This window comes from Sphingomonas sp., from assembly GCF_036388435.1.
GTDB lineage: Bacteria > Pseudomonadota > Alphaproteobacteria > Sphingomonadales > Sphingomonadaceae > Sphingomonas.
Genome location: NZ_DASVRV010000052.1, coordinates 1 through 55,846 on the forward strand (window position 1 = coordinate 1; position 55,846 = coordinate 55,846).

Genomic DNA, 55,846 nt, shown 5'->3' on the forward strand with positions numbered 1-55,846 from the left:
ACGCGCGCTCGCCAGCGCCGCCTCGACGCCCGCATGTCCACCACCGATGACGATCACGTCGCTCATGCTCCCCGGCCTAGTTAAGCGAGGGATGAAGGTCAAAACTGTTCCACGTGGAACACCCTATTTGCCGATGCAGAAGCGTCCGAACAGCGCGTCGAGCATAGCCTCGGTCGCATCCGCCCCGGTCACCCGCGCCAATGCGACGCGCGCACGCCGCAGCTGCTCGGCCAGGATCAGCGGGTCGGCATCCCCGACCAGCTCCCCCATGCCTTCCTTGACCAGCGCGCGCTGCCGGGCGTTGAACGCCGGCAGGTCCGCCCTGGGGAGCAACGCCGTCGCGCGCTCCCCGATCAGCCGCCACAGCGCCGCGATGCTGTCGGGTCGTTCGCTGGCGGTGATGATATCCACCCCGGCCGGCGGGTCGCCGCGCCCCGGCGCGTCGGCCCGCGCCCATACCCAGATCGCGCCCGTCGGGGGCGGATCGTCCCCCAGCCACAGCAGCAGGTCGGCGCGCTCCGCCGCCACCCGCGCGCGTTGAACCCCGATCGCCTCGATCGCGTCCGCCGTGTCGTCCACCAGCCCCGCCGTGTCGGACAGCAGATAGGCGACGCCCTCACGCACGACCGGCGCCTCGACCACGTCGCGCGTCGTCCCCGCGACCGGCGACACGATGGCCGCCTCGCGGCCGCTAAGCAGGTTGAGCAGGGTCGACTTGCCCGCATTGGGGGGACCGGTCAGCACCACGCGCACCCCGTCGCGCAGCCGCTCCACCGATGGGCGGGCGAGCATCTCCGCCATCTCGTCGCGGAGCCCGGCGACCGCCTCGGTAATCCCGTGCGGATCGACCGCGACATCATCCTCGTCCGCAAAATCGATCGCCGCCTCCAACTGCGCCGACAGCGCGAGCACGCGGGCGGTCCATTCGCCCACCACCGCGCCGACGGCGCCCTCGACCGCGCCGATCGCCTGGACGCGCTGCGCCTCGGTTTCGGCCTGGAGCAGGTCCGCCAGGCCCTCCGCCTGCGCCAGATCGATCCGACCATTGGTCAGCGCGCGCCGGGTGAACTCCCCCGCCTCCGCGCCGCGCAGGCCCTGGGCCGCCAGCGCGCGTTCGACCGCCGCCACCACTGCCCGTCCGCCATGGAGGTGCAATTCGACCAGATCCTCGCCGGTCGCGCTCGCCGGGCCGGGGGAGACCAGCAGCAATGCCCGGTCGAGCAGCAGGCCCTCGGCGTCGCGCAGCGGCCGCAACCCGGCCCGCCGCGCCTCGGGCAATCGCCCCGCCAGCGCGCGCGCGGCATCCAGTGCCCCCGGCCCGCTCACCCGCATCACCGCGATCGCCGCCGGTGGCCGTCCGCTCGACAGCGCGAAGATCGTGTCGTTCGCTCCGTCCGTCACTGGGTCGGCTTGCCTCCCGCCTCGAACAACCGCCGCCAGAAGGTCATGCCGGCCTCGCCCATCGGCGCCCAGCTTTTCAGCATTCCTTCCAGCATCTCCGGCTTGACCCCGCCCTCGATCATGTCGCCCAGCCGCGCGACGTAGCGGTCGTGGAGCGGGGTCAGGTCGGGCAGGCCCATCGCCCGCCGCGCCTCTTCGGGGGTCAGGTCGATGTCGATGGTGACTTTCATGATCGGCCCCTTGAGCGGCGCCGGGCATCCCGGCATGGAGAGCGCGCACCATGCCCGTGAAGGCGGGCGCCCCGCAACATCCATCACCGGAGCCCGCCATGACCAGCCTGACGATCGACACCCCGGACGGCTCGGGCCGGTTCGACGCCTATCTGGCCCAGCCCGGCGAGACGCCCCGCGCGGCGGTGGTCGTCATCCAGGAGATTTTCGGGGTCAATGCCGGCATCCGCGCCAAATGCGACGCGCTGGCGCGGGCGGGCTATCTGGCGGTCGCGCCCGACCTGTTCTGGCGCCTGGAGCCCGGCGTCCAGCTCGATCCCGATGTGGAACCGGAATTCCAGCGCGCGCTCGGGCTGATGGGACGATTCGACCAGGCGCTCGGCGTGGCCGATATCGAGGCGACGATCCGCGCCGTCCGCGCGCTGATCGGCGGCGGCAAGGTGGGCGTGGTCGGCTACTGCCTGGGCGGGCGTCTCGCCTATATGACCGCCGCGCGCACCGATGTGGACGCCTCGGTCGGCTATTACGGCGTCGGACTGGAGGGGCTGCTCGGCGAGAAGCACGCCGTCGCCAAACCGCTGCTGCTCCACATCGCCGGCGAGGATCATTTCGTCGGCAAGGACGCGCAGGCAGCGATCCATGCGGGGCTGGACGATCATCCCCGCGTGACCATCCACGACTATCCCGGCGAGGACCACGGCTTTGCCGCCCAAGGCGGCAGGCGCCGGTCCGAAGAGGCCGCGCGGCTGGCCGACGAGCGCACCGCCGACTTCTTCGCAAGGCACCTCGCCTGAATCGGGGGCCCCACGAACTATTACTTCGTGGGGATCACGCGAACAGCGTGGTGATCCCGACCTGGGGGTCGATCACCCCGTCATAGATCATCTTGCCCGCGACATAGACGATCACGATCAGCCCGACATAGGCGATCCAGCGATAGCGCTCGATATACCGCGCGATCAGGTTGGCCGCGAGGCCCATCAGCGCCACCGACAGCACCAGCCCGATGATCAGGATGCCCGGATGCTCGCGCGCCGCACCCGCGACCGCCAGCACGTTGTCGAGGCTCATCGACACATCGGCCAGCGCCACCGCCCAGGCCGCGCCCGCGAAGCTGCGCGCGGGACGGACATTGTCGATGCCGTCCTGCGCCTGGCCGCTATGGTGTAGCTCGCGCCACATCTTCCACGACACCCATAGCAACAACAGCCCGCCCGCGAAGATCAGCCCGACGATGCCCAGCAGCCAGGTCGCGATCAGCGCGAAGCCGATCCGCAGCACCAGCGCGGCGATGATGCCGATCAGGATGACCTTCTTGCGCTGCTCGTCGGGCAGCCCGGCCGCCAGCGCGCCGACGACGATGGCATTGTCGCCCGCCAGCACGATGTCGATCAGCAGCACCTGCCCGAACGCGGCCAGGCGCGAGGCTTCGGTGATGTTGGCGAAGTCGGAGAGGGCGAGCTGCCACATCTCGGACAGGGTGGGCGCGGCGGCCGTGGCCGCGGCGGTGAGCAGGGCGAGGATCATGGGTTTCGCTTAGAGGCTATGCGGGAACGGTGAAACCCCCGTCCCCAGACTTGATCCGGGTCCCGCTTCTTTCCGAATGGGGATCGCGCCGCGGCAAAGCGGCGTCGTCGGTCGTAGCTGAAGCTACGCCGGCCGGACGGCCGCGAGTCCCGCGCCAGCGTGGCGCAGGCCGCGGCTCGTCACTGGTTCATGCTGTCGAAGAACACCTCGTTCGACTTCGAATCCTTCATCTTGTCGAGCAGGAACTCCATCGCGTCGATCGTCCCCATCTGCATCAGGATGCGGCGCAGGACCCACATCTTGGACAGCTTGGCCTTGTCGACCAGCAGCTCCTCCTTGCGGGTGCCCGACTTGCCCACGTCGAGCGCGGGGAAGATGCGCTTGTCGGCTACCTTGCGGTCGAGCACGATCTCCGAATTGCCCGTACCCTTGAACTCCTCGAAGATCACCTCGTCCATCCGGCTGCCCGTGTCGATCAGCGCGGTGGCGATGATCGAGAGCGACCCGCCTTCCTCGATGTTGCGCGCCGCGCCGAAGAAGCGCTTGGGCCGCTGGAGTGCATTGGCGTCGACGCCGCCCGTCAGCACCTTGCCCGAGCTGGGCACGACGGTGTTGTAGGCGCGACCGAGACGCGTGATCGAGTCGAGCAGGATCACCACGTCGCGCTTGTGCTCGACCAGCCGCTTGGCCTTCTCGATCACCATCTCGGCCACCTGCACATGGCGCGTCGCGGGCTCGTCGAAGGTCGAGGACACGACCTCGCCCTTGACGCTGCGTTGCATGTCGGTGACCTCCTCGGGCCGCTCGTCGATGAGCAGCACGATCAGAAACACTTCGGGATGATTGTCGGTGATCGCCTTGGCGATGTTCTGGAGCAGCACCGTCTTGCCGACCCGGGGCGGCGCCACGATCAGCGCGCGCTGGCCCTTGCCCTGGGGCGCGACGATGTCGATCACCCGCGCCGACTTGTCCTTGACCGTCGGGTCGATCTGATCGAGCGTCAGCTTCTCTTCGGGATAGAGCGGGGTCAGATTGTCGAAATTGACCCGGTGCTTGACCGCCGAGGGATCGTCGAAATTGACCGACACCAGCCGCACCAGCGCGAAATACCGCTCGCCGTCCTTGGGGCCCCGGATCTCGGCCTCGACCGTGTCGCCGGTCCTGAGCCCGAATTTGCGCACCTGGTTGGGCGAGACATAGATGTCGTCGGGCCCCGCCAGATAGTTGGATTCCGGCGAACGCAGGAACCCGAAGCCGTCGGGCAGTACCTCGATGGTGCCCAGCCCCATGATCTCGTCGCCATTGTCCGCCTGAACCTTCAGGATCGCGAACAACAGGTCCTGCTTGCGCAGCGTCGAGGCGCCCTCGACGCCGAGCTCCTCGGCCATGCTCACCAGTTCGGCGGGCTTTTTCGATTTCAAGTCTTTGAGATGCATGGGGGGTCTGCCGACAGGGGATCGGGGAAAGCTCGGGATCGCGAAGGGTCGCGTGATACGAAGCTGGAGGCGCGCGAGGCGGAGGACCCGCCTGCGGTTACAACGGCGACCTAAGGGGAAGGCCGCTGCCCGTCAAGGCGGCGCTCAGTCCCGCGCGAAGATCTCGGCGTGCGGAACGACCAGCCCGAGCGCGGGGAGATGGAGGTCGGCGGGCGCCGGATGGGTCCGGTCGGACCAGGCGTCCGGCCCCGTCCGTTGCAGCACCCGGAGCCGTTCGGCGACCGGGTCGATGAAGACGATCGTGTCGATGCCCCCCAGAGCGCGATATTCGTTGAGCTTGACGCCCTCGTCCTGGCGTCGCGTCGTCGGCGACAGGATCTCGATCACGACGCGCGGATCGCGTAGCGTCTTTTCCTCGTCCTCACTCGCGGCATCGCCGTGGCAGTCCACCGACATGTCGGGATAACGCACCGACAGGTCATGCGTCCTGACCGCCATGTCCGACCCGAAGGGCCGGCATCCCGACCCACGCAGCGCACCGCCCAAAAAACGATACAGGTTCATCTGCACCCGCGCATGGGCGCGCGTGCCCCCCGCCATCATGCGGATCACGCCATTGTCGAGCTCGGCCTTGATGTCCGAACCCCATTCGATCCCCAGGAATTGCTCCGCCGTCAGCAAGGTGAGATCGGGTTGCGCCGCCATCCGAGGACCTTACGTCAATCGGCGGCGACGGGGAAGCCGCCGCTCAAGGCTTGACCACCACCAGCACGACGATCAGCGCGATCAGCAGCGCGGGCACCTCGTTGAGCAGTCTGAGCGTCTTGTTCGACACCGTCGCCCGCCCCGCCGCCAGCTTGCGCGCATAGCCGACCGCCCAGCCATGATAGCCCGTCAGCAGCAGCACGAAGAGCAGCTTGCCGTGCATCCACCCTTGGCTCCAGGCGCCCGACATCGTCGCCAGCACCGCGCCCAGCACCAGCACCACGACCATCGCCGGGGTCAGGATGATGCGGCGCAGCTTACCCTCGCGCTCCACCCAGCGCGCGGCGTCGGCGGCGTCCGCCAAATTCTCCTGATGATAGACGAGGTAGCGCGGTAGCGCGAACAGCCCGGCCATCCAGAAGATCACGAAGATCAGATGCGCCGCCTTGATCCAGTCATACGCCACCAGCAACCGCTCCCACATGCCCGCTATCCCCGCACCCGCGCGATCAGCCGCTCGACATGCGCGATCGGCGTGTGCTGGCCGATGCCATGGCCCAGATTGAATATATGGGGCCGCTCGGGAAAGGCCGCCAGCACGCGCGCGACCCCGCGGTCGAGCGCGTCGCCGCCGGTCAGCAGCACCAGCGGATCGAGATTGCCCTGCACCGGCATCCCCGTCGGCAGCACCGCGTCCGCCCAGACCGGATCGACCGTCTCGTCCAGCCCGATCGCGTCGGGCGCGACCCCCGCGGCATAAGCGGCCAGCTTGGCCCCCGCGCCTTTTGGAAAACCGATGATCGGCGCCTCCGGGCACCGCTCCCGCAGGCGGGCCACGATCCGGGCGTTGGGCTCGATCACCCAGCGGTCGAATTGTTCGGGCGACAGCGATCCCGCCCAGCTGTCGAACAGCTGTACCGCTTCCACGCCAGCCTCGATCTGCCGCGCGAGATACTCGACCGTCAGCTCGACGATCGCGTCGATGATCTCCCCGAATGCTTGCTCGTCGGCATAGGCGAAGGACCGCGTCTCGCCCTGATCCTTCGATCCCGACCCGTTCACCATGTACGTCGCCACGGTCCAGGGAGAGCCCGCAAAGCCCAGGAACGTCGTCTCGGGCGGCAGGGCCCCCGCGACCCGCGCCACGGTCGCATAGACCGGCTCCAGCCGCCCTGGTGCCCGCTCCAGCATTCCCAGCGCCGTGTCGACCAGCCGCGGCGTCAGACGTGGCCCCTCGCCCACCCCGAAGCTCAGATCCTGCCCCAATGCCCAGGGCACCATCAGGATGTCGGAGAACAGGATCGCCCCGTCGAACCCGAACCGACGGATCGGCTGCAGCGTCACCTCCGCCGCCGCTTCGGGATCGGTGGCGAGCGCCAGGAAGCCGCCCTTCTCCGCCCTGAGCGCGCGATATTCGGGCAGGTAGCGCCCCGCCTGCCGCATCAGCCACATGGGAGGGATGTCGAGCCGTCGACCCTTGAGGACGCCGAGCAGCGGTTTCGCGCCATAGGGGGCTTCAACGGGCGTCGACAGGGCGGGAGCCTCTCTTCTTCACTAAAGAAGAATCTTGAAAAGGGTTGTGGTGATAGTGGGCGCGTTGGGCACGGGGATTAAGCGCCCGTCCCCGATTTGCCAACAGCCGCGCCGGGTTGTCCACACGCATATCCGGGCGAGTCCGCTTCTCGTCCCCGTTACCCACAGGCAGTGGACGATCGATCCACCTGTGGGCGGGCATGTGGACCGACGGGCGCTTGTCCACCGCCCATCGCTCGCTTGGCGCGAGCGGCCGGTTCCGCTACCCGTCGTCCCCCGGCTTATCCACAGATCGGTCCCGACCCCCACATGATGCTCAAGTGACGCGCCTCCATCTGCATCTCCTGTCGGACTCGACCGGCGAAACGCTCGAGAACATCGCCAAGGCCGCGCTCGCCCAATATGACGCGGTCGACACCGTTCGGCATTTCTGGCCGATGGTCCGCACCGAGGCGCATCTGGAGCGCATCCTTCAGGAGATCGCGCAAAATCCCGGGCTCGTCATCTTCACCCTGGTCAACGCCGCGACCAGGCGGACGCTCGAACAGCGCTGCCGGACGCTGGGGCTTCCCGCGGTCGCTCCGCTCGATCCCGTCAACGACGCGTTGTCGGCGCTGCTCGGCCAGCAGGCCAAGGCACGGCCGGGTCGCCAGCACGTCCTCGACGCCGCCTATTTCGCGCGGGTGGACGCGATCCAGTTCACCATCGCGCATGACGACGGCATCGGCCAGGACGAATGGGAGGAAGCCGACATCATGCTGGCCGGCGTCAGCCGCTCCTCCAAGACCCCGACCTCCATCTATCTCGCCAATCGCGGCTACAAGGTCGCCAACATCCCCGTGGTGGTCGAATCGCCCCCGCCCCGCGCCTTGTACGAACTCAAGCACCCGCTGATCGTCGGCCTCACCACCAGCGCCGACCGTCTGATCGCCATCCGCCGCAACCGTCTGTTGTCCCTGAACCAGGCGACCGAGACGAGCTATGTCGAGCAGGAGTCGGTATCCCGCGAGATCGCCTTTGCGCGGCGGATGTTCGCCGACAATGGCTGGCCGGTGATCGACGTCACCCGCCGCTCGATCGAGGAAACCGCGGCGGCCGTCATCGCCCTGCTGAACGATCGCGACGCGGGCGACGATCGCCGGGAAGGCCGCGCATGACCCTGATCCTCGCCTCGGGCTCGGCCTCGCGCCGGGCGATGCTCGCCGCGGCCGGGGTGCCGTTCGAGGCGATGAGCCCGCAGGTGGACGAGGACGCCGCCAAGGCCGCGCTCGGCCGGGAGCGCCCCCGCGACCTGGCGGACGCGCTGGCGGAGCTCAAGGCGGTGAAGCTGTCGCTCCGCTGTCCCGACGCGCTGGTGCTGGGGTCGGATTCGCTGGTCGCGCTCGACGACGGCACGCTGCTCGACAAACCCGAAAGCCGCGAACAGGCGGCCGACCATCTCGCCCTCATGTCGGGGCGCGTCCACCGCCTCTGGAGCGCGGCGGTCGTGGCGGAGGGCGGTCGCCCCGTCTGGCGTCATGTCGAGGCGGCGACGATGCATGTCCGCCCGCTGTCCGACGGCTTCATCCGGCGTTATCTCGACGCGGAATGGCCGGCGATCGCGGGATGCGTCGGCTGCTACCGCGTGGAGGGACCGGGCGTGCAATTGTTCGACCGCATCGAGGGATCGCATTTCACCGTGCTCGGCCTGCCGCTCCTGCCCGTGCTCGATTATCTGCGCACCCGGTCGGTCATGCCCCGGTGACCGGCCGTTCCAGGCATGACCTTCCAGTGACCTTCCACGCATCCGGCCACGCATCCGGCCGTCCCTATGCCGAGGTGATCGGCGACCCGATCGCCCACTCCAAATCGCCGCTCATCCACGGCTTCTGGATAAATGCGCTCGGCCTCGACGCCGATTATCGCGCCACCCGCGTCGTGTCCGACGATCTTCCCGCCTACTTCGCGAGCCGCCGCGCCGATCCGCACTGGCGCGGCTGCAACGTCACCATTCCCCACAAGCTCGCCGCGCTCGACCATGTGGAGGACCGGGGCGACGTCCGCGCCACCATCGGCGCGATCAACCTGGCGATGCGCGCGCCGGACGGCGCGCTGATCGGCGCCAATACCGACGCCGGCGGTTTCTACGCGCCGATCGCCGGGTTCGACTTCGCCGACAGGCCGGCGGTGGTGATCGGGGCCGGCGGCGCCGCCCGCGCGGTGCTCTTCGCGTTGGCGAAGATGGAGGTCGGCCCGGTCACGATCCTCAACCGCAGTCCGCTCAAGGGGGCCGCGCTTTTGTCCGCCTTCAGGCTCAAGGGCCGCGCCCTGCCCCTATCCGCCCCTGTCCCGCCCGCCGCCCTGCTGGTCAATGCCAGCGCGCTCGGCATGGCCGGCCATCCCCCGCTCGATCTCGACCTGTCGACGCTGCCCGATGACGCGGTCGTCTATGATCTGGTCTACGCCCCGCTGGAGACCGATCTTCTGGCCCAGGCCAATGACCGCGGGCTGGAAACCGTCGACGGGCTCGAGATGCTCGTCGGCCAGGCCGCCCTCGCCTTCGAGTTGCTCTTCGGCATGGAGCCGCCGCGCGAGCGCGACGACGAACTGCGCGAGCTGCTGACGGCATGATCACGGTCGGCCTCACCGGCTCGATCGGCATGGGCAAGTCGACGGTCGCCGCGATGTTCGCCGACAAGGGCGTGCCCGTCTTCGACGCCGATGCCGCCGTCCACCGGCTCCAGGGCCCCGCCGGCCGCGTCGTCGCCGCGATCAAGGCCGCCTTTCCCTCGACCACCGGCCAGGCGGGCGTGAACCGCACCGCGTTGGCGGAGGCGGTGCTGGGTGACGACGCGGCGATGAAGCGGCTCGAAGCGATCGTCCATCCCGCCGTGGGCGAGGAACGCGCCGCCTTTCTCGCCGACCATCGGGGGGCGCCGATCGTCCTGTTCGATATCCCGCTGTTGTTCGAGACGGGCGGCGAGGCGCGGGTCGACAAGGTCGTCGTCGTCTCCGCCGCGCCAGAAATCCAGCGCGCGCGCGTCCTCGCCCGACCCGGCATGACCCCGGCCAGGCTCGACGCCATCCTCGCCCGCCAGCTTCCCGACGCCGCCAAGCGCGCCCGCGCCGATTTCGTGATCGCGACGGACGTGCCGCCGGACGAGACCCGCGCCGCCGTCGCCCGCGTCGTCGCTTGCTTGCTGGCCGGCAAAGGCTGATATCGCCCCCATGCGCGAGATCGTCTTCGACACCGAAACCACCGGCTTCGATTTTTCCCGGGGCGACCGCCTCGTCGAGATCGGCTGCATCGAATTGGTCAACCGCGTCGAGACCGGGCGCAGCTTCCACGCCTATCATCACCCCGAACGCGCCATGCCGCCCGAGGCGGCGGCGGTGCACGGGCTGACCGACGCCTTCCTGTCGGACAAGCCGCTTTTCCACACCCGCGCCGACGAGCTGCTCGAATTCCTGGGCGACGCGCCGCTCGTCGCACACAACGCCACGTTCGATTTCGGCTTTCTCAACGGCGAGCTGGGGAAATGCGGGCGCCCGCTCATCCCGCTCGACCGCATGGTCGACACGCTGCCCATGGCGCGCGTCCGTCATCCCGGCGCCAAGCATAGTCTGGACGCGCTTTGCTCGCGCTTCGGGATCGACCGCTCGCACCGTGTCCTTCACGGCGCGCTGCTCGACGCGCAGCTGCTCGCGCAGGTCTATGTCGAGCTGACGGGCGGTCGCCAGATCGGCCTGGGGCTGCTCGCCGACCAGCCCGCCGCCGCCGCTCCGCTCGTCGCCGATCGGCCCCGTATCGCCCGGCCCGCCAGAGTTTTCGAGCTTGGGGCGGGAGAACTTGCCGCGCATCGCGCGTTCATCTCCACCCTCGCCGATCCCCTTTGGGGGAAGGACGACGCAGCAGTGACAACATGAACGGAGTAGGTTGATGGAGATTCGGGTATCGGGCCACCAGGTCGAGGTGGGCGACGCGCTCAAGACCCATGTCGAGGACCGTCTCCAGGCGATCGCGGCCAAATATTTCACCCGCGCCATCTCGTCCGACACGACGTTCGGCAAGGGGCCGCACGACCATGGCTTCACCTGCGCCATCGCCACCCATGTCACCCGCGGGCTCGTGCTCAAGGGCCGCCACCAGGCCCAGGACGCGCACGTCGCCTTCAACGGCGCCGCCGATCACCTCGAGAAACAGCTTCGCCGCTATAGCCGTCGCCTCAAGGACCATCATGCCCTCGAGACGGTCGAGGTCGCCGAGGCGGGCGCCTACGACAATGCCCGTTACACCCTGTTCCAGGAACCCCATGTCGACGAGGAGGAAGTTCCCGACGCCCCGCTGATCGTCGCGGAGACGCGGGTCGACGTGCCCGACGCCAGTGTCGGCGACGCGGTGATGATGCTCGATCTGCGCAACACCGCCGCCCTGTTGTTCAAGAATTCGGGAACGGGCGATTACAACATGGTCTATCGGCGCGGCGACGGCACGATCGGCTGGGTGGAACCGCACGGCGCCTGACGCTTCCGCAACGGGTCCCGTCGCGCTAAGGGCCGCCGCGCCGGCGGCCGAATTGCGGCCTATGGCGCGACGGGATGACCAACGACCCCATGTCCGATCTGAGCGACTTGTTGCGGCCCGATGCCGTCGCCTTCGACCTGGCGAGCAGCGGCAAGAAGGCGCTGCTTCAGGCGATGGCGGCGCTCGTCGCCCCGCAGGTCGGACTCGACCCGCGTCTCGTCGCCGATCGGCTGGGCGAGCGGGAGCGACTGGGCTCGACCGGCTTCGGCCACGGCGTCGCCATCCCGCACGGCCGCGTCGAGGGACTGACCCAGATCGTCGGCGCCTTTGCCCGGCTCGCCCATCCGGTCGAGTATCAGGCGGTCGACGACCTGCCCGTCGACCTGATCTTCCTGCTGCTGTCACCGGTCGACGCGGGCGCCGATCATCTGAAGGCGCTGGCCCGCGTCTCGCGCACGCTGCGCGACGCCCGCTTCCTCGCCAAGCTGCGCGGCGCCGGGTCGCGCGACGCACTGTTCGCGCTGTTCACGACGGACGAGGCCCGTGACGCGGCCTGAGGGAGAGGCCGCGCATTACCGCGCGCTGGAGTCGCTCTACGCCGCGGCGCCGATCAACAAGCTGTTCGATTCGACGCTGGAGATCGAGTCGGGGGGCTTGGCCCGCATCCGCTTCACCCTCGACGAGCGCCATTTCCACGCCGCCGGCGCCGTTCACGGCACCAGCTATTTCAAGATGCTCGACGATGCCGCCTTTTACGCCGCCAACAGCCTGGTCACCGACCGTTTTCTGCTGACGACCGCCTTCACCCTGTTGTTCACCCAGCCGCTCGGCGTCGGCCCCGTCATCGCCGAGGGACGCTGGACCAACGGACGCCGCCGCGTCTTCAACGCCGACGCCCGGCTGCTCGACGCCGGCGGGGAGGAGGTCGCGCGCGGCACGGGAACCTTCATGCGCTCGCGCATCCCGCTCGCGACGCTCCCCGGCTATCGGACGGCGTGAACGGACGCCTGCCCGCCTCGGTCGTCGCCAGCGCGCTGATCCGGCGCGTCAACGATGCGGGCGGCTTCGCGGTGGTGCGCGCCAGGGGCGACCCACAGGCGGGCGCGCTCCTGCTCCTGACGCGCGCGCGCGACGGGACGACGCGGCTGTTCGAGCGCGGGCTCGGCGCGTCGGGCGCATCGGAGTCGATCGAGTCGACTCCGACCGGCGCCTCCCCGGAGTCGGTCGAGGAATATTGGCGCAAGCGCCGCGCGCGCGACCCCGATCTGTGGGTGATCGAACTGGACATCCCGGACGCGGAACGGTTCGCCGCTGAAACGCTGGGTGGCGATTGACGCTCCCGTCACCCTGGGCAAGGGCGGCATCATCGAAATAAGCGTTGTGCCGAACCCGTGTGCGATACGGTGGCGGTTACGCAGTCGGGGGGCAATCCAGGACCGGCGCGCAGGCTTGCGAAGCTCAAGCCACGCCGCCGGTTCGCGAACCAACCGCATATTTGTGACGACCAGTGACGATCCTTCAACGCGCCGCCACGTTTGCGGTCATGACCCTCGCCCTTGGTGGCCTGATGTCCACCAGCACCATCACCAACGCCGCCGAACTCGACCGGCCCGCGCTGACCACCTCTCTCACCACACCCGCCATCAACGCCCCGGCCCAGACGCCGGTTCCCACGGTTTTTCCGACGCTTGATCCCGAAGCATCCGCCGCGCCGAAACCGGCGCCTGCGACCTTCACCTCGCTCGACCACGCGGTCGCCGCCCATGCCGCCGGCGAGACCGACAATGCCGAGGCGCTTCGCTGCCTCGCCACCACCATCTATTTCGAATCCAAGGGCGAGCCGCTCGCCGGCCAGCTCGCGGTCGCGAACGTCGTGCTGAACCGCGCCAAGTCGGGGCGCTTCGCCGCCGATGTCTGCGGCGTCGTCAAACAGCGCGGGCAATTCTCCTTCGTCCGCCGTGGCGTCCTGCCCAGCGTCGACGCGGTGAACCGCATGTATCGCACCGCCGAAGCGGTCGCCAAGGTCGCCCTGGCCTCCGCGTGGAAGAGCCCCGCGCCCGATGCGCTGTTCTTCAACGGTCGCAAGGTCGGTCTGCCCGGCCGGTTGACCAAAGTCGCGCTGATCGGGAATCATATCTTTTATCGGTGACACGCAGGGCGGGCGGCGCCACCTTGGCGCAGGACCCGCCCAAGCCCGGCCGGGCTAGCATCGCTACGACCGACGGCGCGGCTTCGCCGCGACGCATCCCCCAAGTCTCTTGCCTTGTTCTACGCCTGTTCCTATCCGGCTCCGGTGCTGAAGGAACCGCCCCTCTCCTGCCTCGACCCCGCGACCGGAACGCTCTGCGCCGCCGACGTCGCGCGCGGGGTCACGCGGATGCTCCACCGGCACGACCTGACCGCGATGGCGGAGGTGCCGCTCGACAATGGCCGTCGCGCCGACCTGATGGCGATCGACGCCAGGGGACGGATCGTCATCGTCGAGATCAAGGTGTCGCGCGCCGATCTGCTCGGGGACGGCAAATGGCCCGACTATCTGGGTCAGTGCGATCGCTATTACTGGGCCTTGCCCGCCGGGTTCGACACGGCGCCGCTCGATGCCCCCGCCTTTCTGCCGCACCGCACGGGCGTGATCGTCGCCGATCAGTATGATGCGGAGATCGTCCGCGAGGCGTCGACCGAGGCGCTCGCCGCGCATGTGCGCAAACGCTGTACCCTGTCCTTCGCCAGGCGCGCGGCGCGGCGCATGCTCGCGCTCACCGATCCCGACGCCTATACCAGCTAGAGCTTGGGTCCCGACATCGCGCCGCGCGCGCGCTTGGGCGCCTCCGCGAGCAATTTGGCCAACGCCGGGTTGCGCGCGTCGCGGCGCGCATAATCGCGCGCGGACATGCCCGCGACATTGTCCGTCTGGTCGGGATCGGCGCCCGCCGTCAGCAACAGGCGCGCGGTCGTGACGTCGCGACGCTGTACCGCGCGGATCAGCGGCGTCTCACCCCCGCCATTGCCCAGATTCACATTGGCGCGTCCCGCCACCAGCACCGGGATCAGCCCGGCATGACCGGCCGTCACCGCCAGCAGGAGCGGGGTATCCCCGCGCCCGTCGCGCACATTGGGGTCGGCACCCTTCTGCAGCAGATAGCGCAGGTACACCTCGTCGCCGCGCCGTGCGACGATATGGAGGGCGGTCTCGCCGCTACCCACGTCGCGCGTGTTGATGATGTTCGCGCCCGGGCGATCGAGGATCGCGAGCACGTCATTGCCCTTGGCGTCGCGCACCGCCTGCAGGAACTTGTAGCTTTCCGACTGCTGCTGCGCCCCGGCGGGAACGGCGATGGCGAGCAGCAGCATGGCGGGGAGAAAGGCTCTTGGCGACATCGCGCGGGATCCCGGATAGATTGGCCGAACAGGTGACTTGCTCACCCGCCGCTAACAGATCAAGGCTGGCTTCGTCATGAATATTCGCTCGACCTTGGCGGCCGCCGGGCTGGCGTTGCTGCTCGCCGGGTGCGGCGCCGCGACCCCGCCCGAGCAGCCGCCGCTTGCCGGTGCCCGCATCGGCGGCCCCTTCGCGCTGACCGACGAGAATGGCCGCGCGACGACCGACCGCGACCTGACCGGAAAGTGGCGCATCATGTATTTCGGCTACACCTTCTGCCCCGACATCTGCCCGACCGACGCGCGGAACATCGGGGCGGGGCTCAAGCGCTTCGAGGCGGAGGACCCCGATCGTGGCGCGCGGGTGACGCCGGTGTTCGTAACGGTCGATCCCGCGCGCGACACGCCCCAGGTGCTCAAAGCCTTCACCGACGCCTTTCACCCCCGCATGATCGGCCTGACCGGCAGCGGGGACGCGATCGCGCGCGTCGCGAAAAGCTATGCCGTCTATTACAGCAAGGGTGATCCCGCCCCCGGCGGCGGCTATCTGATGGATCATCAGCGGGTCACCTACCTCATGGACCCGCAAGGTCGTCCCGTGGCGCTGCTGCCCGCCGACAAGAGCGCCGACGCGGTCGCGGCCGAACTGGCGCGGTGGGTCCGATGACGCGCCGCGCGCTTGGAGGGGTCCGATGACGCGCTTCTGGGAGGATACGCCGCTCGACCGGCTCGACCGCGCGCAATGGGAGCAATTGTGCGACGGGTGCGGGAAATGCTGCATCCACAAGCTCGAGGACGAGGAGACGGGGGAGCTCCTCGCCACCAACGTCGCCTGCCGCCTGCTCGACGGGCGCACCGGACTGTGTTCGAACTACAAGCACCGCCGCGCCTATGTGTCCGAATGCGTGCGGCTCACCCCCGCCAACGTCCATGGGATCGACTGGCTGCCGTCGACCTGCGCCTATCGCCTGCGCGCCAACGACGAGCCGCTGCCCGACTGGCATCACCTCAACTCGGGCGACCGTGAAGCGGTCCACCGCGCGGGCCAGTCGGTACGCGGTTGGACGATCAGCGAGGACGTGGCGGGCGACCTGGAGCATCATCTGGTCGACCGCGACCTGTGAGCGACACGTTCGAGGTCGTGCGGCATCCCCGCGCCAGGCGGGCGCGGCTCACCTTCGATCCGGCGAGCGGGCGCGCGCGGCTGGTGCTCCCCGCCCGCGCGGCGCTGAAACCGGCGCTCGCCTGGGCGCGCGGCAAGAGCCAATGGCTCGACGAGCAACGCGCCGGGCTGCCACAGGCGCGACCTTTCGTCTCCGGCGCGGCGATCGAGGTCGCGGACGAGCGGCTGGAGCTGCTGTGGCGACCTGGTTCGCGTCGCACCCTGACCCGCGACGGCTACCGGTTGGTGGGGGAGGGGCCGCCCGAGACGCTGGCCCGCCGCGTCGAGGCCTGGCTCAGGCGCGCGAGCCTCGACCTGCTGACCCGCGAGACGACCGAGTTCGCGGCCAAGGCAGGGGTAAGCGTCGCCAAGGTCATGGTCGGCGACCCGCGCGGGCGCTGGGGCAGTTGCTCGGGCAGCGGGGCGATCCGCTATAGCTGGCGGCTGGTCCTCGCCCCCGGCTGGGTGCGCCGTGCCACCGTCGCGCACGAGGTCGCGCACCGCGTCCATATGGATCACGGCCCCGCTTTTCACGCGCTGGTGCGGGACCTGCTGGAGGAGGATCCGACGCCCGCGCGCGCCTGGCTGCGCACGCACGGGGCGGGACTTCACTGGATCGGGCGCTCTTCCTCGTCATAGTCGCGCGGCACCTCGACCCGCGGCGCGGGGCGTCGCGGCCGTTCGTCGCGGCCCGTCGCCCGGTCGATCCAGTCCTGGTCGAAGCGCTGGGGCGACTCGGCTTCCTCCTCGGGCGGCGCGGGGCGCGGCTCGAAGTCGGGCGCCGCCGGGGCTGCGGGGGTCTCGCCATCGATCGCCAAAGGGTCGCCGTTCTCGTCGACGAACATCTGATTGTCGGGGGCTCCGAAATAGCTCTCCTCATCGGGTTCGAGCTGCCATTCCGGGAGCGTCACCTCGGTCTCGAACTGCTCGATCGGGCGCTTGGCGACGGCCGCGCGCATGAACTGGGCGAAGGCGCGCGCCGGGGCGCGGCCGCCCGACAAACCGGCGACCGGCCGCGCATTGTCGCGCCCCATCCACACGCCCGTGGTCAGCCCGCTCGAAAAGCCCAGGAACCAGCCGTCCTTGGCCGAACTGGTCGTGCCGGTCTTGCCCGCGACGGGGCGGCCGATCTGCGCCTCGCGGCCTGTGCCGGCATTGACGGCGGTCTGGAGCAGGTCGGTCATCTGCGCGGCCACATAGGGCGCGACGAGGACGCGGCTGCGATCGACCTCGTGGCGGTAGATCGTCTCCCCGTCCGCGCTCACCCGCGTGATGCCATAGGGCACGACGGCGATGCCCTTCGAGGCGACCGAGGCGAAGGCGCGGGTCATGTCGATCAGCCGGACGTTCGAGGTGCCGAGCACCATGGACGGATGGGTGTTGACCGGGGTGGTGATCCCGAACCGCCGCGCCATGTCAGCCACCGTCGAGAAACCGACCTCCTGGCCCAGCTTGGCCGCGATCGTGTTGAGCGAATAGGCGAAGGCGGTCCGCAGCGTCACCGCGCCCGAATTGCGCCGGGAATCGTTGCGCGGGCTCCACCCCTCGATCGTCACCGGCTCGTCGATCACCGAGTCCTCGGGCTTGTGCCCATTTTCCAGCGCGGCGAGATAGACGAACAGCTTGAACGCCGAACCCGGCTGGCGTTGCGCCTGGGTCGCGCGGTTGTAGATCGAGGACACATAATCCTTGCCGCCGACCATCGCCCGCACGGCGCCGTCGCGGTCGAGCGAGACCAGCGCCCCCTGCGTGCCCGTCGGCGTCTGCGCGCGGATGGCGGCATCGGCGGCGCGCTGCATCGCGGGGTCGAGCGTCGTCCACACATCGAGCGGCGCGTCCTGTTCGTCGATCAGCAGGTCGAGCTGGGGCAGCGCCCAGTCGGTGAAATAGCGCACGCTGTTCTGGCGCGGCGCGGGCTCCAGCTTGAGTTCCTGCGGGTCGGCATCGGCGGCCTCCGCCGCGGTGATCGCTCCCGTCTCGACCATGGTCTGAAGCACCACGCCCGCGCGGCCCTGCGCGGCCTCCGCATCGGCGGTGGGGGAATAGTTGGAAGGTGCCTTAACCAGCCCGGCGATCACCGCCGCCTCCGACAGGCTCAACTGTCCCGCGCCATGCCCGAAGAAGCGACGGCTGGCGGCGTCGATGCCGTAGGCGCCACCGCCATAGTAGACCTTGTTCAGATATAGTTCGAGGATCTGGTTCTTGGAGAATTTGCGCTCCATCGCCAGCGCCAGGATCCATTCGCGGAATTTGCGTCCGAATTTCTTCTGGCTCGACAGGAAGACGTTGCGCGCGAGCTGCTGGGTGATCGTCGATCCCCCTTGCGTCCACCGTCCGCGCTCCCAGCGTACCTTGGCGGCGCGCGCGAGCCCGATCGGGTCGACACCGGGATGATTACGGAAGCGCCGATCCTCGACCGACACGGTCGCGTCGCGCATCACCTGCGGGATCTGACCATAGGGAAGCCACTGACCGTAACTCGGCCCGAGCGACACCAGGATCGATCCGTCGGCGGCATGGACCCGGATCATCTGCCCATTGGGGGACGATCGAAGCTGGTCGAAGCTGGGAAGCTGCGACCGCGTGACATAGACCGCGATAACGAGCGCGCCGAGCGCCAGCACGCCCAAGGCGACCAGCACTTGGAAGGTGCGGACGATGCGGCGGCGCCAGGGAGAATGCCGGGGTTTCGGCGAACGCCGGGGCTGAGGGGTGCGCGCTGCCATGGATGCGGCGCAGGATTACCCGGTCATCCTGAACGCGGCAAGAACGCCGCGCATGATCCGAGGGCGGTCAGCTACGCGGCTTGAACTCCAGCGACACCGAATTCATGCAGTAACGCTGGCCGGTGGGCGGCGGGCCGTCGGGAAAGACATGGCCCATATGGCTGTCGCACCGCGCGCAGCGCGTTTCCGTACGCGTCATGCCGTGACTGACATCTTTATGGTCGCTCACCCGGTCCGGCTCGATCGCGCGGGTGAAGCTGGGCCAGCCCGAGCCCGAATCATATTTGTCGGCGCTGTCGAACAATTCGAGCTGGCACGCCGCGCAGCGATAGACGCCATCGGCCTTGTTGTCGTTGTAGCGGCCGGAAAAAGCGCGCTCGGTGCCCGCTTCGCGCAGCACATGATATTGCTCGGGAGAGAGGCGCTTGCGCCACTCGTTTTCGGACAGGGTCAGGCGTTCCATCCCGCTCATTTCGGCTTCCTTCCGGTCGCGTTCAAGGGTCACGCCATTCTGGTCGCGCGCGCGATGAGCTGGATCAGGAAAGGCGCGCGCGCGAGCCAGGGCAGGGCGGCCGGCGCGACCGGTCCCTCCGCCAGATCGCGGACCAGCCCGGCCACGCGGATCGGTCGCGCGGCCCGGGCGGCGAAGCGGCGCTGCCATGCCGCGCTCGCCATCGGTCCGCCGCCGGCATGAGCGGCCGCCGCCGAACAGCCGCTCGCGATCGCGATGCCCATGCCCTCGCCCGCCAGCGACGGGATCACCGCCGCCTGGTCGCCCAGCCGGAACAGCCCCGCCATCCCCTCGCGCATCCGCCAGCCATAGGGGACGTTGGCGACCGCATCGATGCCGCTTCCCGTCGCGCGCATCGCCAGCCGGTCGCCAAAGGCGGGCGCCGCGTCCGCGATGGCCCGGAGCAGCGCCTCGGGCGACCCCGCCTCATGCAGCCGCGAGCGTCGCACCGCCAGGCACAGATTGGCCGATCCGTCCTCCTGCACCGCGAGCCCGGCATAGCCACGGTCGAACAGGTGAAGCTCGATCGCATCCTCGATCCGGCGGCGCATCGCGTCCGAGGGGGCGAGCCGCACCCGTATACCCAAGGCCGGATCGTCGCCCGGCCCCGGCGTCGGTCGGGCGAGCCCGCGTAGATCGTGCTTGCCCGTCGCCAGGAAGAGCGCGTCGGGCGCGATCACCGTCCCGTCCGCCAGGACGACGGAGCCGGCCTCCGCGCTCCGCACCGCGACGCCGCGCTCCACCCCCGCGCCCGCGCGCTCGGCCTCCGCGAGCATCAGCGTGTCGAGCGTCCGCCTGGACACGGCGAGCGCCGGATAGGGCAGGGGGGCCTCCACCTCGCGCGTCCCCGCGAAAACATGAACGCGCCCGATCCGGCGCCGGCTCAGCCGGTCGGGATCGACCCCCAGCGCGCGGATACGGTCGAGCGTCCGCCAGCTCAGAAACCCGCCGCACAGCGCGTCACCCGTCTGGCGCGTCCGCTCCAGGATCACGGGACGTGAATCGGCGCGCGCCAGCCCGATCGCCGCCGCGCTTCCCGCCGGCCCGGCGCCGATGATCAGCGCAGGCGTTCGACGCATAGCCGGAACGGAAAGGCACGGAATATGCGCGCGCCGTCGACGCCCGCCTCCGCCAGAATGTCACGCCACTCGGCAGGACGAAAAGATCGGGCGATCGAGATGCGGCCATCGTGGCGCACGATCGGGTGCCAGCGCGCCAGCATGGCGAGCAGCGGATAACCCGCATGAGCGAAGCGGTGGCGGTGGAGGTCGTTGACGAACCAGCAACGCGCATTGGCTTCCATGAAGCGCAGAAAGGCGAGGAGCTGCGGATGCGTCATGTGATGCGCGACGAGGCTGGAAACGACCGCGTCCCAATCGCCGCCCATATCGGCATAATCGCCGGTGACGTAGCGGATCGGCATGGTCGCGGGAGTATGCGCCGTCGCGGCGGGCGCGCTACGCGGGTTCAGATCGACGCCGACCAGCTCGGCGGTGACGTCATGCCGCGCCGCCCAGCGTGAAATGCTGCGCAGCATATCCCCGTCGCCGAAGCCGACATCGAGCAGGCGCAACCGACGATTCCGCACCGCGCGCTTCAGAAAGGCGAGGGTGGGCCGGCGGGCCATCGTGGCGCTGTTCACCCGCGCCAGATCGCCGATCAGTGCCGAATAGACCGCGGGATCGAGGTCGTCGGCATCCATCAGTTCGTCGGCGGTGGAGCGACGGGCGAGCGTCACGCGGCGGCGCTCCGAAAGCCGAAGCCCTCCGCCGCCAGCCCCGGCCCGAAGGCGAGCGCCAGCCCCTCGCGCACCGCCGGCCCGTCGAGCAGCCGGGCAAGCACGAACATGAGCGTCGCCGAAGACATGTTGCCGCAATCGGCGAGCACGCCGCGCGAAACGGCGAGCGCGTCGTCAGGCAGACGAAACGCGGTCTGCACCGCGTCCAGGATCGATCGCCCGCCGGCATGGACCGCCCAGCCATCGATGGATGCGGGCGGTCGTCCCCCCGTCGCGTCGCGCGCCAGATCGGGGTCGCCCAGTGCCTGGGCGATCCGCCCCGGTACCTCGCCGGACAGGTGCATCGCGAAACCGTGATCGGTGATGTTCCAGCGGATCAACGCGTCCGAATCGGGCAAGGTCGTCGCGAAAGGCTGGTCGATCGCGAAGCCGCGCGGCTCGGCGGTCACCAGCGCCGCCGCGGCGCCGTCACCGAACTGAAGCATCGCGAGCAACGGTTCGAGCGCCTCGACCTCCTGCAGGTGAAGCGTCGAAAGCTCCACCGTCACGACGAGCACGCGCGCGGCCGGGTCGGAGCGGACGACGTGGCGCGCGCTGCGCAGCGCCGCGACCGCGGCGTAACAGCCCATGAAGCCGACGAGCAGGCGCTCGACCGAGGGCGCCAGTTCCAATCGTCGCGCAAGGATCTGGTCGATCCCCGGCGCGACGAAGCCGGTGCAGCTCGCCACCACGAGATGGGTGATCCCCGCGAGCGACACCCGCTCGCCGAGCGCGGCGACCGCGCGCAATGCGAGGTCCGGCGCCGCCTCGGCATAGACCGCCATCCGCCGCGCGGTGCCCGGACGCTCGCCATGGTAGAAGCCGTCAGGGTCGACGGGCGACCCGCCCACCGACGTCTCGGGGAGCACCGACCAGCGGTGACGGATGCTCGCGCGGCCGGCCATGCGATCGAACAGCTTCCGCTCGCGCGGCGACACGCGCGTGCGCGCCCAGGCGATGAACGCGTCATGGATGTCATGGGCAGGCACGGCGGTGCCGACGGCGTTGATATGGGGCGTCAAGCGAAGAACTCGGAGGAACCAGCCCCTTCAACGCGCCAGTCCGGATAAGTGCCCCAAGCGCGTCCGGTCGCCGGCCGGTCGGCGTGTCCGCGCGGACGATCCTCCCGCGCGGCCATCCCGACGGCTCAACGATCCCCGAACCGAAGCCTGGCGCCGATATACAGATACCGCCCGAGCGACGGGATCGGCAGGTCGTAAGAATCCTCGTCCGGCTTCTGATCGGTGATGTTGTTGACGCCGCCGTAGAAAGCGAAGCCGCTCGACGTCGCGAGTTGGAACTGGACGTCATGCTGCCACAGCTCCTCGTAGCGGAGCAGGTCGGCCGGGGCGTAATCAGGGTTGTTATCGGTTATGTTGCGCGAAAAGCGACGCACGCGGTCGAACCAGCGCAGATTGTAGCTGACGGTCAGCTGGTCGAGCGTCCAGGTCGGCGAGAAGACGAAATTGAACTTGGGACGGCCGGGCTGGTCCACCTGATCCTCGACCTGCGCGCCGGGCGTGGACACGATGTCGAGCCGGTCGAGATAGCCGCCGACGAAGCGCAGGTCGACCGTGCCGAGTCGGGCGGTGCGCAGCAGATAGCTGACGTTCAGGTCGAGCCCGGCGGTGCGGAACTGCGACACATTCTGCGGCTGGACGCTGAAGTCGTCGATGAAGCCGGTGCCCTGCCGGCGCCCGATCGCCGCGCAATAGACATTGTCGATCGTCGGCTGGTCGACGCAGAGCTCGGCCACGGTCTGCGCGCCGGGGGTGCTGATCGCCCCCCGCAGGCGAATATCGTACCAGTCGGCGGAGATGGTCAGCCTGGGCATGAAGCTGGGACGGAGCACGACGCCTGCGGTCCAGGTCCGCGCGGTCTCCTCGCGCAGGTCGGGATTGCCCTGTTGCGCGCCGGGGATGAACGACACCGCATTGGGATTGTTCGAGGCGGTGAGAGCGGCGAGCGTCCCGCCGAGCCCGGAGATCAGCGCGGCGCAATTGGCGGCGCGGAACTGCGTGCCGTTGCCGCGCTGCTCGGGATAGCAGGGGTCGACGAAGAAGCTGCTCGCGCCCGTCAGCGGGGTGAACAGCTCGCCGATATTGGGCGCGCGCACCGACTCGCCATACGACCCGCGAAAGGTCAGGTCGCGCACGGGCGCGTAGATGCCGTTGAACTGGTACGCCTGGGTCCCGCCGATCGTGGAATAATCCGAATAGCGCCCGGCCGCGCCGACCGACAGCGTTTCCGCAAAACGTGCGCCCTGCAGGATCGGCACGTCGATCTCGCCGAACGCTTCCCACACGTCGAACTTGCCGCTCGACGGGCTCGGGATCACGAACTCGTCGAACTGGTAGAACAGCCCTTGGGTCAGGAAGTCGTTGGGGCGGAAGCGGCTGGTTTCGCGCCGATATTCGCCGCCGGCGGCGAAGCGCACCGGGCCGCCGGGAAATGCGAACAGCCCGCCCAGATCGCCGCCGATCGACGCATTGACCACATCCTGCGTGATCCGCGCGCCGCTGTCGTTGTCGAGCTGGAAGAAGTCGAGCGATGCCTGGTCGGCCGTGCCCGCGCCGAAGGTGTTGATCGGTACGCATCCGCTGCCCGCGCCCGGGGTGAAGGTGACCGGGGGCGTCTGGACGGCGGCGGGATTCAGGTTGGAACGGCAGGTCGCGCGCCCCGTCGCCGGATCGATCACCGCGTCGAGCGCGGCCTGGTAGCGGTCGTTCAGGCGGTCGTTGATCTTGGTGATGCGCACGTCGGTGCGGCCATGGGTGTAGTAGACGTCATAGGTCAGGTGGTCGGCGACCCGTCCGCTCAGGTCGACCACCCCGCGCCAGGTCCGTCGCCGGTCGCTCTCGCCACGCCGGCCGAAATCGAAATTGTCGCGGATCGAGCTGACGCCCGTCGATCCCGCCGCGAGCGCCGCGTCGCGGATGGAGGCGGGCAGGAAGGCGTTGTCGAGCGTGAAGGTCGCGGGGTAATTGCCGGTGTAGCTGTCGAAGGTCGTCGCGCGCGTCTGGACGAACTTGCCTTCCAGCGACAATTTGGCGGCGTCGCCGAAATCATAATGCGTCAGCAAATTGACCGCGTGGCGCCGGATGCGGGGCAGCAGGTCGCCGATGAACCCCGCCACGGGCGTCGCGTCGCCCCCGGTGGCGTAGAAGGAGGCGGGGGTGCCGGGATCGTAGACGCGTCCGTCGCCGCGAAAGTCTGGCACGCCGTCGCCGTTCACGTCGACCGCGCCGAACACCGACTCGCCCGGATAGCGCAGGTCGCCCTGGAGGATGTTGTCGGGAATGGTCGGGTCGTCGTTCGGATCGCGGTCGTTGGTGATCAGATAGCGGCGACGGTCCTGGCGCAGATAGGACCGGTCGTCATTCTCAAGCGCGTCGTCGGCATTGTATTCATAGGCGAGCGTCGCGTTGCCGCGCCCGTCGGCGAAGTTCCGCCCGGCCAGGATCGACGCGAAGCGGTTGGCGGCGTCGCCCCGTTCGGAGATGCCGAACTGCGCGCGCGCCGACACGCCGTCGAAATCGCGCCTGGTGATGAAGTTCACGACGCCCGAGACCCCGTCCGCGCCGTACACCGCCGACGCGCCGCCGGTGAGCACGTCGACGCGCTCGATCAGGTCGGTCGGGATCGAGTTGATGTCGACGGCCGCCGTGCTGACCTGGCCCGCGACGTGGCGGCGGCCGTTGACCAGCACCAGGGTGCGCGCCGGGCCGAGCCCGCGCAGGTCGAGCAGGTTCAGTCCCGCCGCGCCGAAGGGCTGGGTGTTCAGCCGGTCCGATCCCGCCGTCTGGGTGCTGTCGACCGAATTGGTCAGCGCGGGAACGCGCTGGAGGAAGTTGGTGACGTTGGTGTTGCCCGATCGCTGGATGTTCGCCGCGTCGAACGACACGATCGGATTGGGCGCGGCGAAGTCGGGCCGCGCGATGCGCGAACCGGTCACGACGACATCGGCCTCGGGCTCGGCGGGGACTTCGGCCGCGGCCTGGTCGCGCGTCGCCGCGGCCAAATCCTGAGGCATGGCCGCCCACGCCCGATCCGAAGGGTGGGCGAGTATTGCCACCCCCGCGAGCATGGCGGCGCGGACTCTGGCGGTGCACGGCATTTCTGTTCCCCGATCGGCAGCCGTCCCTGTTCAGCGGCCTTGATGTGGATCGGTTAGAAGCGTGCCGTGTCGTCGATCAACAGCAAGAGACCACCCCGCCGATCTAATCGTGCGAGAATATACCTGTATCAACCCGAGCACGGCCGACGACGGTGTTTGAACTGGCGATGCAGGCCAGCGATGGGCAAGTTTCGGCCGATGAGGGGCAATCAGCATCGTGCATATGCGCCGATGACGCGCCGGACGCTGCTCGCGACCGGCGGCGCGGCGCTCGTCACGGCCTGCGCGCGGGGCCGCGATCCGGAAGCGCTCAGGCTTTGGGCGATGAGCTACGAGGGCGATTATTCGCCGCTGCTGATGCCGGCATTCACCCGGGCGACGGGCATTCCGGTCGAGGTGCAGTCGCTCCCCTGGACCGCCGCGCACGAGAAGCTGCTGACGGCCCATGCCGGGGACTCGCTGCCCGACGTGCTGATGCTGCCCAATGGCTGGGTCGGCGAGTTCGCGCTGGTCGGCGCGCTGGTGCCCGTCGTCGATCCCGCCTTCGTGGCCGACCTGTTTCCCGGCACGATCGAGACGGTGCGCGCGGGCGGGGTCGATTTCGCCGTGCCCTGGTCGGTCGCGCCGCAGGTGCAATTCTACCGCCGCGACCTGCTCGCCCGCGCCGGGTACGACACGCCGCCGGCCGATTGGGACGGCTGGCGCGCGATGGGCCGCGCGCTGAAGCGGCGGCGGCCGGACGATTACGTCATGCTCCTGCTCCTCAACTGGCCCGACGCGCTGTTCACCTTCGCGGGGCAGGCGGGGGCGAAGCTGCTGCGCGACCGGGACACGCGGGGGAATTTCCGCACGCCCGAATTCCGCGCCGCCCTGGGCTTCTACAAGTCGCTGTTCGACGACGGATTCGCGCCGCGTGCGTTGTCGACCGAGATCCAGGACCCGCTCGCCGCCTTCGCCCAGGGCTATTTCGCCATCTATCCCAACGGGCCGTCCCTGCTGCTCGACCTGCACCGCCGCCGTGCCGAGATCGCGGCAGATCATTGGGGGATCGCGCGAATGCCGGGGCCGCGCGGTCCGGGCGCGGCGTCGGGCGTCAGCGCCAGCCTGTGCGTGTCCGCTCGCTCGCATCGTCCGGCCGACGCCTGGAGCCTGGTCCGCCACATGACCTCGACGGCGACGGAGCTTCGCTTCCAGACCCTTATCGGCAACCTTCCCGCGCGGCGGAGCGCATGGGATCACCCGCAATTGTCGATCCCGCTGCTGCGGCCGTTCGCCGAGCAGATGCTCGAACCCGCGCCGGCGCCGTCCATCGTTGAATGGGAGCGCATCCGCCTGGAGGTGCAGCTGATCGCCGAACGCGTGGTGCGCGGCCTGGTCACGATCGATCAGGGCCTGATCGAGATGAACCGCCGTGCGGACCGGCTGCTCGCCAGGCGTCGCGCGCTGGTCGAGGCGGGGAAGATCGCATGACGCGGCAGGAGCGCGCGGCCTGGGCGTTCACGCTGCCGGTGCTGGCGGTTATCGCGCTCGTCTTCGTCGTGCCGACCGCGCTGGCGATGGCGCTGAGCGTCACCGATTACGACCTGTACGCGCTGGCCGACTGGTCGAACCTGAATTTCGTCGGGCTCGGCAATTTCGCCGACCTCCTGTCGACTCCGCTCTTCTGGCGGGCGCTGGGCAACACCGCGCTGTTCGCGCTGATCGGGGTGCCCGCCGCGATCGGCGCGTCGCTCGCCACCGCCCTGCTCCTCAACTCGGCGACCGTGCGGTGGAAGCCCTTCTGGCGCGTGCTGCTGTTCGCGCCCTACGTGACCAGCGTGGTCGCGACCGCCGTGGTGTGGCGCTTCCTGCTCAACACGCGGTTTGGGCTGATCAACTATGCGCTGGGCCTCGTGAACATCCCGCCGGTCGACTGGCTGGGCGATCCGCGCGCGTCGATCCCGGCGATCCTGTTGTTCGTGACGTGGAAGATCTTCGGCTACAACATGATCGTGTTCACCGCGGCGCTGGCGGCGGTGCCCGGCGACCTGATGGAGGCCGCGCGGCTCGACGGGGCGGGGCGGTGGACGCGCTTTCGCCACGTGACCCTGCCGGCTATCGGTCCGACCCTGATCTTGGCGGGGGTGATGAGCGTGGCGGGATTCCTGCAGCTCTTCGCCGAGCCCTATGTGATGACGCTGGGCGGCCCCGCGCAGAGCACGGTCACCGTCCTGTACTTCATGTTCGACGAGGGGTTCAAATGGTGGAACCTGGGACAGGCCTCCGCGGTGGCGTTCGTGCTGTTCCTGCTGATCCTGGCGCTCACCCTGATCCAGACGCGAATCGGGCGGCGGTACGAATGGCTTTGAGACGCCTGCGCGCGGTGCTGCTCAACGCGGCCGTCGCGCTGCTCACGCTGGTCACGATCGCGCCGCTCGCCTGGATGGTGACGGTGTCGTTCATGCCGCGCGGCGAATCGAGCGCCTTTCCGCCGCCCTTCCTGCCCAGCCGGTGGAGCTGGGAGAATTATCACGAACTGCTCGCGCGGCGACTGATCGACGGGGCGTGGTTCGATTACCGCATCGTCCCCGCGATCGGGAACAGCCTGCTCGTCGCGGCGATCTCGACCGTGCTCGGGCTGCTGCTGACGGTGCCGGCGGGCTATGCCTTCGCCAAGCTGCGCTTCCGGGGGCGCGAGCGGTTGCTCCAACTGCTGATCGCGTCGCTGGTCGTGCCGGGGCAGGTGGCGATGCTGCCCTTGTTCCTGTTGTTCAGGGAATTGGGGCTGGTGAACAGCTATGCCGGGGTGATCCTGCCGTCGCTGGCGGGGATCTTCGCGGTGCTGTTCGTGCGTCAGGCGACGCTCGCCATCCCCGACGAGATGATCGACGCCGCGCGGCTCGACGGCGCGAGCGAAGCGCGCATCTTTCGCGTGATCGTGCTGCCGCTGCTGGCGCCGGTGACGGTGACGCTCGCCTTGTTCATGTTCCTGGGAAGCTGGAACGATTTCCTCTGGCCGCTGATCGTGCTGGCCGACCAGCATCTCTATACGCTGCCCGTCGCGCTGGCCGCGATCGCGCGCGAACATGCGGCGGACGGCGAGCTGATGATGGCGGGGGCGGTGGTGACGACGATGCCGGTGCTGCTGCTCTTCCTGGCGCTCCAGCGCTATTATATCGGCGGGCTGCTGGGGGGCAGCATCAAGGGCTGAGCGGGGAAAAGGCCCGGCCGTCCGCGCCGAACAGATGGGCGTCGCCCGGCGCCACGGCGAACCGGAGCGTCTCGCCCAGGGTCACGGCGCGGTCACCGGGAAGCTGCGCCACCACCGTGTCGGTTCCGCCCCGCGCGCCCAGATGCGCGAAGGACAAGGGGCCCAGCCGCTCGAACAGCTCCACCGCGCCGCCGAACGGGCCGGCCGCGTCCACGCGCAGATGCTCCGGCCTGATCCCCAGCGTCGCGGGCGACCCGATCGCCTCGCCCGGCACCCGCGCGGCGATCCGCACCGCGTCGCCGTCGGGCAGGCGCACCGTCGCACCCCAGGCGTCGGCCGCGTCGATCGTGACCGGGAGCAGGTTCATCGCCGGCGAGCCGATCGCCCGCGCCACCGCAAGATTGGCGGGGCGGGCATAAAGCGCCATCGGGGCGCCGACCTGCTCGATTCGTCCCTCCGCCATGACGACGATGCGGTTCGCGAGCGTCATCGCCTCGAGCTGGTCGTGCGTGACGTAGATCATCGTGCTGCCGAGCTGCTGGTGCAGCCGGGCGAATTCATGGCGCATCCGCACGCGCAGCGCGCTGTCGAGGTTCGAGAGCGGCTCGTCGAGCAGGAGGACCTGGGGCTCGCGCACGATCGCGCGGGCGATCGACACGCGCTGGCGCTGCCCGCCCGACAGCGCGCGGGGCCGGCGATCGAGCAGGGCGGTCAGGTCCAGCGCCTGGGCCACCGCCGCGACGCGTTCGGCGGCCTCGCGCTTGGGCCGTTTCGCGACGGTGAGCGGGAAGGCGATGTTCCCGGCGACCGTCAGATGGGGGTAGAGCGCATAGGATTGGAACACCATCGCCACCCCGCGCTCGGCGGGCGCGACATGGGTCACGTCATGTCCGCCGATTGCCACGCGGCCGGCGCTCGGCTCCTCCAGCCCCGCCAGGAGCCGCAGCAAGGTCGACTTGCCGCACCCCGACGGCCCCATGACGACGACGAACTCGCCATGATCGATCGCCAGGTCGGCGGGATGAAGCACCGTCACGTCGCCGAAGCGCTTCGTCAGTCCCGCGATCTCGACGCGTGCCATGCCGTCCTCCCCTGCCGGACGCCATCCGTCGGGCGCACGGCGGATGCAAGGGAGTGGCTCGAAGCTAGGGCCAGGAAAACGCACCGGGCCACCACGCGCCGCGATCCGCCTCGCGTCCGTCCGCCAGCGATCTATGCTCACCTATGTTTTTAATTTTTTTTAATATACCATCCTGACGGGAGCCATTTCGCGGCGCCCATGTTGTGCGTGGGGGCGATTCGGGTCGTTCATCGCGGATGACCGCGCGGATACGGCGCCCCGGGGGTAGATTTACGATGATCAATGGTTCCGCAATTTCCCTTTCGGGAGAAATTCGTCGTGCTGCGCTGGGAAGCATCTCGCTGGCGGTTCTCGCGGTGCTCGGCGCGACGGCAGGCCATGCTCAGGCGCTTCGGCCCGATTATTCACCGGCCGCCGACAATGGCGGGGGCGCCGACCCCGACCGGGCCAGGATCATCACGCGGACCGACACCACCGGGACGATCACCGGCGACTATTCGCTGCGCGGCACCAGCGCGCGGCGGTTCCGGTTCGACAGCTACACCGTCGCCGAACGTCAGGCGCGCGGCGAGGTCGTATCGGGCTATGACGCGATCGACGGGCGGGTCAGCGTCGCGCTCGGCGCCGAGGAGAAGCGCACGGTCGTCACCTATCCCGACCAGATCAAGGGCACCAATGTCGCGACCCCGGTCTATGACAACGACCTGTTGACTGCCTTTAGCGCGACCGATCGCGATACCGCCGCCTTTTTCGACACGGGATCGCCGGTCTATGGCGACCTGCGCCTCGCCAATATCAGCGGTTCGGACGTGACGATCGCCACCGGCAGCAAGGCGAAAAGCGTCTACGATACTGCCAACCTGGCGATCGTGACCGCGGACAGCGGCTCGACGCTCTACAATGTCGCCGCGGGCAGCAACATCGTGTATGACGCCGTGACCGCCACGATGAGCGGCATCGACCAGGACGGCCTGCGCCAGCGCGCGACGCAGGACTATCTGGTCAACGTCACGACCTTTTCGGGCGTGACCTTCAACGGCGACGACAGCGTCACCGACCTCGCGAGTCTGAAGCGCTACAACACCAGCCTGATCTCCCGGCTGCAAAGCGGCGCGATCACGCCGGATCAATATGAGGGCATGATCCAGGCGGCTGCGCAGACGTCCGAGCGGACGGTCACCGTGCGCAACGAGCCGCTCGACCGCTACCGTGCGCCGCCGACGACGAGCGAGCGCCTGTTCATCAAGCTCGATCGTTCGACGCTGGTCACCACCACCGATTCCCGGCTCGTCGGCATGGCGCAGGCGGATCGCAACACCGATGGCGGCAACACGCTGATCCTGGCGCAAAACGGGTCGGTGGTCACCAATAACGGCGTCGTCACGCAGGCGGGCGCCGGCCCCGGGATACGCCTCGACGGCGCGGGCACGACCCTGGTCAACACGGCGACGGGCGTTATCGGCATCGGCTATGAGGTTCTCGACCGGTCGAGCGGCACCGCGGTCGCGACGGGCAGCGACAACCGCGCCCATACCACCGACAATGTCGCGATCCTCGCCAGCAACGGCGCGGCGATCGGCAATGCCGGCATCATCAACGTCGCCAATCGCGATATCGCCAGCCTTCCCAACAATCCGGAGTTCGGCAAGGCCAATGTCGGCATCGTCGTCGGATCGGGCGCGACCGCGTCAAATACCGGCACCATCCTGATCGGCGGCGGCGCCAGCGTCGCGGCCAATCAGCTCGGCTCCTTCGACGGCGCGGCCGGTCTCGTCGCGATCGGCGGCGGTACCGCCGCCAACGCCGCGGGCGGCCTGATCCGCGTCGGCACGAGCTTCGCCGAGACCAGCGCCGATCTGGCGACGGTCACCGACATCGTCTCGATCAACCCCGCATCGGGGATGACCTCGCTTTCGGGTGGCGGCGCGCTGATAAACGCCGGCACGATCCGCGTCGGCGTGCTGGCGCAGAACGCGACCGGCATCAAGATCGGCGGTGACGGCGGCACCGCGGTCAACAGCGGCGCGGTCACGCTCGATGCGTCGCCCGCGACCAGCCCGGTCCGGCGCAACGCCGCGATCTCGGTGTTGGGCAGCGGCGTGGCCGGTGCGGTCAATGCCACCAACACCGCGACCGGCGTCATCACGCTGGGCGGCATCAACAGCGTCGGCCTGCTGGTCGAGAACGGCGTCGCCGGCGGATCGGCACGCGCGGTCAATGACGGCGCGATCGTCATCAACGGCGGCGTCTCGTCCGATCGCCTGCGCAATTACGGCATCTATGTCGGCAACGCATCGTCCTCGGCGGTGCAGAACGGTGCGGTCACCATGCGCGGCGAGGGCGCGATCGGCACCCATGCGCGCAACGGCGGCACCGTAACCGTCGGCGCGAACGGCACCGTCGATTTCCAGGGCGCGCGCCAGATCGGCTATTACGCGCTCGGCGCCGGATCGACGATCACCGGCGGATCGACGATGACCGACATCGACACGGCGTCCTCCACCGGCCTTCGGGTCGAAGGTGGCGCAGCGGCGCGCGGCGCCGGGCTGATGTTCACCGTGTCCGGCGCCGGTGCGTTCGGCATCGTCGGCTCCGGCGCCTCGTCGGGCACCACCGTCGACGCGGCGGGCGTGCAGATCGCGGTCTCGGGCGCGGGCGGCACCGGCATCGTGATCGAGGGCGGCGCGACCGGTATCGTCGATGCGACCAGCGACATCCGCCTGACGGGCGCGAACACCATCGCGGTCCTGGTCGATGGGCAGGGTCGCGACATAGACGGCGTCGCGACCGGCACCCCGGTCGCCGCCACCAGCCTAGCAGCGGGCGCGAACCTGGCGTCGTCGGCCGCCAACGTCACCGGCTATGTCGTGCGCAACCAGGCCCAGCTCACCCATTCGGGTATGATCGCCTTTGCCGGCGCGAACGGCTCCGCCATCGTCGGCACCACGGGCGCGCGGATCGCCAATAGCGGTACGATCGGCCTGGGCGGCGGCGCCAGTTTCGGCATCGACCTTGCCGGAACGGGCACCACGGGCACGCATACCGGCAGGCTGACGGGCAGCGGCACGGGCGTGCGCATCGCCAGCGGCGCGGCCTTCGCCAACAACGGCGCGATCGCCCTGACGTCGGGCACCAGCATCCTGATCGACGGCGCGGGATCGACGCTGTCGGGCACCGGCACCGGCGCCGTGTCGGTCGGCGAGGGAGTCGCCGCGTTGCGCCTGGTCAATGGCGGAGCGGCGAACACGGCCGGCAGCTTCACCGGCGGCGGCACCGCGCACGGCGTGCTGGTCGATACCGGCGCGGGCGCGCTGACGCTGGGCGCGGGAACGATCACGACGACGGGCAGCGGCAACGCCATCGAGAATACCGCCGGGTCCACTGCGATCCGGCTGAACGGCTCGACGTTGATCGCGAACGGTTCGGGCGCGGCGGTGCATAGCGCGGTCGCGCTCGATCCGGCCTCGACCGCGACGCTGACGGCCGCGGGCGCGAACAGCACGGGCTTTGATTTTTCGGGAACGGGCGGCGCGAGGACGACGGGCAATCTGGCGCTCGGCGATGGCTTGGCGATCACCGGCAGCGGCGCCGGTTCGACCGGCGTCCGGCTGAACACCGGCGGTCAGGTGACGCTGGCGGGTCGCGTCGCGATCACCAATGCGCAAGGCGGCTCGGCGATCGTGGCGGGCCCCGCGTCGTCGCTGAGCAACGGCGGCACCCTGACCTCGGCCAGCACCGCGGCGCCGGTCGTCGATCTGCGCGGCGGCACGCCGGTGTTCGTCAATACCGGCACCATCACCGCAGCCTCGACGACCGCGACCGCGATCCTCGGCGGCGGCAATGGTCAGGCGGTGACCCTGAGCGCCGGCCCGGTCACGGGCGCGGTGACGCTGGGTGCGGGTAACGACATCTTCCTGATGACCGGCGGGACGCTGGCCGGCGCGTTCGATGCGGGCGCGGGCAACGACACCGCGACGTTCCGCGGCCTTACCGACGCCAATCTGTCGGGCGTCACCGCCATCGCCGGGAGCGGCACCGCAGCGGGCGGCGACACGCTTACCTTCGACGCGACGATCTCCACCGGCACGCGCCGGATCACCGGATTCAACGCGGTCAATTTGAGCAACAGCTCGACGCTCACCGCCGATGGCGACCTGATCCTGGCCGGGGGAACGATGACGATCGGCTCGGGCTCGACCTTCTTCGCCGGCAACGGCGTGCGCGGCACGGTCGGCGCGGCGACGGGCGGCACGGCGAGCGTCGTCAATGCCGGGATCATCGACCTGACCAACGGCGCATCCGGCGCGACCGACACGTTGACGATCCGCGGCAATTATGTCGGCCAGAACGGCACCATCAGGCTTCAGACGGTGCTGGCCGGCGACGGGTCACCGTCCGATCGCCTCGTCATCGACGGCGGCGCGGTGAGCGGGACCACGATGATCCAGATCACCAATGCGGGCGGCCTGGGCGCGCGGACGACGGGCGACGGCATCGAGGTCGTCAGCGCGATCAACGGCGGCACGACGACCGCGACGACGACCGGCGCCGGCTTCACGCTCGCGGGCGAACATGTGGATGCGGGGGCGTTCGAATACCGGCTCTATGCTTCCGGCCTGACAGGCACGAGCCAGAGCTTCTTTTTGCGGACCCAGGCCAACAATCAGACGCCCGTGACACCCGTGACGCCGGCCGATCCGACCTTCCGGGTCGAAGTACCGCTTCTGAGCACGGTGGCGGGTACATTGCGCCGTGGCGACCTCGCCATGCTCGGCACCTATCACCAGCGCATGGGCGATGAGAACGGGACAATCGCCCGCGACTTCACCGTACCGGGCCGGTTATGGGGCCGCGTGATCGCGGATGACGGGCGGGTCCGGCAGGGCGGGGATGCGCGACCGACGACCGATGGACGGACATACGGATTCCAGATCGGCGTCGACCTTTTCCGCTTCGGAACCGGCGGCGGGCATCATGATCTCGGCGTCTATGGCGGATATACCGAAGGGAAGTTCGACGTCAGCGGGTTCGCTGGCGGGATTCAGGGCCGGGCGGTCGGCCGGTTCGATCCGCGCAGCACCTATGCGGGCCTGTACTGGACCTATCTGTCCGACAGCGGCTTCTACGCCGATACCGTTGTCCAGCACAGCTGGTATGGCGGCCGGGCCGTGGCGACGAACGGCAACGTCGCCCCGATCGACGGCACCGGGATCCTCGCCTCGGTCGAGACGGGTTACGCGTTTCCCCTCTCGCCGACCTGGGTGCTGGAACCGCAGGCGCAGCTGATCGCGCAGGGCAATTCGCTCGACGATGTGGTCATCCCCAATGCGCTGGTCCAGCAGCGCGACCGCGGCCAGCTGACCGGCCGGATCGGCCTGCGTACCCGCGGCCGCTACGACACGAGCGCCGGCGCGATCCAGCCCTATCTGCGCGCCAATCTGTGGAAAGCGTTCGCTTCCACCGATCGCACGCTCTTCATCACGCCGGCGGCGACCACGCCGGTGCGGACATCGAATTCGGCGCTATGGGCGGAGGCCGGCGCCGGCATCACCTGGTCGCTGAGCCCGCGCCTGGTGCTGTACGGCGAGGCGGATTACCGGCGGTCGCTGGACGATGGACAAGGCGTGGTGGGTCGATCCGTCGGCGGCTCGGCCGGGCTGAGGATCAGCATGTAGGGAACGCGACGACCACGCGTCGGCGCGGGCCCGCTTTAGACATGGTGTAAGGGATCGCCCGCTCCGATCGGTCGTCCCGACCGATCGGAGCGGGCCGGCCGAAGGGCGGAAGGTCGAAAGCGGCGCTTTCAGTGCGCTCTGTCAAGGTCCGGCTGTTCCGAGCGGGACGATATGGTGCGGTCGAGAAGACTCGAACTTCCACGGCCTTTCGGCCACAACGACCTCAACGTTGCGCGTCTACCAGTTCCGCCACGACCGCACGTGAAACCTTCGGTCGCAAGACCAAGGCCCGGTAGGCGAGCGCCACTAGCAAAGCCGGTCGGGCGGCGCAACGCTTAACGTCTAGCCTTCCTGCCCGGCGAAGCTCAGCTCCAGCCGCTTGGAATTGGCGGGCACGTCGAGCTTGGCCGAGTTGAAGTCGATCGATCCGCCCGGCGCCAGCGTGCGGCGCTGGGGAGTGATGGTCCAGCTATAGACCAGCCGCCCGCCGCCGTCGCGCAGCTCGGCGCGGATATCGGGCACCCGCTGCTGCGCGGTGCTGGGATTGAGCACTTGGCCGCTCACCGCGAACAGTTCGGACCCGTTGTCGAGTTCGCGGCGCTCGATCGGATTGTCCTTGATGCGCAGCGCGGTCTCGCCGCCGCCGGGCAACCCCAGCCGGCTGGCGAGCCCGGGTGCCCCGGTATACAGGATCGCGCCCGTCCCGGCGAGCATCAGCAGTCCCGCCGCCACCGCCGCCGCCGTCCAGCGTCGCGCGGGGTTGCGACGTGCCGGCGCGGGCTCGCCAGCATAGCCGCCGATCGTCGGTTCCAGATAGGGCTGGACCGGCGGCGGGGGCGGGGGGGCGTCGACCTGGAGCGGCTTGAGCGGAGGCGGCGGTGCCGCGATGATCGGGGTCGGGGTCGGGATCGGAACCGGCGCGACGGCGGGCTCCGGCGCGCGCTGGATCGGTGCCGGTTCGGGCGCAGGGGCGGGCGGCGATGCCGCGTCGATCTCGGCCGCGGGCGCCAGCTCGAGCGCGGCGGGCGCCTGAAACCAGCTATGGCGACATTGGGCGCAGCGCACGGTCCGGCCCGCCGTCCCGATGGCGCTGTCGGGCACCAGATAGCGGGTGCTGCACTCGGGGCATTCCAGGATCATCGGGCGTATACCGGACGCAGGCGGGGAGATCCCGCGCTGGCAGGGCCAAGGTTAAGCACGTCGAACCGCGCGGGTGCAAGTGCCGCTCCGGCGGAGGTCGGCCCGACCGGCTTCTTGCGACATGGGCCGAAGCTTGTAAGTGTCGGGGCGCATGGCGACCATCGTCCAGTTCGAGAATGTCGGCCTGCGATACGGCACGGGGCCAGAGACGCTGTCGGACATCAGCTTCTCGCTGGGATCGGGTGCGTTCCACTTCCTCACCGGCGCGTCGGGGGCGGGCAAGACCTCGCTCCTGAAACTGCTTTACCTCGCGCAGCGGCCCAGCCGGGGCGTGATCCGGCTGTTCGGCGAGGATGCGGTGACCATGCCGCGCGCGCGGCTGCCCGGTTTCCGGCGGCGGATCGGGGTGGTGTTCCAGGATTTCCGCCTGGTCCCGCATCTGTCCGCCTGGGACAATATCGCGCTCCCCTTGCGCGTCGCCGGCGTCGTCGAGGCCGATCTGGAACAGCCCGTGCGCGAGATGCTGGCCTGGGTCGGGCTGGCGGAGCGCGCCCATGCCCGCCCCGCGACGCTGTCGGGCGGCGAGCAGCAGCGCGTGGCGATCGCGCGCGCGGTGATCGCGCGGCCCGAACTGCTCGTGGCGGACGAGCCGACCGGCAATGTCGACCCCGACATGGCCGACCGGCTGATGCACCTGTTCGAATCGCTCCATCGGCTCGGCACCACCGTGGTGATCGCGACCCACGACCTGCACCTGCTCGGCCGCGTTCCCCATGCCCAGATGCTCCGGCTCGACCGGGGGCATCTGCTCGATCCCACCGGATCGCTCCGCTATCCGCCGCGCGAGGCGTCGTGAGCGACGGCGGCGAGACCGGCGCCCGCGTCCTCGACGAGGCGGGGGGGCTGCGCGCGATGACGGGGATCATGGGCATCATGCTGTTCCTGCTGATGCTGGCCGCCGCGCTCGGGCTGGGAACGCTGGGCGCGGCACGGACGCTCGACCGCCAGCTCGCCGGGCGCCTGACGGTGCAGGTCGTGGACGGCGATCCGGCCACGCGCGATGCCGCCGCCGCCCGCGTGGCGGGGGTGCTGCGCGGCCTGCCCGGGGTGGCGCGGGTGGCGCCGGTCGACCGCGCGGCGCTGCAACGCCTGGTCGAGCCCTGGCTCGGCGCCGAGGCGGAGGCCGGCGCGCTCCCCATCCCCGCGCTGATCGACGTCGACCTGACCGGCGAGGAAGCGGGGGACGCGGTCGCGGCCGCCGTCGCCCGTGCCGTTCCGACCGCGCGGGTCGATCGCCATGCGGCATGGATGTCGCCGGTCAGCCGCTTCATGACGCTCCTGACCGGGCTCGCCGCCGCCCTGGTCGGGGTGTTGGGCGCGGCGACGCTGGCGGTGGTGGTGCTGGCGGTGCGGAGTGGGCTCGACGTCCACCGCGGCACGATCGAGGTGATGCACATGCTCGGCTCCACCGACGTCCAGGTCGCGCGGCTGTTCCAGCGGCGGATCGCGCTCGACGCGCTGATCGGCGGGGGCTTGGGCGGGCTGCTGGCGCTGGTCGTCATATGGCTGCTGGGGCGCCAACTCGGCGCGCTGGGGTCGGAGCTTCTGGGCGGGGTGAATTTGGGGCGGGCGGACTGGGCGGTGCTGCTGCTGCTGCCGCTGCTGTTCGTGGGACTGGCGACCTTCGCGGCGCGGCGGGCGGTGCTAGGGCATCTGGAGCGCAGCTTGTGATCGCGCGGCTGGCGTCGCTGCTGGTGATCGCCTGGGCGCTGGGGTTCGCCGCGTTCGGCGTGTCGCTGCCCGGACCGCTGGAGGGGGCGACCACCGATGCCATCGTCGTGCCGACCGGCGGGGCGGGGCGGATCGACCGCGGGCTGGAGCTGATGGCGGCGCGGCAGGCCAAGCGGATGCTGGTGACGGGCGTCGGGTCCGGCGTCCGTCCGCGCGACCTGGCGGCGACCTACCGCAAGTCCGCGCGGCTGTTCCGCTGCTGCGTCGACCTGGGGACGGACGCGGTCGACACGCGCTCCAATGCCGAGGAGACGGCGCGCTGGCTGCGCGGGCATCGCTATCGCACGGTCAGGCTCGTCACCGCCGACTGGCACCTGCCGCGCGCGCGGATGGAGTTGGCGGCGGTGATGGGGCGCGACGCGGTGATCCTGGGCGACGGGGTGCCCGGCGAGCCGCGCGTCGGGACGCTGGTCAACGAGTATAACAAGCTGCTGCTGCGCTGGGTCGCGTTGCGGGTGGGGATCGGTGGATGAATAGCTTGCGGACCTGGCTGTACCGGCTGATCTTCTATGCGGGATCGGTGCCGATCGTGGGGACCGCGCCGATCTCCGCGCTGTTCGGGCGGCGGGCGGCGATCAACCATGCGCTCGCTTGGTTCACCTGGCACCGCTGGTGCACGCGCTGGATCGTCGGCATCCGCGTGCGGGTGGAGGGGAGATGGCCTTCCTATCCCGTGCTCTACGCGGGCAAGCACCAGGCGATGTTCGAGACGATCGAGGTGGCGCTGATCCTGGGCGGGCCGGCGATCGTCCTCAAGCAGGAACTGACGCGCATCCCCTTTTGGGGGTACGCCACGCGCAAATACGGCCATATCTCGGTCGACCGCGAGGCGTCGGCCAAGATGCTCCGCCGGATGATGGCGGAAAGCGCCGAGCTGAAGGCGGAGGGGCGGTCGATCCTGATCTTCCCCGAAGGCACGCGGGTGCCGCCGGGCGAGCAACCGCCTTTGCGCGCCGGGTTCGCGGGGCTGTACAAGGTGCTGAAGCTGCCCGTCGTCCCGGTCGCGACCGATAGCGGACTGGTCTGGCCGCGCCATGGTCCCAAGCGGCCGGGCGTCATCACGCTGCGTTTCGGCGAGGAGATTCCGGCCGGGCTGCCGCGAGAAGAAGCAGAGACCCGCGTCCATGCCGCCATGAACGCATTGGAGCCGCCCTCAAGGATGTGACCGGCCGAAATCCTCGCGGGCGTCGTCCTGGCCCTGTTCGACGATCGAGCGGCGGACGGCGCGGGTGCGGGTGAAGAGGTCGTGGAGCGTGTCGCCGTCGCCCCAGCGGATCGCGCGCTGGAGCGCGCTGAGGTCCTCCGAGAAGCGCTGGAGCATGTCGAGCACCGCCTCGCGGTTCGACAGGAACACGTCGCGCCACATGGTCGGGTCGGAGGCGGCGATGCGGGTGAAGTCGCGAAAGCCGCCGGCCGAATATTTGATCACCTCCGACCGGGTCACCTCCTCCAGGTCGCTGGCGGTGCCGACGATGGTATAGGCGATGAGATGGGGCAGGTGGCTCGTCACCGCGAGCACGCGGTCGTGATGGTCGGGGTCCATCAGCTCGACCTCCGCCCCGAGCCGGCGCCAAAAGGCGGAAACGCGTTCGACCGCCTCGGGCGGCGAGCCGGTGGTCGGGGTCAGGATGCACCAGCGCCCCTGGAACAGCGACGCGAAGCCCGCCTCCGGCCCACTCCGCTCCGTGCCCGCGACCGGATGGGCGGGGACGATCGCGACGCCGGGCAGCGCCGCCGCCAGCGAGCGCGCGACCGAGCCCTTGGAGCTGCCGACATCGGTGACGACCGCGTCGGCGGGGAGGTCAGCCGCGATCTCGGCCGCGGCCGCGCCGATCGCGCCGACCGGCACGCACAGGATGACGAGGTCGGCGTCGGTCACCGCCGCGCCCGGCGTGTCCGCGACGTCGTCGCACAGGTCGAGCCGGATGGCGGCGGTGCGCACGTCGGCGTCGGCGTCATGGCCGGTCAGCCGCACGGTCGGCATCGCCTGGCGGACGGCGCGCGCGACGGAGGAGCCGATCAGCCCCAGCCCGATCACCGCCACGCGCGCGAAGGGGGGCAAGATCAGCCCGCCCGCCCGACCAGCCGGCGGAGCGCGGCGGCGACGCCGCGCGTCTCCTCGGCGGTGCCGATCGTGATGCGCAGCGCCTGGGGCAGCTTCTGGCCGGGAAGCCAGCGGACGATGTAACCTTCGTCCATCAAGCCTTTATAGGCCGCCTCGGCGGTGAGCGCGCCTTCGAACACAACCAGCACGAAATTGGCCTGGCTGGGGATGGCGCGCAGGCCGGCATTACCCAGGCTCGCGATCTCGTCGGAGAACCAGCGGCGGAGCTCGGCGTTCTCGCGGCGGCAGCGTTCCACCCAGCCATGGTCGGCGAGCGCGGCGACGGCGGCGTGCTGGCCGGCGATCGTCATCGAGAAGGGCAGGCGGATGCGGTGCATCGCGTCGACGATCGGCGCCGCGCCGTAACCCCAGCCGATCCGTTCGGCGGCGAGCCCGTACATCTTGGAAAAGGTGCGCGTGACGAGGACGTTCGCGGCGGTGGCGGCGAGCGCCATCCCGCCATCGTCATGGTCGCCGTCGATATATTCGGCATAGGCATGGTCGAGGACGAGGAGCACGGTCGCCGGCAGGGCGGCGTGGAGCCGGGCGATCTCCGCCCGCGCGGCATAGGTGCCCGTGGGATTATTTGGGTTGGCGACGAAGACGACCCGCGTGCGCTCCGTCACGCAGGCGAGGATCGCGTCGACATCGGTGGCATAGTCGCGGTCGGGGGCGATCACCGGGGTGGCGCCCGTCCGCCGGGCCGCGATCTCGTAGACCGCGAAGCCGTAGCGGACGAAGATCACCTCGTCCCCCGGCCCGGCGAAGGCGCCGGCCGCCAGGTGCAGCACCTCGTCCGAGCCGTTGCCGTAGATGATGCGGGCGGGATCGAGGCCGTGCACCGCCGCCAGCGCCTCGCGGACGATCGACCCGGACGCGTCGGGATAGCGTTCCAGGCTGTCCGCCGCCGCCGCGAAGGCGGCGCGGGCCCCGGCGGGGGTGCCGAGCGGGTTCTCGTTGGAGGACAATTTGACCACCTTGCGGCCGTCATCGGTCGTGGAGCGCCCGGGGACATAGGGCGCGATGTCCATGATCCAGGGCTTGGGGACGGGTGCGTTCATGGGCGGGCGCTTAGCAGGTTTCGGGCGGGCGGAAACCAGGGGCGCGTACGGCGCGCGCGGGCGGAAGTTCAATGGAAGTTCAGGCGGAAACGATAGCGGGGACACTATTGCTAGGCGTTCGCGGGAACGGGGGGCGGAACGGGGCGAGTCTCGTCATCGGCCGGGTCAAGCATGGGGGACGCTTGTAGGACAGCCCCGATCTACCTTAGGCGGGGCCACTATGTCATCGGACCAGCGTTTCGGCCTCGATCGCCGCGTCACGCTCGCCGGGCCGCTTTCGCTCGACGGGGGCGGGACGCTGGCGCCGGTCGAGATCGCGTACGAGACCTATGGCGCGCTCGACGCCGACCGGTCGAACGCGGTGCTGATCTGCCATGCGCTGACGGGGGACCAGCATGTCGCCAGCGTCCATCCGCGCACCGGCAAGCCCGGCTGGTGGACGCGGATGGTGGGGGAAGGACGGCCGATCGACCCCGCGCGGCATTTCGTGGTGTGCGCCAACGTGCTGGGCAGCTGCATGGGATCGTCGGGCCCGGCGAGCATGGGGTCCGACGGGCGGCCCTATGCGATGCGCTTCCCGGTCATCACGATCCGCGACATGGTGCGCGCGCAAGCCTTGCTGCTCGATCATCTGGGGGTCGGGACGCTCGCCGCGGTGGTCGGCGGGTCGATGGGGGGGATGCAGGCGCTGAGCTGGGCCGCGACCTATCCGCGCCGGGTGCGATCGGCGGTGGTGATCGCGTCGACCGCGCGCCACACCGCGCAGAACATCGCCTTTCACGAGGTCGGGCGCCAGGCGGTGATGGCCGATCCCGATTGGCGCGGGGGCGATTATTATGGCGGCGACGCGCCGGCGGCGGGCCTCGCCGTGGCCCGGATGGCGGCACACATCACCTATCTGTCGGAGGCGGGGCTGACGGAGAAGTTCGGGCGCAAGCTGCAGGCGCGGGACACGAAAGGGTTCGGGTTCGACGCCGATTTCCAGGTCGAATCCTATCTGCGTCATCAGGGGATCAGCTTCGTCGACCGCTTCGACGCCAATTCCTACCTCTACATCACCCGCGCGATGGATTATTTCGATCTGGCCGAGGAGCATGGCGGGCTGCTGGCCGATGCGTTCCGGGGAACGGCCACGCGCTTCTGTCTGGTCAGCTTCGATACCGACTGGCTCTATCCGACCGCCGAGTCACGCCGGGTCGTCCACGCGCTCAACGCGGCGGGGGCGGCCGCCAGCTTCGTCGAGTTGTCGAGCCCGTTCGGCCATGACGCGTTCCTGCTCGATTCGCCCGAGCTGACCCGCGTGGTCGACGGCTTCCTGAGGGCGGGCGCGTGATCTTGCGGCCCGATCTGGGGATCATCGCGGAGCATGTCGCGCCCGGATCGCGGGTGCTCGACATCGGGTGCGGCGACGGCGGGCTGATGGCGGCGCTCAGGAACAAGGGTGCCGATGCGCGCGGGCTGGAGATCGACGGCGCCAATGTCGCCGCGGCCGTCGCGCGCGGGCTGTCGGTGGTGCAGGGCGATGCCGACCGCGACCTGGCCGATTATCCCGACCGCAGCTTCGACTATGCGGTGCTCAGCCAGACGCTCCAGACGACGCGCGCGCCCGACCAGGTGCTGGGCCACCTGCTCCGCATCGGGCGGCGGGCCTTTGTCAGCTTTCCCAATTTCGCGCATTGGCGGGTGCGCGTCTCACTGCTCTGGGGCGGGCGGATGCCGGTGACGCGGCTGTTGCCCGAGGGCTGGTACGACACGCCCAATATCCACCACCTGACCGTGGACGATTTCCGCGCCTTCGTACGCGAGCGCGGGATCGTGGTGGAGGGGGCCTGGTTCCTGGCCGGCGCGGGGCGGACGGGAGCCGCGACCGCCAATCTGCTGGCCGAGCATGCGGTGTTCCTGCTGCGATTGTAATTAATTATCGGGGAACCGGCCCCGCGGTCCGGCGTTGCCTTCGAACTTAACCTGGATTTGAAAAGCCCATGGGCAAGACCGCCTTGATCGTCGAGGACGAGATTTTCGTCGCCCTCGACCTGGAACGTATCCTCACCGAGGCCGGCTATTCGGTGCGCGCGATCGCGCCCGACAGCGCAGCCGCGCTGGCCGCGGCGCCCGATTGCGACTTCGCGCTGGTCGACGTGAATCTGCGCGACGGTTGCACCGGCCCCGATATCGCCCGGCGGATCGCGCGCGATCACGGGGTGAAAGTGGTGTTCGTCACCGCCAATCCCGGCCAGATCGGCGAGGCGGGCCATGCGCTTGGCTATGTCCGCAAGCCGTTCAGCGAGGCCGCGATCCTGGCGGCCGCCCAGCTGGCGGGAAGCGAGCATCACGCCGCCGCGAACGACGATCTCCAGCAGATCGGCCGCGTCGCCGCGACGAGCTGAACGCCGACGCTAGCGGCGGCTGAACGCCGCCAGCGGGACGTTGAGCGAGACGACCAGCCCGTCGGATCGCCAGTCGCGCCGGATTTCGCCGCCGAGTTGCCGGACCGCGCTCAGTTCCACCAACTGCGTGCCGAAGCCGGTGGCGCCGCTCGGCGCGGTGACGGGCGGCCCTCCGCGTTCGGTCCAGCGGATCGCCGCGTCGGTCTCGCCGCGGGTGATGGCGACCGACACCTCGCCTTCGGCGGCCGACAGCGCGCCATATTTGGTCGCGTTGGTCGCCAGCTCGTGGAACAGCAGCGCGAAGGGGGTGGCCGAGCGGTCGTCGATCGGCACGTCGTCGCCCTCGATGCGGACACGGCTATAGGGCGCGAACAGCTCGGCGAGCAGGCCGTGCAGCGAGTCGGGCGGGGTGTCGCGGCGCGACTGGGCGCTGTGGGGCCGGACGAAATCATGCGCGCGACCCAGCGCGGTGATCCGCTGGCGCAGGTCCACCGCCGCATCGGCGAGGCCGGGGCGGCTCTTGGCGGCGAGCGTGATCAGGCCGGAAATCACCGCGAAGATGTTCTTGATGCGGTGGCTGAGCTCCTGGCTGACCATCTCGCGCTCCTCCAGCGCCAGTTTCTGTTCGTGGATGTCGGTACAGGTGCCGAACCAGCGCGTGATCGCGCCGGCTTCGTCGCGGACCGGCAAGGCACGGCCGAGGACCCAGCGATATTGGCCGTCATGGCGGCGCAGCCGATATTCGATATTGTAGGGCTCGCCGGTGTCGAGCGACTGTCGCCAGCGCGTCCAGCCGCGCTCGCGGTCGTCGATGTGGAACACCTCGTCCCAGGCCTCGCCGTCGGTGGAGCCTTCGGGCACGCCGGTGAACTGATACCAGCGCGCGTTCCAGTAATCGACCAGCCCGTCGGGGCCCGCCGACCACACCATCTGCGGCATGGCGTCGGCCAGGGTGCGGAAGCGGAGTTCCGATTCGGCGAGCCGCGCCTGCGCGCCCGCGCGCGCCTCCTCGCGCTCGCGCTCGACGCGGCGATCGTCGAGCCGGGCCATGGCGGCCTTGGCGAGGATGGCGAGCCCATGGCGCTGAACATCGGTCAGCCCCGCGCGCGGGGCGGTGTCGTAGACGCACAGGCTGCCCAGCGTCTCGCCCCCGGGCGTGACGAGCGGCGCCCCGGCATAGAAGCGCAGCGCGAAATCGCCCGTGACATAGGGATTGTCGGCGAAGCGCGGATCGGCGGCGGCGTCGGGCACGACCGTCACATCGCGCTCGCCCATGAAATGGGTGCAGAAGCTGACGGCGCGCGGGCTGCCCGGCAGGTCGACGCCGTGCGCGGACAGGAAATGCTGATGATCCTCGTCCATCACCGTCACCGTGGCGAGCGGCGCCCCGAGCAGCTCGGCGGCGAAATCGGCCAGGTCCGCCATGTCGCGGCGCGCGGTCGCGCCCGCCACGTCATAGGGCGCGACGATGCGGGCGCGGTCGGCGGCGTCGCTGGGCTCGGATGGATGCAAGGCGATATGCCGCCTTAGAACGGCACGTCGTCGTCGAGATCGTCGGCGAACCCACCGCTCTGGCCGAACCCACCGCCCTTGGCGGCGGCGCCGCCGCCACGGTTGCCGCCACCATAACCACCGCCCGAGCCGCCGCCGAACTCATCGCCGCCGCCGCCGAAGTCACGCCCGCCGCCCCCGCCGCCGCCCTGCCCGCCGCCGGGACCGTCCAGCATCGTCATGACGCCACCGAAGCGCGGCACCACGACTTCGGTGGTGTAGCGGTCGGCGCCGTTCTGGTCCTGCCATTTACGCGTCTGGATCTGGCCCTCGATATAGACCTTCGATCCTTTGCGCAGGAACTTCTCCGCCGTCTCGCCGATGCGCTCGTCGAAGATGGCGACCTGGTGCCATTCGGTCTTCTCCTTGCGCTCGCCCGACTGGCGGTCCTTCCAGGACTCGGAGGTCGCGATGCGCAGATTGACGACCTTGCCGCCATTCTGGAACGCCTTGGACTCGGGGTCCTTGCCCAGATTGCCGACCAGGATGACCTTGTTGACGCTGCCCGCCATATATACTCCGTTACAGGCCCAGCCCGACGGCGGCCCAATAGGTTATGCCCGCCATGACGTAGGCCGTTGCGAACAGATAGCCAACCATGAACAGCGGCCAGCGCCAGCCGTTCGTCTCCCGCCGGGCGACCGCGATCGTGGAGATGCATTGGGGGGCGAAGACGAACCACATCAGGAACGCCAGCGCGGTCGGCAGGCTCCAGCGGGTGCGCAGATTGTCGCGGATCGTCGTCTGCCCACGCTCGCCCTCGGGATCGTCGACCGCGTAGACGGTGCCAATCGCCGCGACCGCCACCTCGCGCGCGGCCATGGCGGGGATGAGCGCCAGCGCGATGTCGCGGTTGAAGCCGATGGGGGCGACCACCAGCTCGACGCCGTTCGCGATCCGCCCGGCGACCGAATAGTCGACCGGCGACACGGCGCTGCCCGCGGGCGGCTTGGGGAAGCTGAGCAGCGCCCAGAGCACGATCGTGGTCACCGCGATGATCGTGCCCGCGCGCTTCAGGAAGATGGCGGCGCGGGTCCATAGCCCGATCAGCAGGTCGCGCGGGCGCGGCCATTGATATTTGGGCATTTCCAGCATGAAGCCCGACGACGCGCCCTTGGTGACGGTGCGCCGCAGCAGCAGCGCCGCGACGAACGCCCCCAGGATGCCGAACAGGTACAGGCCGAGCAGCACCAGCCCCTGCAGCCCCACGAACGGGGCGAGCCGGCGGTCGGGGATGAAGGCGCCGATGATGACGGTGTAGACGGGCAGCCGGGCCGAACAGGTCATCAGCGGCGCGACCAGGATGGTGGTCAGCCGGTCCTGCTCGTCGTCGATGGTGCGCGTCGCCATGATGCCCGGCACCGCGCAGGCGAAGCTCGACAAGAGGGGGATGAAGGCCCGCCCCGACAGCCCCGCGCGCGCCATGACCCGGTCCATCAGGAAGGCGGCGCGGACCATATATCCCGACGCTTCGAGCACGAGGATGAAGGCGAACAGGATCAGGATCTGGGGCAGGAACACCACCACCGCGCCCACCCCCGCCAGCACGCCGTCGGTGAGCAGGCCGCGCAGCGCGCCGTCGGGCAAGGCCGATTCGACTTGGGCCGAAAGCGCGGCGATGCCCGATTCGATCCAGCCGATCGGGGCCTCCGACCAGCTGAACACCGCCTGGAACATCACGAACAGCAAGGCGACGAGCAGCGCCGGGCCCGCGACCGGATGGAGCGCGACGCCGTCGATCCGGTGCGCCCAGCGCCTGGCGGGCGTCTCGCTGACCACCGCCGCCGCCGCCAGCGCGCGGGCGCGTTTCTGGAGCAGGCCGAGCGGTTCGGGATCGGCGGCGGGGCGGGGCTTGGCGGCGGCGGCGCGGGCGACGGCTTCGAGCAGGTCGGGCAGCCCACGCTTGCGCACGGCGACGGTGGGCAGCACGGGGACGCCCAGCTCGCGCGCCAGCGCCTCCGGGTCGAGTACCAGCCCGTCGCGCTCGGCCAGGTCCACCATGTTGAGCGCGACGACGACGGGCAGCCCCAGCGCGATGATCTGGAGCGCGAAGCGGAGATGATTGTCGAGATTGGCGGCGTCGAGCACCACGACCAGCGCGTCGGGCCGACGCTCGCCCGCCAGCCGCCCCATCACCATGTCGCGCGTCACCGCCTCGTCGAGCGAGACGGGGTCGAGGCTGTAGGCGCCGGGCAGGTCGACCAGTTCGGCGGGGCGTCCGTCGGGGAGCACCAGGCGCCCGGACTTACGCTCCACGGTGACGCCGGGATAATTGCCGACCTTCTGCCGCGCGCCGGTGAGCGCGTTGAACAGGGCGGTCTTGCCGGCATTGGGATTGCCGACGAGCGCGATAAGCGGGGCGGGCGTCATGCCCTGGAGCGTGGGTGGAGGATCAGGCCGCGACGGGCGCGACGTGGATCGTCGCGGCGACCGCGCGGCGGATGGCGACGGTCATGCGGCCGATCCGGCAGGCGATTGGCCCGCCGCGGGCGCCGGCGCGGTGCAGCACCTCGACCCCCACGCCCTCGTCGAAGCCGAGCTCGCGCAGCCGCCGCGCCTCGGGCACGCCGAGCCTGTCCCATTCGATCGCCGACACCGTCGCGCGCTGGAAACGCGGAAGCGATTCGAGGCTGAGCGCAGGCGCGACCGGTCGGGACATATCCATTGCGAAGCGGTAGCATCTCGGCGCGCGTAGAGAAAGTCCTTTGCGAACCATTCTCAACATTTCGCGCGAGCATCAGCGCTCCGGATAGCGCAGCCGGCCGACGAAGCGCGACAGGCTGGGGCGGTAGCGCGCGCGTTTGGTCATGCCCGCCTTGAACGTCTCGAAGCGCAGGATGCCGTCGATCCGGCGCTGGAGAAAGGCGCGGCTGTCGGCGAAACCCTCGCTCCCGTCGTCGAGGAACACCGTCACGGTGGCGCCATAGACGCCGAGCAGGATGGCGCGCTTGCTGTAATGGTTCAGGTCGGTCGCGGTGTCGCCCGCGCGGCGCCAGATCAGGTCGACGGTGCGCCAGCCGAGCCGGGCGGCGCGCGCGAGATTGCCGGGCGTGGCGAGCACGGCCAGCGCGCGGCGCAGCGCCTCGCGCTCGGGGGCGACCGCGTCGAGCCGCGCCTCGACCAGCAGCGCGATGCGGTCGCGGACCTTGGCGGCGGCGAGCGTCTCGGCGGACACGGCGTGCGCCATCGCGCGGTCGACCGACAGGAACCAGGCGTCGATCATGTCGACCGCGCCGCCGGGATAGGCGAGCCGGGCGACGTCATGGTCGATCCCGGCCGCGTCGGCGGCTGCCCCGAGCGCGTCGTCGCTCCAGCCGTCGAAACCGGCATTGGCGGCGATGCGCGGGGCTAAGGCGATGCGCAGTTCGTCGAGGGTAGCGTCGGACAGATCGGTCATGCCGGTTCCTTTACCGGGCGGATATCGGCGTCCGCCGCGTCGCCTGCAACCGGCCCGCGCCGGACGAGCACCAGGGCGGCGGCGACCAGCGCGATGCCGACGAGATCGGGAGCGCCGAGCGTCTCGCCGTAGACGATCCACCCGACCGCGCCCGCCACCACCGGCTGGATCAGCAGCGCGATGCCCACCACCAGCGGCGACAATTTGCCCAGCGCATAGATCATCAGCCCCTGGCCGAGCACCTGGCTCGCCAGCGCCAGCCCGATCAGCGGCGCCCAGTCGCCCGGCCGGACGCGCTCGCCCAAGCCCCAGGCGAACAGGAGCAGCGGCACCACGCTGGCGAGCGTTGACAACGCCAGCGCGGGAAGCGGCGCCATGGTGTCGCGGGCGCGGGCCATGCAGATGAAATACACCGTGTAGAGCAGCCCGGCGAGCAGGCAGAGCAGGTCGCCCACCAGGTTGCGCGGATCGAGCTGGTAGCTGCGCCCCATCAGCAGCAGCGCCCCGGCCGCGGCGAGTGCGAGCGCGACCCCTTGCGTCCGCGTCGGCCAGGCGCGCGCGACGAGAAAGCCGTAGACGGGAAAGATCAGCGTCGCCGAATTGCCGAACAGCGTCGCGTTGGCGAGGGTAGTGCGCAGGATGCCCAGATGCCAGCTCGCCAGGTCGGCCGCGAAGCAGACCCCGCCGGCCGCGAGTATCCACCACAGGCGCGGGGACAGCCGCACGGGTCGCCCGCCGCTTCCCCAGGCGAGCGCGACCAAGAGCGGCGCGGCGAGTGCGATCCGCCAGAAACCCGACGCGACCGGCCCCGTATCCGCCAGCCGCACGAACCAGGGCCCGAAGGCGAGCGCGACGTTGGCGACGACCAGCGCGGCGAAGGCGCGGCTGCTTGTCGCGGGTAAAGCAGAGATTGGGGCGTCGGCCGGGTGCATATCGCGCCATAGCCGCCTATCTCGCCCCGACCCAGGCCCTATAGCCGCAGGCCCCATAGGAGTTTCCATGCCCAGCCTTTTCGATCCGGTCCAGCTCGGCGCCGTTCATGCGCCCAACCGCATCCTCATGGCCCCGCTGACGCGCGGTCGCGCCACCAGGGAGGCGGTGCCGACGCCGATGATGGTCGATTATTACCGCCAGCGCGCAGGCGCGGGGCTGATCATCTCCGAAGCGACGGGCATCAGCCGCGAGGGGCTGGGCTGGCCCTATGCGCCCGGGCTGTGGACCGACGCACAGGCGGAGGGCTGGCGGCCCGTCACCGACGCCGTCCATGCGGCGGGCGGGCGCATCGTCGCGCAGCTCTGGCATATGGGTCGCCAGGTCCATTCCAGCGTGATCGGCGGGCAGCCGGTGTCGTCCTCCGCGACCGCGACGGACGGCATGGCGCACACCTATGAGGGCAAGCAGCCCTTCGAGGTCGCGCGGCCGCTGGCGCTGGACGAGATGCCGCGGCTGCTCGACGATTACGCGCTGGCGACGCGCAACGCGCTGGCGGCGGGGTTCGACGGGGTGCAGATCCACGCCGCGAACGGCTATCTGATCGACCAGTTCCTGCGCGACGGCGCCAACCACCGCACCGACGCCTATGGCGGCGCCCCCGAGAACCGCATCCGCCTGCTGCGCGAGGTGACGGAGCGCGTCGCGTCGATCGCGGGGGCGGACCGGACGGCGGTCCGGCTATCCCCCAACGGCGACAGCCAGGGCGTCGACGACAGCGATCCGCCGGCGGTGTTCATCCCCGCCGTGCGCGCGCTGGGCGAGATCGGCATCGCGTTCCTGGAGCTGCGCGAGCCGGGCCCCGAGGGCAGTTTCGGCAGCACCGACGTGCCGCGCCTGTCGCCGCTGATCCGCGAGGCGTTCACGGGCCCGCTGGTGCTCAATTCCGATTACGGCGCGGCGAGCGCGCAGGCGGCGCTCGATAGCGGGGTGGCCGACGCGATCGCGTTCGGGCGTCCCTACATCGCCAACCCCGACCTGGTCGACCGCTTCCGCGCGGGCGCCCCGATCGCCCCGGACGACATGAAGACCTGGTACAGCCAGGGGCCGGAGGGGTATGTGGACTATCCGGCGCTGGCGCAGGCGGCGTAGCGGCCGGTTCGCCGGGATGGAGCGCCCGGGCGGGCCTATGTCCGGCCCGGGCGAGCCTGTGGCACGGGTGCCTGCCTTTGGTGGGTAGGCGACGCCGCGCATTTGGCGCACATTCGTCTGACGCAGTCCTCCTGATCGTGTCACAACCGTTCGGTTGTGACACCGGCCCGTCACGCGTTCTTTCAGCGAGCATCAGATGATGTAGGTAAAGCGATGCCCTATGACGCTCCATCCATCTGCATCCCGGCGAAGCGCATAAAGGTGGCCCGCAGTTGCCGACGAACGAGAAACGAAGGCCCAGCCTTGATATATAGTCGGACGTGAGAGACGGGCTCCACAATCTGATTTCAGTGCAATATCCGGCAAATCGCCTCCAGTCAGAAATACGGCACGGCGCTTGCGCGGCGCAGCCATCGCTGCATCAGCGTAGGCTTCTGCAACTGTCAGTTCGACAGATGATGGAAGCGTCACGTTGCCTTCATCCACGGACCCCCATGATCCACGCTGATCGGCGATGATCCACTCGCGGACGTCGGCAGCGGTGGGCCGATTCTTGCCCTCTTGACGTAGTTCGTCGACGGCAGCCTTCCGGAGGCTTGCATCAACGTTGCCCTCATCAAGCGCCGGGTTAAGGCAACCAAGTTCGCCTTTGGGATCTAGGAAGCGGTGGAGCGCTCCGACAACGGCAACTTCTTCGCGAGCGTTTGTGCTTGGAATGCGGCCCGTGCCGGGCAAGAAAATGACGCTGCCTTTACTTCCTGCGCGCACGGGCGGGGAGTAGATCGCGGTTCCCGCAGATGACGTTGCGCCGCCACCGCCCGATTGAGTAGCGCACGCCCCCAGAGCTAGTGACCCGATCACAGTCGATGCGAAGTACCGAGCAGCCCAAGCGACCATGTATCCTGTTAACACCCGACTTTAATTTAGGCCAGAGTGTCACAACCGGTCGGTTCTGACGCGGCGAGCCGATCCATGCTTTTCCGAGCACCCGAGGGTGTCAAAAACCCCGGTCGGAATGGCGGGTTTCGAGCGGTGCCCGATCGAGCGGGAGCGTCCAGCAGGTCAGGGAGATCACTCGCGCGCGGTTTCGCGTCAACCGAAGCGTTCCCGGAGTGCCAGCATCGCGAGCGCCGCCTGGGCCGCGCCGCCGCCCTTGTCGCCTTCGGTGGGGCGGGCGCGGGCCAGGGCCTGGGCTTCGTTCTCGACCGTCAGGATGCCGTTGCCGATGGCGAGGCCGTCCATGGTCAGGGCCATGATCCCGCGCGCGGACTCGCCCGCGACGATCTCGAAATGATAGGTCTCGCCGCGGATGACGACGCCGAGCGCGACGAAGGCGTCGTACCGTTCGGCGGCGAGGGCGATGACGCCGGGGACTTCGAGCGCGCCGGGCACCGTCACCGTCTCATGCTCATGCCCCGCCGCTTCGATCGCCGCGCGGGCGCCGTGGAGGAGCAGGTCGTTGAGGTGGTCGTAGAAGCGCGCCTCGACGATCAGGATGGTGGCCATGATTTCTCTTTCGTTCGCCCTAAGTGGCGGGTTCCGCCCGGCGGTCCTTCGATACGCCGGTTCGACAGGCTCACCGGCTACTCAGGACGAACGGGGGTGGGGTGCAGGGGAGGACTGGTCGCCCTAGTCCGCGTGAACGACCGGGCGCTCGCCGACGATTGACAGGCCGTAGCCGTCGAGCCCGACCAATGTGTGGTGGGTGTTGGTGAGGAGGATCATCTCCTCCACGCCGAGTTCGGTCAGGATCATCGCGCCGACGCCGTAATCGCGCAATTCCTCCATGTCGGCGGCGCGTTCGCCCGCCTTGATGCGGACGGCGGCGGTGAAGGCGTCCTGGCGGGGCTTGTTGATGACGACGATGACGCCGGCGCCCTCCTGCGCGATCAGTTCCATCGAGCGGGCGAGCAGCCCGGCGCGCTCGTCGGCCTCGCCGAACAGGTCGGCGAAGGGGTTGAGCGCGTGCATCCGCACCAATGTCGGGCGGCTGGGATCGACGCGGCCCTTGACCAGCGCCATCTGCTCGGTCCCCGCCGCCTTGTTCCAGAAGGTGATGGCGGTCCATTCGCCGCCCCAGCGGCTGGTGAAGCGCGCCTCGGCGCGGCGCTCGACGAAATGGTCGTAGCGGCGGCGATAGGCGATCAGGTCGCGGATGGTGCCGATCTTGAGGTTGTGGAGCTGCGCGAAGGCGACGAGGTCGTCCATGCGGCTCATCGTGCCGTCCTCGTTCATGATCTCGCAGATCACGCCCGAGGGGTTGAGCCCGGCGAGGCGCGACACGTCGACCGCCGCCTCGGTATGGCCGGTGCGCACCAGCACGCCGCCGTCGCGCGCGACGAGGGGGAAGATATGGCCGGGGGTGACGATCTCGTCACGGCTCTTGGACGAGTCGATCGCCACCGCGACGGTGCGCGCGCGGTCGGCGGCCGAGATGCCCGTCGTCACCCCGTCGCGCGCCTCGATCGAGACGGTGAAGGCGGTCTCGTGGCGGGTGCCGTTGTGGCGGCTCATCAGGTCGAGCCCGAGTTCCTCGACGCGGCGCTTGGTGAGCGCCAGGCAGATCAGCCCGCGGCCGTGCCGGGCCATGAAGTTGATCTTCTCCGGCGTCGCCATCTGCGCGGGGATGACGAGGTCGCCCTCATTCTCCCGGTCCTCGTCGTCGACCAGGATGAACATGCGGCCGTTCTTGGCCTCGTCGATGATCTCCTCGGGCGAGGACAGGAAGGCGTGGCGCAGGCGGGACAGCTCGGCGCGGGGAAAGTTAGCGGCCACGGTGATGCTCCATGCGGCGGAGATAGCGGGCGAGCACGTCGATCTCGATGTTGACGCGGTGCCCGGGGCGCAGATCGCCCAGGGTCGTCGCCCCCTGGGTGTGCGGGATGACGTTGACCGAGAAGCGCGTGGCTTCGGGCTGATCCTCGACGGTGTTGACCGTCAGCGACACGCCGTCGACCGTCACCGATCCCTTGGGCGCCAGAAAGGGGGCGACCTCCTCGGAGACCGCGAAGACGAGGCGCCTGGAGTCGCCGTCGGGCGTCATGTCGACCACTTCGGCGACGCCGTCGACATGGCCGGTGACGATATGGCCGCCCAGCTCGTCGCCGAGCCGCATCGCGCGTTCGAGGTTGAGGCGGCGACCCTGGGTCCACTGATCCGCCGGGGTGCGGGCGAGCGTCTCGCCCGACACGTCGACGGCGAACCAGCCCGGAGACCCACTCGCCGCCTTATCGACGACGGTCAGGCAGACGCCGGAGCAGGCGATGGAGGCGCCCAGGTCGACGCCGTCGGTGTCATAGGCGGTGGCGATCACGACGCGCAGGTCGCCGCGCGCCTCGACGCGCGCCACGGTGCCGATGTCGGTGATGATGCCGGTGAACATTAGCGCCGCTCGTAGACCTCGAGCCGGTCGCTGCCAAGCGCGCGCGCGTCGTGGAGCCGCCAGCGGCCATGCGCGCCCGCCAGCTCGGTCAGGCCGATATCGCCGATCGCGGGGAGCCCGGCGCCCAAGATGATCGGTGCGCGGTAGAGGAGGAGGCGGTCGACGAGATCGGCGGCCAGGAACGCCGCCGCCGCGCCCGCGCCGCCCTCGACCAGGAGGTGATCGACGTTCGCGAGGTCGGCGACGGCATGGGGGGAGGAGATCCACAGCGGCGGGTCGTTCTCGACGCCCGGCGGCGCGCTGCTCAGCACGACCCGCCTCGGGCCGCGCGCCTCCAGCCCCGGAAGCCGCACGTCGAGTCGGGGGGCGTCGGCGTTCCAGGTGCCGCGCCCGACCAGGATCGCCTCGTGACGCGCGCGTTCGAGATGGGCATGGGCGCGGGCCTCGGGACCGGTGATCCAGCGGCTTTCGCCCGAGGAAAGCGCGATGCGGCCGTCGAGCGAGGTGGCGAGCTTGAGCGTGACATGCGGCCGGCCACGGGTCCGACAAGTGAGGAAGCCCGCCATCGATCGCCGCGCGGCGTCGGCGCCGGGACCGACCTCCACCGCGATTCCCGCCGCACGGAGCCGGGCGAACCCCTCGCCGTTCGTGCGCGGATCGGGGTCGCCCAGCGCGGCGACGACGCGCGCGACCCCGGCCGCGATCAGCCCGTCGGCGCAGGCGGGGCCGCGTGTCGATCGGTGCGCGCAGGGTTCGAGCGTCGTGTAGCAAGTCGCGCCGCGCGATTCGGTGCCGGCCAGACCCAGCGCCATCGCCTCGGCATGGGGGCGCCCGCCCGGTTGCGTCCAGCCGCGCCCGACCACGCGCCCGCCCGCGACGATCACGCAGCCGACGGGCGGATTGGGCGCGGTCCGGCCCCGGCCGCGCTCACCGAGCGCGATCGCCGCGCCCATCCAGCGCGCGTCGTTCGGCGTCAGAGGCCGACGCTCTTCAGCTTGTCGTCGAGCCGCTTGAACGATGCCTGGCGCTCGAGCTCCAGCCGGCGCCGCTCGGCCAGCAATTTCGCCTTGGCGGCGCCGTCGATCTTCTGCTGCGCGACGATCTCGGCGTCGGTGCGGTCGAGGCGGTATTGCTCCACATAGATGATGTCGGGGCGATATTCCTCCGTGCCGCCACCCTCGCGCGCGAAGGCATAGACGAAGAAGGTGGTGACGATCATCGCCAGCAGCAGGAAGCCGAGCTCATAGGGTTGGCGCGCGCCGAAGAAGCGACGCAGGTCCTGATAGGCGCGGACGGGCGACAGGCGACTGAAGAACTGCATGGCGGCGAAGATAAGCGTGCCTGGCGGTCATTGCGAGCCCATGCGACCGAAGCGACCGCTCGCTCGTTCGGGGCGGGAAGGAGTCCGCGATGCTCGAACATGTTCCCGCCTGGCTGGGCCGCACCCTGTCGCCGCTGCGCGCCGGGGTGGAGAAGCTCGCCGTGGTCGAATTGGGCGCGGGATTGCCCGAGCTGGAGCTGATGAGTCCCGCCTTCGGGCATGGCGGGCGGTTGCCGGCGCGTTTCACCGCGGATGGCGCGGGACGCTCGCCCCCGCTCGTCTGGACCGCGCCGCCCGCGGGCACGGCGCGGCTGGCGCTGCTGGTCGAGGATGCCGACGCGCCCGCGCCCCAACCGCTGGTCCATGCGGTGATCTGGGGGCTGGCGGCGGATGCGGGGCGGCTGGAGGAGGGCGCGATCGTCGCGGACGGCGACGGCTTCGCGGGGCGCGACGTCGGGCGCAACAGCTATTTCCGCGAGGGCTGGCTGCCGCCCGATCCGCCGACCGGGCACGGCGAGCACCGCTACGCCTTTCAGCTCTTCGCGCTGGGCGCGCACGCGCCCGATCCGGGGGGGAATCCGGGTCGGGCGGCGCTGGTGGAGGCGATGCGCGGGCATGTGCTCGCGGCGGGGCTGCTGGTCGGCACCTATTCGCGCGAGGAGCCGGCCCCGATCGGG

59 protein-coding genes and 1 tRNA gene (1 of these 60 cut by a window edge) are annotated in these 55,846 nt (G+C 69.8%); 28 read left to right on the forward strand and 32 right to left on the reverse strand.

Translation table 11 applies throughout. The features are described from left to right. From VF592_RS14315 to VF592_RS12520, 3 genes are all read right to left on the reverse strand, one after another. Positions 1-66, reverse strand: a 66-nt coding sequence (locus VF592_RS14315; protein ID WP_414714220.1) for an FAD-dependent oxidoreductase, incomplete at its 3' end; no start/stop codon positions are given. 57 nt (positions 67-123) lie between these two features. Further along, entirely contained in the window at positions 124-1,401 is a 1,278-nt protein-coding gene (mnmE, locus tag VF592_RS12515) for a tRNA uridine-5-carboxymethylaminomethyl(34) synthesis GTPase MnmE (RefSeq protein ID WP_331005966.1), read from the reverse strand. Then, entirely contained in the window at positions 1,398-1,631 is a 234-nt protein-coding gene (locus VF592_RS12520; RefSeq protein ID WP_331005967.1) for a DUF6489 family protein, read from the reverse strand. The genes mnmE and VF592_RS12520 overlap by 4 nt, the downstream gene beginning before the upstream one ends. Positions 1,632-1,729: 98 nt before the next feature. On the opposite strand from VF592_RS12520, the gene VF592_RS12525 reads away from it, so the two are divergent. After that, on the forward strand, positions 1,730-2,425 hold the full coding sequence (locus VF592_RS12525) for a dienelactone hydrolase family protein (protein ID WP_331005968.1): 696 nt from the start codon (positions 1,730-1,732) through the stop codon (positions 2,423-2,425). Between the two features lie 34 nt (positions 2,426-2,459). Here VF592_RS12525 and VF592_RS12530 read toward each other — a convergent pair whose 3' ends face one another. From VF592_RS12530 to hemE, 5 genes are all read right to left on the reverse strand, one after another. Beyond that, positions 2,460-3,158, reverse strand: a complete 699-nt coding sequence (locus VF592_RS12530) for a TerC family protein (RefSeq protein ID WP_331005969.1) — start codon at positions 3,156-3,158, stop codon at positions 2,460-2,462. Positions 3,159-3,337: 179 nt separating this feature from the next. Next, positions 3,338-4,594: a transcription termination factor Rho gene (gene rho / locus VF592_RS12535; protein WP_331005970.1), complete on the reverse strand. Its 1,257-nt coding sequence runs from the start codon at positions 4,592-4,594 to the stop codon at positions 3,338-3,340. 144 nt (positions 4,595-4,738) lie between these two features. Further along, a complete protein-coding gene (locus VF592_RS12540) occupies positions 4,739-5,299 on the reverse strand; it encodes a Uma2 family endonuclease (protein ID WP_331005971.1) in 561 nt (186 codons plus the stop codon). Positions 5,300-5,342: 43 nt separating this feature from the next. Next, entirely contained in the window at positions 5,343-5,783 is a 441-nt protein-coding gene (locus tag VF592_RS12545) for a CopD family protein (protein WP_331005972.1), read from the reverse strand. A 5-nt stretch (positions 5,784-5,788) separates the two neighbouring features. Further along, complete coding sequence (gene hemE, locus VF592_RS12550) at positions 5,789-6,832, reverse strand: uroporphyrinogen decarboxylase (protein WP_331006027.1); 1,044 nt, start codon at positions 6,830-6,832, stop codon at positions 5,789-5,791. Positions 6,833-7,152: 320 nt separating this feature from the next. On the opposite strand from hemE, the gene VF592_RS12555 reads away from it, so the two are divergent. The 11 genes from VF592_RS12555 (at position 7,153) to VF592_RS12605 (ending at position 14,121) form a co-directional block, all read left to right on the forward strand. Next, the gene (locus VF592_RS12555; RefSeq protein WP_331005973.1) at positions 7,153-7,989 is read left to right on the forward strand and encodes a pyruvate, water dikinase regulatory protein; all 837 of its coding nucleotides are present in this window, start codon (positions 7,153-7,155) and stop codon (positions 7,987-7,989) included. Next, the gene (locus VF592_RS12560) at positions 7,986-8,576 is read left to right on the forward strand and encodes a nucleoside triphosphate pyrophosphatase (RefSeq protein ID WP_331005974.1); all 591 of its coding nucleotides are present in this window, start codon (positions 7,986-7,988) and stop codon (positions 8,574-8,576) included. Before VF592_RS12555 ends, VF592_RS12560 begins: the two co-directional genes overlap by 4 nt. A gap of 26 nt (positions 8,577-8,602) precedes the next feature. Continuing rightward, positions 8,603-9,442: a shikimate dehydrogenase gene (locus VF592_RS12565; protein WP_331005975.1), complete on the forward strand. Its 840-nt coding sequence runs from the start codon at positions 8,603-8,605 to the stop codon at positions 9,440-9,442. Further along, the gene (coaE, locus tag VF592_RS12570) at positions 9,439-10,029 is read left to right on the forward strand and encodes a dephospho-CoA kinase (RefSeq protein WP_331005976.1); all 591 of its coding nucleotides are present in this window, start codon (positions 9,439-9,441) and stop codon (positions 10,027-10,029) included. The genes VF592_RS12565 and coaE overlap by 4 nt, the downstream gene beginning before the upstream one ends. A gap of 10 nt (positions 10,030-10,039) precedes the next feature. Next, on the forward strand, positions 10,040-10,738 hold the full coding sequence (dnaQ, locus tag VF592_RS12575) for a DNA polymerase III subunit epsilon (RefSeq protein WP_331005977.1): 699 nt from the start codon (positions 10,040-10,042) through the stop codon (positions 10,736-10,738). A gap of 13 nt (positions 10,739-10,751) precedes the next feature. Beyond that, positions 10,752-11,336, forward strand: coding sequence for a ribosome hibernation-promoting factor, HPF/YfiA family (gene hpf / locus VF592_RS12580; protein WP_331005978.1), 585 nt, complete (start codon positions 10,752-10,754; stop codon positions 11,334-11,336). Between the two features lie 89 nt (positions 11,337-11,425). Beyond that, positions 11,426-11,893: a PTS sugar transporter subunit IIA gene (locus VF592_RS12585; RefSeq protein WP_331006028.1), complete on the forward strand. Its 468-nt coding sequence runs from the start codon at positions 11,426-11,428 to the stop codon at positions 11,891-11,893. Continuing rightward, a complete protein-coding gene (locus VF592_RS12590; protein ID WP_331005979.1) occupies positions 11,880-12,335 on the forward strand; it encodes a PaaI family thioesterase in 456 nt (151 codons plus the stop codon). The genes VF592_RS12585 and VF592_RS12590 overlap by 14 nt, the downstream gene beginning before the upstream one ends. Further along, a complete protein-coding gene (locus VF592_RS12595; RefSeq protein ID WP_331005980.1) occupies positions 12,332-12,670 on the forward strand; it encodes a DUF1491 family protein in 339 nt (112 codons plus the stop codon). Before VF592_RS12590 ends, VF592_RS12595 begins: the two co-directional genes overlap by 4 nt. A 209-nt stretch (positions 12,671-12,879) precedes the next feature. After that, the gene (locus VF592_RS12600; RefSeq protein ID WP_331005981.1) at positions 12,880-13,485 is read left to right on the forward strand and encodes a cell wall hydrolase; all 606 of its coding nucleotides are present in this window, start codon (positions 12,880-12,882) and stop codon (positions 13,483-13,485) included. Positions 13,486-13,629: 144 nt separating this feature from the next. Further along, positions 13,630-14,121, forward strand: a complete 492-nt coding sequence (locus VF592_RS12605; RefSeq protein WP_414714217.1) for an MmcB family DNA repair protein — start codon at positions 13,630-13,632, stop codon at positions 14,119-14,121. Here VF592_RS12605 and VF592_RS12610 read toward each other — a convergent pair. Continuing rightward, positions 14,118-14,714 (reverse strand): ankyrin repeat domain-containing protein, encoded by a 597-nt coding sequence (locus tag VF592_RS12610; RefSeq protein ID WP_331005982.1) that lies wholly within the window; start codon positions 14,712-14,714, stop codon positions 14,118-14,120. The genes VF592_RS12605 and VF592_RS12610 overlap by 4 nt on opposite strands. 76 nt (positions 14,715-14,790) lie before the next feature. Between VF592_RS12610 and VF592_RS12615 the strand changes: the two genes are divergently transcribed. Genes VF592_RS12615 through VF592_RS12625 form a run of 3 tightly spaced genes read left to right on the forward strand, consistent with a single transcriptional unit; the run spans position 14,791 to position 16,515 of the window. After that, positions 14,791-15,381 carry an SCO family protein gene (locus VF592_RS12615; RefSeq protein WP_331005983.1) on the forward strand — a complete coding sequence of 197 codons (591 nt, stop codon included), beginning with the start codon at positions 14,791-14,793 and terminating at the stop codon, positions 15,379-15,381. A 25-nt stretch (positions 15,382-15,406) separates the two neighbouring features. After that, on the forward strand, positions 15,407-15,838 hold the full coding sequence (locus VF592_RS12620; protein WP_331005984.1) for a YcgN family cysteine cluster protein: 432 nt from the start codon (positions 15,407-15,409) through the stop codon (positions 15,836-15,838). After that, positions 15,835-16,515 carry a M48 family metallopeptidase gene (locus VF592_RS12625; protein WP_331005985.1) on the forward strand — a complete coding sequence of 227 codons (681 nt, stop codon included), beginning with the start codon at positions 15,835-15,837 and terminating at the stop codon, positions 16,513-16,515. Before VF592_RS12620 ends, VF592_RS12625 begins: the two co-directional genes overlap by 4 nt. Here VF592_RS12625 and VF592_RS12630 read toward each other — a convergent pair. From VF592_RS12630 to VF592_RS12655, 6 genes are all read right to left on the reverse strand, one after another. Next, positions 16,485-18,602 (reverse strand): PBP1A family penicillin-binding protein, encoded by a 2,118-nt coding sequence (locus tag VF592_RS12630; RefSeq protein WP_331005986.1) that lies wholly within the window; start codon positions 18,600-18,602, stop codon positions 16,485-16,487. The two genes, VF592_RS12625 and VF592_RS12630, sit on opposite strands and share 31 nt — an antisense overlap. 67 nt (positions 18,603-18,669) lie before the next feature. Further along, positions 18,670-19,065 (reverse strand): peptide-methionine (R)-S-oxide reductase MsrB, encoded by a 396-nt coding sequence (msrB, locus tag VF592_RS12635; RefSeq protein WP_331006030.1) that lies wholly within the window; start codon positions 19,063-19,065, stop codon positions 18,670-18,672. A gap of 38 nt (positions 19,066-19,103) precedes the next feature. After that, a complete protein-coding gene (locus VF592_RS12640; protein ID WP_331005987.1) occupies positions 19,104-20,192 on the reverse strand; it encodes an NAD(P)/FAD-dependent oxidoreductase in 1,089 nt (362 codons plus the stop codon). Beyond that, positions 20,171-20,851 (reverse strand): methyltransferase domain-containing protein, encoded by a 681-nt coding sequence (locus VF592_RS12645; protein ID WP_331005988.1) that lies wholly within the window; start codon positions 20,849-20,851, stop codon positions 20,171-20,173. Before VF592_RS12645 ends, VF592_RS12640 begins: the two co-directional genes overlap by 22 nt. After that, on the reverse strand, positions 20,848-21,912 hold the full coding sequence (locus VF592_RS12650; RefSeq protein ID WP_331005989.1) for a type III polyketide synthase: 1,065 nt from the start codon (positions 21,910-21,912) through the stop codon (positions 20,848-20,850). The genes VF592_RS12645 and VF592_RS12650 overlap by 4 nt, the downstream gene beginning before the upstream one ends. Before the next feature lie 125 nt (positions 21,913-22,037). Further along, a complete protein-coding gene (locus tag VF592_RS12655; protein WP_331005990.1) occupies positions 22,038-24,923 on the reverse strand; it encodes a TonB-dependent receptor plug domain-containing protein in 2,886 nt (961 codons plus the stop codon). A gap of 315 nt (positions 24,924-25,238) precedes the next feature. Between VF592_RS12655 and VF592_RS12660 the strand changes: the two genes are divergently transcribed. Genes VF592_RS12660 through VF592_RS12670 form a run of 3 tightly spaced genes read left to right on the forward strand, consistent with a single transcriptional unit; the run spans position 25,239 to position 28,197 of the window. Further along, entirely contained in the window at positions 25,239-26,477 is a 1,239-nt protein-coding gene (locus tag VF592_RS12660; protein WP_331005991.1) for an extracellular solute-binding protein, read from the forward strand. Next, positions 26,474-27,355, forward strand: coding sequence for a sugar ABC transporter permease (locus VF592_RS12665; RefSeq protein ID WP_331005992.1), 882 nt, complete (start codon positions 26,474-26,476; stop codon positions 27,353-27,355). Before VF592_RS12660 ends, VF592_RS12665 begins: the two co-directional genes overlap by 4 nt. Continuing rightward, a complete protein-coding gene (locus VF592_RS12670; RefSeq protein ID WP_331005993.1) occupies positions 27,346-28,197 on the forward strand; it encodes a carbohydrate ABC transporter permease in 852 nt (283 codons plus the stop codon). The genes VF592_RS12665 and VF592_RS12670 overlap by 10 nt, the downstream gene beginning before the upstream one ends. On the opposite strand, the gene VF592_RS12675 is transcribed toward VF592_RS12670, so the two are convergent. After that, complete coding sequence (locus VF592_RS12675; protein ID WP_331005994.1) at positions 28,187-29,278, reverse strand: ABC transporter ATP-binding protein; 1,092 nt, start codon at positions 29,276-29,278, stop codon at positions 28,187-28,189. The genes VF592_RS12670 and VF592_RS12675 overlap by 11 nt on opposite strands. A gap of 275 nt (positions 29,279-29,553) precedes the next feature. Between VF592_RS12675 and VF592_RS12680 the strand changes: the two genes are divergently transcribed. Beyond that, positions 29,554-34,953: an autotransporter outer membrane beta-barrel domain-containing protein gene (locus VF592_RS12680; protein ID WP_331005995.1), complete on the forward strand. Its 5,400-nt coding sequence runs from the start codon at positions 29,554-29,556 to the stop codon at positions 34,951-34,953. Positions 34,954-35,125: 172 nt separating this feature from the next. Here the strand turns inward: VF592_RS12680 and VF592_RS12685 are convergent. After that, positions 35,126-35,212: transfer RNA gene (locus tag VF592_RS12685), tRNA-Leu, on the reverse strand. An 83-nt stretch (positions 35,213-35,295) separates the two neighbouring features. Further along, positions 35,296-36,093 carry a zinc-ribbon domain-containing protein gene (locus VF592_RS12690; RefSeq protein ID WP_331005996.1) on the reverse strand — a complete coding sequence of 266 codons (798 nt, stop codon included), beginning with the start codon at positions 36,091-36,093 and terminating at the stop codon, positions 35,296-35,298. Positions 36,094-36,244: 151 nt separating this feature from the next. Between VF592_RS12690 and ftsE the strand changes: the two genes are divergently transcribed. Genes ftsE through VF592_RS12710 form a run of 4 tightly spaced genes read left to right on the forward strand, consistent with a single transcriptional unit; the run spans position 36,245 to position 39,049 of the window. After that, positions 36,245-36,949 (forward strand): cell division ATP-binding protein FtsE, encoded by a 705-nt coding sequence (gene ftsE / locus VF592_RS12695; protein WP_331005997.1) that lies wholly within the window; start codon positions 36,245-36,247, stop codon positions 36,947-36,949. Then, a complete protein-coding gene (locus VF592_RS12700; protein WP_331005998.1) occupies positions 36,946-37,824 on the forward strand; it encodes a permease in 879 nt (292 codons plus the stop codon). Before ftsE ends, VF592_RS12700 begins: the two co-directional genes overlap by 4 nt. Next, positions 37,821-38,357: a YdcF family protein gene (locus tag VF592_RS12705; RefSeq protein WP_331005999.1), complete on the forward strand. Its 537-nt coding sequence runs from the start codon at positions 37,821-37,823 to the stop codon at positions 38,355-38,357. Before VF592_RS12700 ends, VF592_RS12705 begins: the two co-directional genes overlap by 4 nt. Beyond that, a complete protein-coding gene (locus VF592_RS12710) occupies positions 38,354-39,049 on the forward strand; it encodes a lysophospholipid acyltransferase family protein (protein ID WP_331006000.1) in 696 nt (231 codons plus the stop codon). Before VF592_RS12705 ends, VF592_RS12710 begins: the two co-directional genes overlap by 4 nt. On the opposite strand, the gene VF592_RS12715 is transcribed toward VF592_RS12710, so the two are convergent. Together VF592_RS12715 and hisC are read right to left on the reverse strand one after the other, a co-directional pair. Then, positions 39,038-39,946, reverse strand: coding sequence for a prephenate/arogenate dehydrogenase family protein (locus tag VF592_RS12715; protein WP_331006001.1), 909 nt, complete (start codon positions 39,944-39,946; stop codon positions 39,038-39,040). The genes VF592_RS12710 and VF592_RS12715 overlap by 12 nt on opposite strands. 2 nt (positions 39,947-39,948) lie before the next feature. Continuing rightward, positions 39,949-41,049, reverse strand: coding sequence for a histidinol-phosphate transaminase (hisC, locus tag VF592_RS12720; RefSeq protein ID WP_331006002.1), 1,101 nt, complete (start codon positions 41,047-41,049; stop codon positions 39,949-39,951). 220 nt (positions 41,050-41,269) lie between these two features. Here hisC and metX point away from each other — a divergent pair, with 220 nt between their 5' ends. From metX to VF592_RS12735, 3 genes are all read left to right on the forward strand, one after another. Continuing rightward, positions 41,270-42,382: a homoserine O-acetyltransferase MetX gene (gene metX, locus VF592_RS12725; RefSeq protein WP_331006003.1), complete on the forward strand. Its 1,113-nt coding sequence runs from the start codon at positions 41,270-41,272 to the stop codon at positions 42,380-42,382. Next, positions 42,379-42,963, forward strand: coding sequence for a methionine biosynthesis protein MetW (gene metW, locus VF592_RS12730; RefSeq protein WP_331006004.1), 585 nt, complete (start codon positions 42,379-42,381; stop codon positions 42,961-42,963). Before metX ends, metW begins: the two co-directional genes overlap by 4 nt. 68 nt (positions 42,964-43,031) lie before the next feature. Then, positions 43,032-43,436, forward strand: a complete 405-nt coding sequence (locus VF592_RS12735) for a response regulator (RefSeq protein WP_331006005.1) — start codon at positions 43,032-43,034, stop codon at positions 43,434-43,436. Positions 43,437-43,445: 9 nt separating this feature from the next. Here the strand turns inward: VF592_RS12735 and VF592_RS12740 are convergent, their stop codons facing one another. The 6 genes from VF592_RS12740 to VF592_RS12765 form a co-directional block, all read right to left on the reverse strand. Then, the gene (locus VF592_RS12740; RefSeq protein ID WP_414714221.1) at positions 43,446-44,954 is read right to left on the reverse strand and encodes a sensor histidine kinase; all 1,509 of its coding nucleotides are present in this window, start codon (positions 44,952-44,954) and stop codon (positions 43,446-43,448) included. A gap of 8 nt (positions 44,955-44,962) precedes the next feature. Continuing rightward, positions 44,963-45,499 carry a single-stranded DNA-binding protein gene (ssb, locus tag VF592_RS12745; RefSeq protein WP_331006007.1) on the reverse strand — a complete coding sequence of 179 codons (537 nt, stop codon included), beginning with the start codon at positions 45,497-45,499 and terminating at the stop codon, positions 44,963-44,965. Positions 45,500-45,509: 10 nt separating this feature from the next. Next, positions 45,510-47,357, reverse strand: coding sequence for a ferrous iron transporter B (feoB, locus tag VF592_RS12750; protein ID WP_331006008.1), 1,848 nt, complete (start codon positions 47,355-47,357; stop codon positions 45,510-45,512). 22 nt (positions 47,358-47,379) lie between these two features. Beyond that, the gene (locus VF592_RS12755; RefSeq protein ID WP_331006009.1) at positions 47,380-47,652 is read right to left on the reverse strand and encodes a FeoA family protein; all 273 of its coding nucleotides are present in this window, start codon (positions 47,650-47,652) and stop codon (positions 47,380-47,382) included. 72 nt (positions 47,653-47,724) lie between these two features. Continuing rightward, positions 47,725-48,384 carry a COQ9 family protein gene (locus tag VF592_RS12760; RefSeq protein WP_331006010.1) on the reverse strand — a complete coding sequence of 220 codons (660 nt, stop codon included), beginning with the start codon at positions 48,382-48,384 and terminating at the stop codon, positions 47,725-47,727. Beyond that, positions 48,381-49,316: a DMT family transporter gene (locus VF592_RS12765; protein ID WP_331006011.1), complete on the reverse strand. Its 936-nt coding sequence runs from the start codon at positions 49,314-49,316 to the stop codon at positions 48,381-48,383. Before VF592_RS12765 ends, VF592_RS12760 begins: the two co-directional genes overlap by 4 nt. A 67-nt stretch (positions 49,317-49,383) precedes the next feature. Between VF592_RS12765 and VF592_RS12770 the strand changes: the two genes are divergently transcribed. Then, positions 49,384-50,466 carry an alkene reductase gene (locus VF592_RS12770; RefSeq protein ID WP_331006012.1) on the forward strand — a complete coding sequence of 361 codons (1,083 nt, stop codon included), beginning with the start codon at positions 49,384-49,386 and terminating at the stop codon, positions 50,464-50,466. A gap of 192 nt (positions 50,467-50,658) precedes the next feature. Here the strand turns inward: VF592_RS12770 and VF592_RS12775 are convergent, their stop codons facing one another. The 6 genes from VF592_RS12775 to VF592_RS12800 all read right to left on the reverse strand — a co-directional run bounded on the left by VF592_RS12775 (position 50,659) and on the right by VF592_RS12800 (position 55,169). Further along, complete coding sequence (locus VF592_RS12775) at positions 50,659-51,234, reverse strand: hypothetical protein (protein ID WP_331006013.1); 576 nt, start codon at positions 51,232-51,234, stop codon at positions 50,659-50,661. Positions 51,235-51,558: 324 nt separating this feature from the next. Next, the gene (gene ribH, locus VF592_RS12780) at positions 51,559-51,972 is read right to left on the reverse strand and encodes a 6,7-dimethyl-8-ribityllumazine synthase (RefSeq protein ID WP_331006014.1); all 414 of its coding nucleotides are present in this window, start codon (positions 51,970-51,972) and stop codon (positions 51,559-51,561) included. 123 nt (positions 51,973-52,095) lie between these two features. Next, positions 52,096-53,241 carry a 3,4-dihydroxy-2-butanone-4-phosphate synthase gene (gene ribB, locus VF592_RS12785; RefSeq protein WP_331006015.1) on the reverse strand — a complete coding sequence of 382 codons (1,146 nt, stop codon included), beginning with the start codon at positions 53,239-53,241 and terminating at the stop codon, positions 52,096-52,098. Beyond that, entirely contained in the window at positions 53,231-53,848 is a 618-nt protein-coding gene (locus VF592_RS12790; RefSeq protein ID WP_331006016.1) for a riboflavin synthase, read from the reverse strand. The genes ribB and VF592_RS12790 overlap by 11 nt, the downstream gene beginning before the upstream one ends. Continuing rightward, positions 53,848-54,801 (reverse strand): bifunctional diaminohydroxyphosphoribosylaminopyrimidine deaminase/5-amino-6-(5-phosphoribosylamino)uracil reductase RibD, encoded by a 954-nt coding sequence (gene ribD, locus VF592_RS12795; RefSeq protein ID WP_414714218.1) that lies wholly within the window; start codon positions 54,799-54,801, stop codon positions 53,848-53,850. Before ribD ends, VF592_RS12790 begins: the two co-directional genes overlap by 1 nt. 20 nt (positions 54,802-54,821) lie before the next feature. Then, positions 54,822-55,169, reverse strand: a complete 348-nt coding sequence (locus VF592_RS12800) for a hypothetical protein (protein WP_331006017.1) — start codon at positions 55,167-55,169, stop codon at positions 54,822-54,824. Between the two features lie 89 nt (positions 55,170-55,258). On the opposite strand from VF592_RS12800, the gene VF592_RS12805 reads away from it, so the two are divergent. Further along, positions 55,259-55,846 carry the 5' portion of a YbhB/YbcL family Raf kinase inhibitor-like protein gene (locus VF592_RS12805; protein WP_331006018.1) on the forward strand. It continues 27 nt past the right edge of the window, so only the first 588 of its 615 coding nucleotides appear in the window; it begins with the start codon at positions 55,259-55,261; its stop codon lies off the right edge, out of view.

Coding starts and splice junctions, on each gene's coding strand:
- VF592_RS12520 (WP_331005967.1), bottom strand. CDS start 1,631: ATGAAAGTCACCATCGACATCGACCTGACCCCCGAAGAGGCGCGGCGG.
- VF592_RS12525 (WP_331005968.1), top strand. CDS start 1,730: ATGACCAGCCTGACGATCGACACCCCGGACGGCTCGGGCCGGTTCGAC.
- VF592_RS12530 (WP_331005969.1), bottom strand. CDS start 3,158: ATGATCCTCGCCCTGCTCACCGCCGCGGCCACGGCCGCCGCGCCCACC.
- rho (WP_331005970.1), bottom strand. CDS start 4,594: ATGCATCTCAAAGACTTGAAATCGAAAAAGCCCGCCGAACTGGTGAGC.
- VF592_RS12540 (WP_331005971.1), bottom strand. CDS start 5,299: ATGGCGGCGCAACCCGATCTCACCTTGCTGACGGCGGAGCAATTCCTG.
- VF592_RS12545 (WP_331005972.1), bottom strand. CDS start 5,783: ATGTGGGAGCGGTTGCTGGTGGCGTATGACTGGATCAAGGCGGCGCAT.
- VF592_RS12560 (WP_331005974.1), top strand. CDS start 7,986: ATGACCCTGATCCTCGCCTCGGGCTCGGCCTCGCGCCGGGCGATGCTC.
- coaE (WP_331005976.1), top strand. CDS start 9,439: ATGATCACGGTCGGCCTCACCGGCTCGATCGGCATGGGCAAGTCGACG.
- dnaQ (WP_331005977.1), top strand. CDS start 10,040: ATGCGCGAGATCGTCTTCGACACCGAAACCACCGGCTTCGATTTTTCC.
- hpf (WP_331005978.1), top strand. CDS start 10,752: ATGGAGATTCGGGTATCGGGCCACCAGGTCGAGGTGGGCGACGCGCTC.
- VF592_RS12585 (WP_331006028.1), top strand. CDS start 11,426: ATGTCCGATCTGAGCGACTTGTTGCGGCCCGATGCCGTCGCCTTCGAC.
- VF592_RS12600 (WP_331005981.1), top strand. CDS start 12,880: ATGACCCTCGCCCTTGGTGGCCTGATGTCCACCAGCACCATCACCAAC.
- VF592_RS12610 (WP_331005982.1), bottom strand. CDS start 14,714: ATGTCGCCAAGAGCCTTTCTCCCCGCCATGCTGCTGCTCGCCATCGCC.
- VF592_RS12615 (WP_331005983.1), top strand. CDS start 14,791: ATGAATATTCGCTCGACCTTGGCGGCCGCCGGGCTGGCGTTGCTGCTC.
- VF592_RS12620 (WP_331005984.1), top strand. CDS start 15,407: ATGACGCGCTTCTGGGAGGATACGCCGCTCGACCGGCTCGACCGCGCG.
- VF592_RS12630 (WP_331005986.1), bottom strand. CDS start 18,602: ATGGCAGCGCGCACCCCTCAGCCCCGGCGTTCGCCGAAACCCCGGCAT.
- msrB (WP_331006030.1), bottom strand. CDS start 19,065: ATGGAACGCCTGACCCTGTCCGAAAACGAGTGGCGCAAGCGCCTCTCT.
- VF592_RS12640 (WP_331005987.1), bottom strand. CDS start 20,192: ATGCGTCGAACGCCTGCGCTGATCATCGGCGCCGGGCCGGCGGGAAGC.
- VF592_RS12655 (WP_331005990.1), bottom strand. CDS start 24,923: ATGCCTCAGGATTTGGCCGCGGCGACGCGCGACCAGGCCGCGGCCGAA.
- VF592_RS12660 (WP_331005991.1), top strand. CDS start 25,239: ATGACGCGCCGGACGCTGCTCGCGACCGGCGGCGCGGCGCTCGTCACG.
- VF592_RS12665 (WP_331005992.1), top strand. CDS start 26,474: ATGACGCGGCAGGAGCGCGCGGCCTGGGCGTTCACGCTGCCGGTGCTG.
- VF592_RS12670 (WP_331005993.1), top strand. CDS start 27,346: ATGGCTTTGAGACGCCTGCGCGCGGTGCTGCTCAACGCGGCCGTCGCG.
- VF592_RS12675 (WP_331005994.1), bottom strand. CDS start 29,278: ATGGCACGCGTCGAGATCGCGGGACTGACGAAGCGCTTCGGCGACGTG.
- VF592_RS12680 (WP_331005995.1), top strand. CDS start 29,554: ATGATCAATGGTTCCGCAATTTCCCTTTCGGGAGAAATTCGTCGTGCT.
- VF592_RS12690 (WP_331005996.1), bottom strand. CDS start 36,093: ATGATCCTGGAATGCCCCGAGTGCAGCACCCGCTATCTGGTGCCCGAC.
- ftsE (WP_331005997.1), top strand. CDS start 36,245: ATGGCGACCATCGTCCAGTTCGAGAATGTCGGCCTGCGATACGGCACG.
- VF592_RS12710 (WP_331006000.1), top strand. CDS start 38,354: ATGAATAGCTTGCGGACCTGGCTGTACCGGCTGATCTTCTATGCGGGA.
- hisC (WP_331006002.1), bottom strand. CDS start 41,049: ATGAACGCACCCGTCCCCAAGCCCTGGATCATGGACATCGCGCCCTAT.
- metX (WP_331006003.1), top strand. CDS start 41,270: ATGTCATCGGACCAGCGTTTCGGCCTCGATCGCCGCGTCACGCTCGCC.
- VF592_RS12735 (WP_331006005.1), top strand. CDS start 43,032: ATGGGCAAGACCGCCTTGATCGTCGAGGACGAGATTTTCGTCGCCCTC.
- ssb (WP_331006007.1), bottom strand. CDS start 45,499: ATGGCGGGCAGCGTCAACAAGGTCATCCTGGTCGGCAATCTGGGCAAG.
- feoB (WP_331006008.1), bottom strand. CDS start 47,357: ATGACGCCCGCCCCGCTTATCGCGCTCGTCGGCAATCCCAATGCCGGC.
- VF592_RS12755 (WP_331006009.1), bottom strand. CDS start 47,652: ATGGATATGTCCCGACCGGTCGCGCCTGCGCTCAGCCTCGAATCGCTT.
- VF592_RS12760 (WP_331006010.1), bottom strand. CDS start 48,384: ATGACCGATCTGTCCGACGCTACCCTCGACGAACTGCGCATCGCCTTA.
- VF592_RS12765 (WP_331006011.1), bottom strand. CDS start 49,316: ATGCACCCGGCCGACGCCCCAATCTCTGCTTTACCCGCGACAAGCAGC.
- VF592_RS12770 (WP_331006012.1), top strand. CDS start 49,384: ATGCCCAGCCTTTTCGATCCGGTCCAGCTCGGCGCCGTTCATGCGCCC.
- ribH (WP_331006014.1), bottom strand. CDS start 51,972: ATGGCCACCATCCTGATCGTCGAGGCGCGCTTCTACGACCACCTCAAC.
- VF592_RS12790 (WP_331006016.1), bottom strand. CDS start 53,848: ATGTTCACCGGCATCATCACCGACATCGGCACCGTGGCGCGCGTCGAG.
- ribD (WP_414714218.1), bottom strand. CDS start 54,801: ATGGGCGCGGCGATCGCGCTCGGTGAGCGCGGCCGGGGCCGGACCGCG.
- VF592_RS12800 (WP_331006017.1), bottom strand. CDS start 55,169: ATGCAGTTCTTCAGTCGCCTGTCGCCCGTCCGCGCCTATCAGGACCTG.